At 69.1% G+C, this 57,671-nt stretch carries 45 protein-coding genes and 1 pseudogene (1 of these 46 running past the window's edge); 32 read left to right on the top strand and 14 right to left on the bottom strand.

Features of this window, described 5'->3' with window-relative positions; genetic code table 11:
* Positions 1-95 precede the first annotated feature (95 nt).
* Positions 96-1,460, bottom strand: a complete 1,365-nt coding sequence (locus AB0B98_RS30065) for a PHB depolymerase family esterase (RefSeq protein WP_357366948.1) — start codon at positions 1,458-1,460, stop codon at positions 96-98.
* A gap of 251 nt (positions 1,461-1,711) precedes the next feature.
* On the opposite strand from AB0B98_RS30065, the gene AB0B98_RS30070 reads away from it, so the two are divergent.
* The 3 genes from AB0B98_RS30070 to AB0B98_RS30080 all read left to right on the top strand — a co-directional run bounded on the left by AB0B98_RS30070 (position 1,712) and on the right by AB0B98_RS30080 (position 6,469).
* The gene (locus tag AB0B98_RS30070) at positions 1,712-2,719 is read left to right on the top strand and encodes a PaaX family transcriptional regulator C-terminal domain-containing protein (protein ID WP_357366950.1); all 1,008 of its coding nucleotides are present in this window, start codon (positions 1,712-1,714) and stop codon (positions 2,717-2,719) included.
* Between the two features lie 455 nt (positions 2,720-3,174).
* Positions 3,175-4,632, top strand: coding sequence for an endo-1,4-beta-xylanase (locus AB0B98_RS30075; protein ID WP_357367031.1), 1,458 nt, complete (start codon positions 3,175-3,177; stop codon positions 4,630-4,632).
* A 439-nt stretch (positions 4,633-5,071) separates the two neighbouring features.
* Positions 5,072-6,469: an RICIN domain-containing protein gene (locus AB0B98_RS30080; protein WP_357366952.1), complete on the top strand. Its 1,398-nt coding sequence runs from the start codon at positions 5,072-5,074 to the stop codon at positions 6,467-6,469.
* A gap of 72 nt (positions 6,470-6,541) precedes the next feature.
* On the opposite strand, the gene AB0B98_RS30085 is transcribed toward AB0B98_RS30080, so the two are convergent.
* Positions 6,542-7,312 (bottom strand): FadR/GntR family transcriptional regulator, encoded by a 771-nt coding sequence (locus tag AB0B98_RS30085; protein ID WP_238666848.1) that lies wholly within the window; start codon positions 7,310-7,312, stop codon positions 6,542-6,544.
* Between the two features lie 147 nt (positions 7,313-7,459).
* On the opposite strand from AB0B98_RS30085, the gene AB0B98_RS30090 reads away from it, so the two are divergent.
* The 8 genes from AB0B98_RS30090 (at position 7,460) to AB0B98_RS30125 (ending at position 15,513) form a co-directional block, all read left to right on the top strand.
* The gene (locus AB0B98_RS30090) at positions 7,460-8,722 is read left to right on the top strand and encodes an extracellular solute-binding protein (protein ID WP_357366954.1); all 1,263 of its coding nucleotides are present in this window, start codon (positions 7,460-7,462) and stop codon (positions 8,720-8,722) included.
* 4 nt (positions 8,723-8,726) lie between these two features.
* Positions 8,727-9,707 carry a sugar ABC transporter permease gene (locus tag AB0B98_RS30095; RefSeq protein WP_357366956.1) on the top strand — a complete coding sequence of 327 codons (981 nt, stop codon included), beginning with the start codon at positions 8,727-8,729 and terminating at the stop codon, positions 9,705-9,707.
* On the top strand, positions 9,707-10,534 hold the full coding sequence (locus AB0B98_RS30100; protein WP_238666851.1) for a carbohydrate ABC transporter permease: 828 nt from the start codon (positions 9,707-9,709) through the stop codon (positions 10,532-10,534). The genes AB0B98_RS30095 and AB0B98_RS30100 overlap by 1 nt, the downstream gene beginning before the upstream one ends.
* A 1-nt stretch (position 10,535) precedes the next feature.
* Positions 10,536-11,759, top strand: coding sequence for a mandelate racemase/muconate lactonizing enzyme family protein (locus tag AB0B98_RS30105; protein WP_357366958.1), 1,224 nt, complete (start codon positions 10,536-10,538; stop codon positions 11,757-11,759).
* 106 nt (positions 11,760-11,865) lie between these two features.
* On the top strand, positions 11,866-12,891 hold the full coding sequence (locus tag AB0B98_RS30110) for an alcohol dehydrogenase catalytic domain-containing protein (RefSeq protein WP_357366960.1): 1,026 nt from the start codon (positions 11,866-11,868) through the stop codon (positions 12,889-12,891).
* Positions 12,888-13,649, top strand: coding sequence for a 2-dehydro-3-deoxy-D-gluconate 5-dehydrogenase KduD (gene kduD, locus AB0B98_RS30115; protein ID WP_357366962.1), 762 nt, complete (start codon positions 12,888-12,890; stop codon positions 13,647-13,649). Before AB0B98_RS30110 ends, kduD begins: the two co-directional genes overlap by 4 nt.
* On the top strand, positions 13,646-14,524 hold the full coding sequence (locus AB0B98_RS30120) for an amidohydrolase family protein (protein WP_357366964.1): 879 nt from the start codon (positions 13,646-13,648) through the stop codon (positions 14,522-14,524). The genes kduD and AB0B98_RS30120 overlap by 4 nt, the downstream gene beginning before the upstream one ends.
* Positions 14,521-15,513, top strand: coding sequence for an aldo/keto reductase (locus tag AB0B98_RS30125; protein ID WP_238666856.1), 993 nt, complete (start codon positions 14,521-14,523; stop codon positions 15,511-15,513). Before AB0B98_RS30120 ends, AB0B98_RS30125 begins: the two co-directional genes overlap by 4 nt.
* Before the next feature lie 88 nt (positions 15,514-15,601).
* On the opposite strand, the gene AB0B98_RS30130 is transcribed toward AB0B98_RS30125, so the two are convergent.
* A complete protein-coding gene (locus AB0B98_RS30130; RefSeq protein WP_357366967.1) occupies positions 15,602-19,150 on the bottom strand; it encodes a ThuA domain-containing protein in 3,549 nt (1,182 codons plus the stop codon).
* Positions 19,151-19,658: 508 nt separating this feature from the next.
* Here AB0B98_RS30130 and AB0B98_RS30135 point away from each other — a divergent pair.
* The 6 genes from AB0B98_RS30135 (at position 19,659) to AB0B98_RS30160 (ending at position 27,732) form a co-directional block, all read left to right on the top strand.
* Positions 19,659-21,185 carry a sugar ABC transporter ATP-binding protein gene (locus AB0B98_RS30135; RefSeq protein WP_238666858.1) on the top strand — a complete coding sequence of 509 codons (1,527 nt, stop codon included), beginning with the start codon at positions 19,659-19,661 and terminating at the stop codon, positions 21,183-21,185.
* Positions 21,186-21,240: 55 nt separating this feature from the next.
* Entirely contained in the window at positions 21,241-22,212 is a 972-nt protein-coding gene (locus AB0B98_RS30140) for an ABC transporter permease (protein WP_357366969.1), read from the top strand.
* Positions 22,213-22,214: 2 nt separating this feature from the next.
* The gene (locus AB0B98_RS30145; protein ID WP_357366970.1) at positions 22,215-23,198 is read left to right on the top strand and encodes an ABC transporter permease; all 984 of its coding nucleotides are present in this window, start codon (positions 22,215-22,217) and stop codon (positions 23,196-23,198) included.
* A gap of 13 nt (positions 23,199-23,211) precedes the next feature.
* Positions 23,212-24,396 carry a substrate-binding domain-containing protein gene (locus AB0B98_RS30150; RefSeq protein ID WP_238666861.1) on the top strand — a complete coding sequence of 395 codons (1,185 nt, stop codon included), beginning with the start codon at positions 23,212-23,214 and terminating at the stop codon, positions 24,394-24,396.
* 7 nt (positions 24,397-24,403) lie between these two features.
* A complete protein-coding gene (locus AB0B98_RS30155) occupies positions 24,404-25,255 on the top strand; it encodes a sugar phosphate isomerase/epimerase family protein (protein WP_357366972.1) in 852 nt (283 codons plus the stop codon).
* An 83-nt stretch (positions 25,256-25,338) separates the two neighbouring features.
* Positions 25,339-27,732 (top strand): RICIN domain-containing protein, encoded by a 2,394-nt coding sequence (locus AB0B98_RS30160; protein WP_357366974.1) that lies wholly within the window; start codon positions 25,339-25,341, stop codon positions 27,730-27,732.
* A 66-nt stretch (positions 27,733-27,798) separates the two neighbouring features.
* Here the strand turns inward: AB0B98_RS30160 and AB0B98_RS30165 are convergent.
* Positions 27,799-28,773 (bottom strand): annotated as a pseudogene (locus AB0B98_RS30165) (family 43 glycosylhydrolase); the annotation flags it as partial.
* Positions 28,774-28,828: 55 nt separating this feature from the next.
* Positions 28,829-29,854, bottom strand: coding sequence for a LacI family DNA-binding transcriptional regulator (locus tag AB0B98_RS30170; protein WP_357366976.1), 1,026 nt, complete (start codon positions 29,852-29,854; stop codon positions 28,829-28,831).
* A 371-nt stretch (positions 29,855-30,225) separates the two neighbouring features.
* Between AB0B98_RS30170 and AB0B98_RS30175 the strand changes: the two genes are divergently transcribed.
* The 8 genes from AB0B98_RS30175 to AB0B98_RS30210 all read left to right on the top strand — a co-directional run bounded on the left by AB0B98_RS30175 (position 30,226) and on the right by AB0B98_RS30210 (position 41,685).
* Complete coding sequence (locus AB0B98_RS30175; RefSeq protein ID WP_238666866.1) at positions 30,226-31,581, top strand: extracellular solute-binding protein; 1,356 nt, start codon at positions 30,226-30,228, stop codon at positions 31,579-31,581.
* Positions 31,578-32,531 (top strand): sugar ABC transporter permease, encoded by a 954-nt coding sequence (locus AB0B98_RS30180; protein ID WP_357366978.1) that lies wholly within the window; start codon positions 31,578-31,580, stop codon positions 32,529-32,531. Before AB0B98_RS30175 ends, AB0B98_RS30180 begins: the two co-directional genes overlap by 4 nt.
* Positions 32,528-33,352, top strand: coding sequence for a carbohydrate ABC transporter permease (locus AB0B98_RS30185; protein ID WP_238666868.1), 825 nt, complete (start codon positions 32,528-32,530; stop codon positions 33,350-33,352). Before AB0B98_RS30180 ends, AB0B98_RS30185 begins: the two co-directional genes overlap by 4 nt.
* A 3-nt stretch (positions 33,353-33,355) precedes the next feature.
* Positions 33,356-34,510 (top strand): serine hydrolase domain-containing protein, encoded by a 1,155-nt coding sequence (locus AB0B98_RS30190; RefSeq protein WP_357366980.1) that lies wholly within the window; start codon positions 33,356-33,358, stop codon positions 34,508-34,510.
* Positions 34,511-34,796: 286 nt separating this feature from the next.
* Positions 34,797-37,262 (top strand): glycoside hydrolase 43 family protein, encoded by a 2,466-nt coding sequence (locus AB0B98_RS30195; protein ID WP_357366982.1) that lies wholly within the window; start codon positions 34,797-34,799, stop codon positions 37,260-37,262.
* A 203-nt stretch (positions 37,263-37,465) separates the two neighbouring features.
* On the top strand, positions 37,466-39,886 hold the full coding sequence (locus AB0B98_RS30200) for a family 43 glycosylhydrolase (protein ID WP_357366983.1): 2,421 nt from the start codon (positions 37,466-37,468) through the stop codon (positions 39,884-39,886).
* Between the two features lie 27 nt (positions 39,887-39,913).
* The gene (locus AB0B98_RS30205) at positions 39,914-40,546 is read left to right on the top strand and encodes a hypothetical protein (protein WP_357366985.1); all 633 of its coding nucleotides are present in this window, start codon (positions 39,914-39,916) and stop codon (positions 40,544-40,546) included.
* A 59-nt stretch (positions 40,547-40,605) separates the two neighbouring features.
* Positions 40,606-41,685 carry a hypothetical protein gene (locus AB0B98_RS30210; RefSeq protein WP_357366987.1) on the top strand — a complete coding sequence of 360 codons (1,080 nt, stop codon included), beginning with the start codon at positions 40,606-40,608 and terminating at the stop codon, positions 41,683-41,685.
* Between the two features lie 61 nt (positions 41,686-41,746).
* Here the strand turns inward: AB0B98_RS30210 and AB0B98_RS30215 are convergent, their stop codons facing one another.
* The gene (locus AB0B98_RS30215) at positions 41,747-43,060 is read right to left on the bottom strand and encodes a hypothetical protein (RefSeq protein ID WP_357366989.1); all 1,314 of its coding nucleotides are present in this window, start codon (positions 43,058-43,060) and stop codon (positions 41,747-41,749) included.
* A gap of 414 nt (positions 43,061-43,474) precedes the next feature.
* On the opposite strand from AB0B98_RS30215, the gene AB0B98_RS30220 reads away from it, so the two are divergent.
* Complete coding sequence (locus AB0B98_RS30220; RefSeq protein WP_357366990.1) at positions 43,475-45,028, top strand: polysaccharide lyase family 1 protein; 1,554 nt, start codon at positions 43,475-43,477, stop codon at positions 45,026-45,028.
* A gap of 94 nt (positions 45,029-45,122) precedes the next feature.
* Here the strand turns inward: AB0B98_RS30220 and AB0B98_RS30225 are convergent, their stop codons facing one another.
* The 5 genes from AB0B98_RS30225 to AB0B98_RS30245 all read right to left on the bottom strand — a co-directional run bounded on the left by AB0B98_RS30225 (position 45,123) and on the right by AB0B98_RS30245 (position 48,963).
* Positions 45,123-46,433: a radical SAM protein gene (locus AB0B98_RS30225; protein ID WP_357366992.1), complete on the bottom strand. Its 1,311-nt coding sequence runs from the start codon at positions 46,431-46,433 to the stop codon at positions 45,123-45,125.
* A gap of 61 nt (positions 46,434-46,494) precedes the next feature.
* Positions 46,495-46,899: a superoxide dismutase, Ni gene (gene sodN, locus AB0B98_RS30230; protein WP_357367033.1), complete on the bottom strand. Its 405-nt coding sequence runs from the start codon at positions 46,897-46,899 to the stop codon at positions 46,495-46,497.
* A 99-nt stretch (positions 46,900-46,998) separates the two neighbouring features.
* The gene (locus tag AB0B98_RS30235; RefSeq protein WP_357366994.1) at positions 46,999-47,811 is read right to left on the bottom strand and encodes an inositol monophosphatase family protein; all 813 of its coding nucleotides are present in this window, start codon (positions 47,809-47,811) and stop codon (positions 46,999-47,001) included.
* 70 nt (positions 47,812-47,881) lie between these two features.
* A complete protein-coding gene (locus AB0B98_RS30240; RefSeq protein WP_357366996.1) occupies positions 47,882-48,397 on the bottom strand; it encodes a hypothetical protein in 516 nt (171 codons plus the stop codon).
* 119 nt (positions 48,398-48,516) lie between these two features.
* Complete coding sequence (locus AB0B98_RS30245; RefSeq protein ID WP_357366998.1) at positions 48,517-48,963, bottom strand: hypothetical protein; 447 nt, start codon at positions 48,961-48,963, stop codon at positions 48,517-48,519.
* 207 nt (positions 48,964-49,170) lie between these two features.
* Between AB0B98_RS30245 and AB0B98_RS30250 the strand changes: the two genes are divergently transcribed.
* The gene (locus AB0B98_RS30250) at positions 49,171-49,932 is read left to right on the top strand and encodes a GNAT family N-acetyltransferase (RefSeq protein WP_357367000.1); all 762 of its coding nucleotides are present in this window, start codon (positions 49,171-49,173) and stop codon (positions 49,930-49,932) included.
* Between the two features lie 44 nt (positions 49,933-49,976).
* Positions 49,977-50,696, top strand: coding sequence for a tetratricopeptide repeat protein (locus AB0B98_RS30255; protein ID WP_357367002.1), 720 nt, complete (start codon positions 49,977-49,979; stop codon positions 50,694-50,696).
* Here AB0B98_RS30255 and AB0B98_RS30260 read toward each other — a convergent pair.
* The 3 genes from AB0B98_RS30260 to AB0B98_RS30270 are packed head-to-tail and all read right to left on the bottom strand — an operon-like array spanning position 50,693 to position 53,508.
* Positions 50,693-51,409 (bottom strand): NAD(P)-binding domain-containing protein, encoded by a 717-nt coding sequence (locus tag AB0B98_RS30260; RefSeq protein ID WP_357367004.1) that lies wholly within the window; start codon positions 51,407-51,409, stop codon positions 50,693-50,695. The genes AB0B98_RS30255 and AB0B98_RS30260 overlap by 4 nt on opposite strands.
* A gap of 28 nt (positions 51,410-51,437) precedes the next feature.
* A complete protein-coding gene (locus AB0B98_RS30265) occupies positions 51,438-52,466 on the bottom strand; it encodes an LLM class flavin-dependent oxidoreductase (protein WP_357367006.1) in 1,029 nt (342 codons plus the stop codon).
* Positions 52,459-53,508, bottom strand: coding sequence for an LLM class flavin-dependent oxidoreductase (locus AB0B98_RS30270; protein WP_357367008.1), 1,050 nt, complete (start codon positions 53,506-53,508; stop codon positions 52,459-52,461). Before AB0B98_RS30270 ends, AB0B98_RS30265 begins: the two co-directional genes overlap by 8 nt.
* 108 nt (positions 53,509-53,616) lie before the next feature.
* Between AB0B98_RS30270 and AB0B98_RS30275 the strand changes: the two genes are divergently transcribed.
* The 4 genes from AB0B98_RS30275 to AB0B98_RS30290 all read left to right on the top strand — a co-directional run.
* Entirely contained in the window at positions 53,617-54,108 is a 492-nt protein-coding gene (locus AB0B98_RS30275) for a MarR family transcriptional regulator (RefSeq protein ID WP_357367010.1), read from the top strand.
* Between the two features lie 249 nt (positions 54,109-54,357).
* Positions 54,358-56,226, top strand: a complete 1,869-nt coding sequence (locus tag AB0B98_RS30280) for an ABC transporter ATP-binding protein (protein ID WP_357367034.1) — start codon at positions 54,358-54,360, stop codon at positions 56,224-56,226.
* Positions 56,227-56,279: 53 nt separating this feature from the next.
* On the top strand, positions 56,280-57,413 hold the full coding sequence (locus tag AB0B98_RS30285; protein WP_357367012.1) for a sensor histidine kinase: 1,134 nt from the start codon (positions 56,280-56,282) through the stop codon (positions 57,411-57,413).
* Positions 57,410-57,671, top strand: the beginning of a protein-coding gene (locus tag AB0B98_RS30290; protein WP_357367014.1) for a response regulator transcription factor. 401 nt of this gene lie beyond the right edge of the window; only the first 262 of its 663 coding nucleotides appear in the window; the start codon lies at positions 57,410-57,412; its stop codon lies beyond the right edge, outside the window. Before AB0B98_RS30285 ends, AB0B98_RS30290 begins: the two co-directional genes overlap by 4 nt.

A 57,671-nucleotide genomic window follows, 5' to 3' on the forward strand; every position in this document is an offset into this window, starting at 1 on the left:
GGTTCGGTGACGAGGACGGGCAGCAGATGCCGCACGCGGGTGTCGATGTCGGCCGTAACCTGCAGGAAGGCGGGGTAGTCGTTCCCGGTGCCGGCTCAGGCGACGGTGCAGGACGCGCCGTTGAGGGTGAACGAGGACGGTCGGGCGTTGTTGCCGGTGTGGGTGGCCTGGAAGCCGAAGCTCACCGACCCGTTGGCAGGGATACCGCCGTTGTAGGCGACGTTGCGGGCCGTCACCTGCCCTGAATTGGGCGAGTAGGTGGCGTTCCAGCCCGAGGTGATGGTCTGCCCACCCGGCAGGGTGAAGACCACGGACCAGCCGTTGACGGCGCTGGTGCCGGTGTTCGTGACGGTGATGTTCTCGGTCAGCCCGGTGTTCCAGGCGTTGACGTCGACAGTCACCCGGCAGGCGCCGGAAGCTGGCGGCGGTGTGGTCGGCGGCGGCGTGGTCGGGGGAGGTGTGGTCGGCGGCGGTGTGGTCGGGGGAGGTGTGGTCGGTGGCGGTGTCGTGGGTGGCGGCGTCGTGGGGTCAGTCAGTCCGAAGAACGCGATAGCGGACGCGGCCATGCCGCCGGAGGGCAGACTGTGTCCGGCCCCCTGGATGCTGTACGCCTCGACCTGGACGGTGCCGCCGCTGTCGGCGTACCGACGCCGGTTCCAGTTGGCCTGCGGCGTGTCAGTGGACGTGGGTGTCTGGCTCAGCCCGAACACGTTGGTCCACTGCTCGATCGTCTCCTGCAACAGCGAGTACGGCACGAGCGTGTCGCTGGTGCCGTGCCACAGCTGCACCCGCGGCCGGGGCCCGGAATAGCCGGGGTACGCCTGACGGACCGCGTCACCCCACTGCTGCGGGGTCCGGTTCATGTTCCCGCCGGTGCACTGGCTGCTGCCGGGCGGGTAGTCCGCCGCGTTGGCGAAGCAGTTGTACGGCACTCCCATGAACGCGGCGCCGGCCTTGAACACGTCGGGGTAGAGGGCGAGCATGTGGTTGGTCATCATGCCGCCGGACGAGCTGCCGGTGGCGTAGACCCGGTCCGGGTTGGCCGCGTACTGCTGCTGCACGTACCGGATCATGCTGATGATCGACACCGGGTCGCTGCCCCCACCTCGCCGCTTGGCGGCGTCCGACCAGGTGTCGAAGCAGTTGCCGAAGCCGGCCTGCTGGGTGGCGGACGGGTAGATCACGATGTACCCGTAGCGGTCGGCGAGGCTGGCGAACTCGCTCCCGGAGTAGAAGCCGGGGCCGGACCCGCCGCAGCCGTGCATGGCCACCACGACCGCCGGCCGGGCCGGGCGGTTGTCCGGCACGTAGACGTGCATGCGCATCCGGCCGGGGTTCTCACCGAAGCTGGTCACCTCGGTCAGTGACGCCGCGTACGCGGGCCCGACAGTTGGGGCCACCAGGCCGGCCGCCACCAGTGACGCGGCCAGGGCGAATAGCAGTTTCCTTCTGATTCTCAACGGACGACTCCTTCGATTGGCTGTGCAGACGGGATTGGCCGTGCGATCGGGTCGCGGGTCTGCCCGACTCCCGCGGTGATCGCACGCTGCCCGCTACCTGTGGCTCGCCCAGCCCGGCTTCGGATGGCATCGCGTGGCAATTAGTGTTCCCCTCGGACCAACAAGTGTCAATCGAGGGTTCTCTATTTATGACGAGTCGCGGAGGTCCGTCTAGAGTCGTCATACCGTCCCCCGAGGAGCACGGAGCGTCTGTGGCAAGCCTCTTCGACATCGACGAGATCTATCCGGACGACGGAGACCACCCACTCCGGCTGCCCCGCCGGCAGGTCGGCAACTCGCCCCAGGGTGTCGCGGTGACCCTGTTGGCGGACTACACGCTGCGGACCCGGGTCGCCCTCCCGTCCGCCGCCATCGTCGCGTTGCTCGGGGAGACCGGCGTGACGACGGCCGGAGCGCGGACGGCGATCAGTCGGTTGGCCCGCCGTGGCGTGTTGGAGGGCAGCAGACTGGGACGGCGCAGCTCCTACCGGCTCAGCCGTGCCGCCGCCGCCAACCTCTCCGCCGGCGGGCACTGGATTCTCGCCTCCACCACCTCGACGGCGAGGTGGGACGGGTGTTGGACGATCGTCGCCTTCTCGCTGCCGCAGGATCGCAGTACGCAGCGTCGGGCCCTGCGGGCGCAACTCCGGTGGCTCGGTTACGCACCGCTGTACGACGGACTGTGGATCTCCCCGCGGGAGCTGACTCCGGCAGCTCGGGCCCAGCTCGACCGGCTCACCCTCGGCGCCGTGACTGTGTTTCGCGGGCGACAGACCGCGCTCGCCTCGACCATTCACCGTGCGCCGATCGAGGCCTGGGACATCGAGGCGATCAGCCGGAGCTATGACGCGTTCCTCCGGCGGTGGACGCCTCTGTTGCCCGCCGTGGTGTCCGGGCAGGTCGCCGGCGCCGCTGCGGTGCGGGCCCGTACCGAGGTGATGGACACCTTCCGGCGTTTCCCCGTCCTCGATCCGCAGTTGCCTGTGGAACTCCTCCCACGGGACTGGCTCAGGCAGCCGGCGCGGGAGTTGTTCGAGGCCGTCTACGACGGTCTCGCCGCACCCGCCGAGCGACACGTCCGGGCGGTCGTCGAGCGGTTCGTCGACGCTTCGCAGCCCGGCATCGCGGCCCACACCACCGCCGACCTGGTCGCCGGAATGCGCGCCGACGCCGGCTCGGCGCAAACGTCTCCGAGTGGCCCGGCCGCCGGGAGTTCGTGAACCGCGAACAGTGGTGGCTGGCGACTGTGAGCGATAACAGGGTTGCCGTCCGGCGTGCTCCGAGCGGCCAGGTGCTACGACCCGTCAGCTGACCCCACCGTGGCTGAGCACTGTTGCCCTGGGCCTTTGGTACCGGGTGAAACGTGGCGTTCCGGGAGATCGGCGTGAACGGCCCGTTACGTCTTGACGAACGGCATGTTATCGCTCACTCTCGATATAGAGGACGATCGCTGTCGTGGCTCACCGGGCGAGCCGCACGGGTCGTACCTCCGATCACGACGTTCGCAAGGGCATGCGGACGTCACCTCGGGACCCGGCAGGTGCCGGCGACAGCCCTCTCGGACTGCGCGTGCTGATGCCGGGCGGCCAGGATGACCGCCCCGATCGGTCGCCCCGAGTGAAGTGGCACATCACCACCACCGATGCAACCACTGAAAAGGAACGCCATGAAACCCATGAGAACGATGCTGGCTGCGGCGACCATCGCTGTCGCCCTCACCACCGGTATGACGGTGGCGCTGACTCCCGCATCCGGTGCCGGCACGACCCTGAAGGCGGCCGCCGCCGAGAAGGGCCGCTACTTCGGGGCGGCCGTCGCCGTCGGCAAGCTGTCGACCAGCGCCTACACGACCATCCTGAACCGTGAGTTCAACAGTGTGGTGCCCGAGAACGAGATGAAGTGGAGCTCCACCGAGCCGCAGCAGGGCACCTTCACCTACTCGAGCGGCGACCGCCTGGTCAGTCACGCGCAGGCCAACGGCATGAGCGTGCGGGGTCACACGTTGTTGTGGCACGCGCAGCAGCCGGGTTGGGCGCAGGGCATGTCGGGCAGCGCGTTGCGCAACGCGGCGATCAACCACGTCACCCAGGTGGCGACGCACTACCGGGGCAAGATCTATGCCTGGGACGTGGTGAACGAGGCGTTCGCCGACGGTGGTAGCGGTGGGCGTCGTGATTCCAACCTGCAGCGCACCGGCAACGACTGGATCGAGGCGGCGTTCCGGGCGGCACGGGCGGCGGATCCGGGTGCGAAGTTGTGTTACAACGACTACAACACCGACGGGATCAACGCGAAGTCGACGGGCATCTACAACATGGTGCGGGACTTCAAGTCCCGTGGCGTGCCGATCGACTGCGTGGGCTTCCAGTCGCACCTGGGCACCTCGTTGGCCGGTGACTACCAGGCCAACCTGCAGCGGTTCGCCGACCTCGGCGTGGATGTCCAGATCACCGAACTGGACGTGATGACCGGCGGCAACCAGGCCAACATCTACGGCGCCGTCACCCGCGCCTGCCTGGCCGTCTCGCGCTGCACAGGCATCACCACCTGGGGTGTGCGGGACTGCGACTCGTGGCGTGGTTCGGACAACGCGCTGCTGTTCGACTGCAACGGCAACAAGAAGGCCGCGTACACCGCCGTCCTGGACGCCCTCAACGGCGGCTCGACCCCGCCCACCACGCCCCCGCCGGGTTCCGGGGTGGACACCAGCGCCTGGTACGTGTTGTTGAACCGCAACAGCGGCAAGGCACTGGACGTCTACGCCTCGGCCACCACCGACGGGGCGCGAATCAGCCAGTGGACGCGCAACAACGGCGTCAACCAGCAGTGGCAGTTCGTGGACTCGGGGAGTGGCTACTACCGGGTCAAGTCCCGCAACTCCAGCAAGGTGCTCGACGTCAGCGGCTTCTCCACCGCCGACGGCGGCGCGATCGTGCAGTGGTCCGACCTCAACGGCACGAACCAGCAGTTCCGACTCGCGAATTCGGCCGACGGCTACGTGCGCCTGATCAACCGCAACAGCAACAAGGCCGTCGAGGTGCAGGGCGCATCCACCGCCGACGGTGGAAACGTCGTCCAGTACGCCGACTGGGGCGGCAACAACCAGCAGTGGCAACTGGTCCGGATCGGCTGACGACCGTCGCCATCGACCAGGGGGAGCGGGAACTGCCGGCCGCTCGGGATCCGGCCGGCGCCCGCCCAGGCGAGGTGTGACCAGTGGCGGCCCGCCCCATCCGGGGCGGGCCGCCATGACCGCCAAGTTGCCCCTCGACGCGATCGCGCGGATCGATACCAATCGTTTGACGTATGACGTATTACCCGCTAATTTTCACCCCGCGGACCACCCGGTCACCGGGAGCCAGGACGTCGCATCGCCTGGGATCGGCGCGGCCTGCCACGAAGCCCGGATCGTGGCGTCGCCATCGCCATCGCCATCGACGTACGCCGTTGACGGCGGGTTGCCCGCACAACACCCCCAGACGTGCTGACGCCACCACCACGACGCCGGCACGCACGCCAGGGCACGCGCGGGCGCTCTCGCTCGTGGGTGACCCCGATCGAAGGAGTGGACCATGAAAGCCCTCGGTGAGGCTCGTCCCGCCTCTCGACAAAGATCTCGCAGGCGGTCAGGGTTGGCTGCGGCGGCGGCCGCGGTCATGGCAGCCGGCGCACTCGTCGCGGTCAACGCGGCACCCGCGGCGGCAGCAACCGTCGACACCAACGCCTCCTACGTGTTGGTGAACCGCAACAGTGGCAAGGCGTTGGACCTGTACGCGTCGGCTACCAACGACGGGGCGCGGATCAGTCAGTGGACGCGTAACAACGGCGTCAACCAGCAGTGGCAGTTCGTGGACTCCGGGGGTGGCTACTACCGGATCAAGTCGCGGCACTCGGGCAAGGTGCTCGACGTCAGCGGCTTCTCCACCGCTGACGGTGGTGCGATAGTGCAGTGGGCCGATCTCAACGGAACGAACCAGCAGTTCCGGCTGGCGGACTCCGACGGTGGTTACGTTCGGCTGATCAACCGCAACAGCAACAAGGCCGTCGAGGTGCAGGGCGCGTCCACCGCCGACGGTGGCAACGTCGTGCAGTACGCCGACTGGAACGGCACCAACCAGCAGTGGCAGCTCGTCCGCGTCGACGGCGGGACCGACCCCACGACGCCACCCCCGTCGGGTGGCAGCGGGTGCGGCAAGGCACCGGCGTTGGCCAGCGGCACGCACACGATCCAGAGCAACGGCAAGAGCCGGACCTTCATCCTGCGAGTGCCCGCCAACTACAACAACAGCAACCCCTACCGGCTGATCTTCGCCTTCCACTGGCGGGGCGGCACCATGCAGGAGATCTCCTCCGGCGGCACCAGCGGGACCGCGTGGTCCTACTACGGGCAGCAGGAGCAGTCGAACAACAGCGCGATCCTGGTGGCGCCCCAGGGATTCGGCAACGGCTGGGGTAACTCCGGCGGTGAGGACATCACCTTCGTCGATGACATGATCAGCCGGATCGAGAGCAGCCTCTGTGTCAACCCGAGGCAGCGGTTCGCGCTCGGCTTCAGCTGGGGTGGCGGCATGAGCTACGCCGTCGCCTGTGCGCGAGCCAACGTCTTCCGGGCCGTCGCTGTCATCTCCGGCGCGCAGATCAGCGGGTGCAGCGGCGGTACGCAGCCGATCGCGTACTTCGGGCTGCACGGCATCACGGACAACGTCCTGAACATCTCCCAGGGCAGGGCGTTGCGCGACACCTTCGTCCGCAACAACGGTTGCACCGCCCAGAGCCCGCGCGAGCCGGCCGGCGGCAGTCGCACCCACATCACGACCACCTACTCGGGTTGCCGGGCTGGTTACCCGGTGCAGTGGGCCGCGTACGACAACGGCCACATGCCCGGCCCGGTGGACGGCACCTACGCCGAGAGCGGCATCACCACCTGGACCAAGGGTGAGATCTGGAGGTTCTTCGCCCAGTTCTCGTGACCCCTGGCGGCCACGGCTGGCGGCGCCTGCTCCCGTACCTCGGGGGCGGGCGCCGTCCGTTTCCCGAGACGGTCAGCGTTCGAGACGGACCGGGCTCCCCGAGCCACTGCGGCGGACCAGCCAGGCCTCGGTGATGTGGGTGAACATCGCCTCGGCGGCGCCGTTGGGGTCGTGGGCCGCGATGCGTTCGTAGATGCGTCGGTGCCCCTGGTTGGACGCCACGCACAATGCCCGTTCGGTCCGGCCCATGTATCGCGCGGTGTTGATGACCTGGCTCTCCAGCGCGCGTACGACGCCGCGGGCGATGCGGTTCCCGGATGTCTGCATGATCGTGTCGTGGAAGGCCCGGTCATGGTCGTGGTAGGTGACGTGGTCGTCGACGAGTTCGTCCATCCGGTCCACCATGGCCCGCAGTCGATCGACGGTCTCGCTGTCGGCGAGGCGGGCCGCGACGTTCGCCATGTCGGACTCCAGCACCCGCCGGGTGACGACCAGGTCGTCGAGGATGGCGAGGCTGTCGTCCACCGCGATGGTGGCCGCGAGGACCAGTTCGTCGAGCATGTCCCAGTGAGCCGGCGGGGTGACCATGGTGCCGGCGCCCTGGCGGACCTGCACCAGGCCCTTCTCCTGAAGGATCTTCACTGCTTCCCGGACGACGGTCCGGCTCACGCCGAAGGTCTCGCAGAGGATCGGCTCGGGGGGTAGAGACGTCCCGGACGGGTGTACGCCGCGGACGATGCGCTCCACCAGTTCGGCGGTGACCGCCCTGGCGAGGTTGGTCGGCCGACGCACCCACGCCGGGGTCGCCGGGCTGTTCAGGGCTGTCTCCTGCGGTGGCGTCATGTCCCCCTCCGAATGGCTCGCCGTGGCACGACGTCTGGGTCAGTGTACGGCCGACTGTTGACGTCACACGTCATACGAGTTACCTTCCGGTCAACATTTGGCTCGCGGGACACCCGCCGGCCACCCCCCATATAGAGGTGACAATCGATGAGACAGCGCGCAATATGGTCGGCCGTCCTCGTTGTGGGCCTGGCCCTGGCCGGTTGTGGAAGTGCTAGCGATTCGGGCAAGTCAACCAGCTCGGACGGCAAGTTGGTCGTGTGGGACTGGAAGTCCGGCGAGCCGTTCGCCAAATCCTATCTGGACAAGGCCAAGGCTGACTTCAAGAAGAAGCACAGTGACGTCGAGGTTGAGTTCGTCGCACAGCCCTTCGACCAGTACTACACGCTGCTCGGTGCGGCGATCCAGTCCGGCAAGGGCCCGGACGTCATGATGTTCAACGGCGGCGGACAGATCCGCGACCGGGTGGACGCGCTGGTGCCGATCACCGACTACGTGGCCGAGGACAAGCAGCGGCTGGCCGGCTGGGAGGCGTTCAGCAAGGACGGCAAGATCTACGCCACCCCGGTGACGCTGCAGGGCTACCCGATCTACTACAACAAGGCGATCTACCAGAAGGCGAACCTCGACCCGGCGAGCCCGGCCACCACGTGGGACAAGTTCGTCGCCGACTGCGACGCCATCGCCAAGGCCGGCTCCAAGTGCTTCGCCCTCGGCAACAAGGAAGGTGTCGGCATCCAGTTCTGGATGTCGAGCATGGGCTCGACCACCCTCACCGCCGCCGAGTACGACGCCTGGATCGCCGGCAAGCGCGACTGGAACTCGCCGAACGTCAAGCGGCTCTTCCAGCTCTGGAAGGAGACCGGCGACAAGAAGATGAACAGCGACGGGGCCAACTCGACCGCCATGTTCAACGACTCCTTCGCGTACTTCCAGTCCGGTAAGGCCGCCCACGTGATGGGTCTGATGTCGGACGTCGGGCACTGGCAGGACTTCAACGAGTTCCTGACCCCGGAGAAGCTCGGCGTCATGAAGGCCCCCGTCGTCACCGCCGGCACCACGCCGAGCCTCCCGTACGACGGTGGCATCGGGTACGCGGTCGCCAAGTGGACGAAGGACCCGAAGATGGCCGCCGACCTGGCGCGCTCCCTGAGCTCGGCCGACGCGTTGAAGTCCTTCTACGCCGACGCCGGCGCGATCGCCGCCGACACCACCATCGACGTGTCGCAGGCCGGGCCGGCCGTCGCCACGATCGTGGGCGAGCTGAAGAGCGGCAAGCCCGCTCTGCACGTGGCGCTCTCCTCGAAGACGATCGACCTGATGGGGCGCCTCTCCCAGCAGCTGCTCAGCGGTTCGATCACCGTCGACGAGGTGGTGAAGCAGTTGGCCGCTTCCGACCAGGCGGGCTGACCTCGTGCCGATCGGAAACACGCAACCGTCGGTCCGTCCGGCTTCGGCCGGACGGGCCGACGGGGCGGCGGTCGCCCCCGCCGCGCATCGGAGTGGCGCACGACCCCGTCGCACCCGTGGCGGCCTTCGCGCCGAGCGCTACGCCCCCTACATCCTGGTCCTCCCGGCCGTCCTGATCATCGTGCTGCTGCGGCTCTACCCGCTGCTGCTGGGCGTCAACTTCTCCTTCACCGGTGACGGCGCGCAGAACGGGACCTCGGTCGGATTCGGCAACTACCGCGAGCTGTTCGGAGATCCGCTGTTCCGGACCGCGCTGAGCAACGTCGTGCTGCTGGTGCTGTTGCTGCCGGTGGCGGTGGCGATTCCCGGTCTGCTCGCGACGTTCATCTACCTTCGGGTGCCCGGTCACCGCTTCTACCGCAGCGTCTACTTCTTTCCCGCCGTGCTCTCGCCGGTCATCGTCGGGGCGATCTTCAACCTGTTGCTCGCCTTCGACGGCCCGCTCAACGCCGTGCTCGGGTCGTTCGGTGTCGGTCCGGTGGACTGGCTCGGGGACCCGGACATCGCGATGTTCATGGTGGTGGGAGTGCACATCTGGGCCACCTTCGGGATGGCGCTGGTGGTGTTCCTCGCCGGCTTCGCCACGCTGGACGCCGCGCTCCTGGACGCGGCCCGGGTGGACGGGGCGTCGCTGCGCCAGGTCGTCTGGCACGTGATCATCCCGAGCCTCGCCCGGACCATCCAGTTCGTCTTCGTGACCACGATGATCGGGATGCTGACCTCGATGTTCGGTCTGCTCTTCGTGATGACGAGCGGTGGGCCGGAGGGCTCGACGTATCTGCCGGAGTACTACATCTGGATTCAGCAGGGTCAGATGAACCGTCCGGCTCTCGCGTCGGCGGCCTCGACGATCCTCTTCATGATCATGCTCGTCGTGGGGCTGTTGCAGATCAAGTTGCTCGAACGATCCGGAAAGGAGGATTGATGTCTCGCCTCCGCCTGGGACGGTGGCTGATCGCCATCCCCATGTCGCTGCTCGCCCTGGCGACGATCTACCCCCTGCTGTTCACCGCCAACGTCGCGATGAAGACGCGGCGTGACTACATCCTCGACCGGTTCGGCCTGACCGACACGCTGCGCTGGGAGAACATCAGCACGGCGTGGACCAGCGTCGGCATGGGCCGCTACTTCGTCAACTCGCTGTTCGTGGTGACGGTGTCGGTGCTCCTGCTGCTGCTGTTCGGCTCGATGGCCGGTTTCGCCCTGAGTCAACTGCGGTTCCGCGGCTCGTCGGCGTTGTTCCTGGGTTGCCTGGCGGGGCTCTTCATCCCGTTCCAGGTGATCATGGTGCCGCTCGCGCGGATCATGGCCGACACCGCGCTCATCGACACGTACCCGGGCCTGATCCTGGTCTATGTGGCCCAGTTCCTGCCCTTCACCGTCTTTCTCATGACGAGCTACTACAAGGGCATTCCGCCGGAGATCGTCGACGCCGCGCGGATCGACGGCAGCACGGTGTACGGCGTGTACCGCCGGATCATGCTGCCGCTGGGCACTCCGGCGCTGCTGTCGGTCGGCATCCTCAACGCCCTGTTCTGCTGGAACGACGTCCTCATGGCGCTGGTGATGATGCCCTCGGCCGATCACCGGACGCTCATGATCGGGGTGACCTCGCTGCGCGGGCAGTACTCCGACAACATCCCCACGTTCGCCTCCGGGGTGCTGATCGCCGCGATACCCGTCCTGTTGGTTTACCTGTTCCTCCAGCGCCAAATTGCCGACGGCGTAGCCGCCGGTTCCACGAAGGGTTAACATGCGGATCACGGGATATCGGACGCTCTCCACGGTCCAGGAATGGGGCCGACCGGTCGGCGACGCCAACGGTGTGTTCGCCGACGGGGTGGTCCCGGTCTCGATCGTCATCGTCGACACCGACGAGGGCATCTCGGGAGTGGGCCTCGGCCCGCACGTCGAGATCGAGCGGATCTTCCCAGCCATCGAGGGCGAAGACCCCCGTGCCGTGACGTCCCTGTACGACCGCATGTTGCGGCACACCTTCAAGGCCGGCCACGCCGGGCCGGTGTTCGGCACCATCGGCGCTCTGGACACCGCTCTCTGGGACATCAAGGCGCAGGCCGCCGGCGAACCGCTGTGGCGGCTGCTGGGCGGACGGGACCGGCGGGTGACCGCCTACGCGTCCGGTCTGGACATCGGGCTCACCGACGACGAACTCGTCGCGGAGTACGAGGTCTACGCGAGCCACGGCCTGCGGGCCGCCAAGCTCAAGGGCGGCCTCGACATCGAGCGCGATCGGCACCGCCTGAGTCTGGTCAGGGAGGTCCTGACCGAGGCCGGGCACGGCCGGCGGCCGGGCCTGATGCTCGACGTCAACGAGGCGTGGACCCGCAAGCAGGCCGTCCGGCACGTCTGCGAGCTGGAACGCACCCTGGACCTCATCTGGATCGAGGAGCCGGTCCGACGCTGGGACGCCGAGGGTCTGGCCGCGGTCAGCCGAGGCGTGTCCGCGTCGGTCGCCACCGGTGAGAATCTGACCGGGCTCGAACAGTACCGTCCGCTGATCGCGGCGGGCGCGGTCGACATCGTCCAGATGGCGGCCGTCTGGGGGGTCACCCACTTCCTGCGGGCGTCCGCGCTGGCCCACGCCCACGACCTGCCGGTCAGCCCGATCGGCAACAGCCCGGTCGGGCTGCTGCACGCCGCGACCTCGGTGCCGAACCACCTGACCAGCGAGTTGCAGGACCTGCACACACCAGTTGGTGTCTCCATCGACCTGCACGTCGAGGATGGCGCCTTCATCCTCGGTGACACACCCGGGCTTGGGGTCCGGGTGGACGAGGAGCGGATCCGGGCGGTCAACCGCCGCCCGCAGGCGCAGATGGCCGACAGCCCCAATGTTCGGCCGGAGCGGGCCGGACGTCGGCTGCTGGCTGGAGTCGACGGGGTGATCCCCACCCGCCAGGTGCCTGTCGTGGCGCTGAACTCCCGCAACGAGGTGTCGCCGACCGTACGGCACTGAGCTGACCATTGGAACAGGAAGGGCGTGGGTGCATCGCGATGGCGGTGCACCCACGACCATGCCCGGTCGGCACGACCGACGTACCGACCGTCGAGACGGAGGAACGATGAAGGCAGTCGTCTACCGGGGAGCGCGAGACCTCGGAATCGAGAACCGCGACCCGGAGCCACCGGGCCCCGGCCAGGTACGGATCGAGGTGGCGTACACCGGGATCTGCGGTACGGATCTGCACATCTACCACGGGGACATGGACGCCCGGGTCGGTGACTCCGCGATCATCGGGCACGAGATGTCCGGTCGGATCGCGGCCGTCGGCGAGGGCGTGACCGGCTGGAACATCGGTCAGGCCGTCACCGTGATGCCGACCCGACCCTGCGGACGGTGCGCCGCCTGCCAGCGGGGCAACTCCCACGTCTGCCACGCCATGAACTTCCTCGGCATCGACTCACCGGGTGCCATGCAGTCCTCCTGGACCGTGCCGGTGGAGCTGGTTCTGCCGCTTCCGGAGGAACTGCCCCTCGACCACGCGGCGCTCGTCGAGCCGGTGGCGGTGGCCGTGCACGACGTACGCCGGGGGAACGTGAGCGCCGACGACCAGGTGGTGGTGGTCGGTGGCGGACCGGTCGGCGTCCTGATCGCCACCGTCGCGCGGGGCCGTGGCGCGCGGGTGCTCCTCGTCGAGCCGGACCCGTTCCGACGCGAGGTTGCCGAGGGGATCGGGATCGAGGCCGTCGATCCGCGAGCGACCGACGTGGTGGCGCTGGTGAACGACCGTACCGATGGCGCGGGCGCCGACATCGCCTTCGAGGTGTCCGGCTCCCCGGCCGGCGTCACCACGGCGGTGGACGTCCTCACCACTCGCGGGCGGCTGGTCATGGTGGCGATCCACCCTCAGCCCCGCGAGGTCAACCTGCACCGGTTCTTCTGGCGTGAGCTGGAACTCCTGGGTGCCCGGCTGTATCAGCGCGACGACATGGTGGAGGCGATCCGGTTGGTCGCCTCGGGTGCGATCCCGGCACAGCAGCTGATCTCCCGGGTCGAGCCGGTCGAGGCGGCCAGCGCGGCCTTCGAGGCGCTGGAGGGTGGCGGCGTCATGAAGGTGCTGCTCGATGTGCGGGAGGGTAACAAGTGACGGCCCTGTTCGACCTGTCCGGTCAGACCGCTGTCGTGACCGGGGCCCGGCGTGGCATCGGCCTCGCCATGGCCGAGGCCCTGGCCCTGGCCGGCGCCGACATCGTGGGCGTCTCCGCCCAACTCGAAGCGGAGGGTAGCGAGGTCGAACGCCGGGTGCGCGCCACCGGCCGCCGGTTCACCGCGCTGCGGGCGGACCTCGGCGACCGGGCGGCAGTGCACCGGTTGGCCAGCGACATCACCGCCCTCGGGCCGGTCGACATCCTGGTGAACAACGGCGGCACGATCGCCCGGACCCCGGCCGCGGAGCACCCGGACGAGATGTGGGACCACGTGATCGAGGTGAACCTCAGCAGCCAGTTCATCCTCAGTCGGGAGATCGGCCGGACGATGGTCGAGCGCGGCCGAGGGAAGATCATCTTCACCGCGTCGCTGTTGAGTTTCCAGGGCGGCATCACCGTCCCCGGCTACGCCGCGTCGAAGTCGGGCGTGGCCGGCCTCACCAAGGCGTTGGCGAACGAGTGGGCGGCCCGCGGGGTGAACGTCAACGCCATCGCGCCCGGTTACATCGCCACCGACAACACCCAGGCGCTGCGTGACGACCCCGACCGCAACGAGGCGATCCTCGGCCGGATCCCGGCCGGGCGGTGGGGCCGGGCCGACGATCTCGGCGGCGCCACAGTGTTCCTGGCGTCGACAGCGTCGGACTACGTCAACGGCGTCGTGCTGCCCGTCGACGGCGGGTGGCTGGGCCGATGACTGGCGCACAGGAGCCCGGGCGCACCGGGATCGTCGACGCGCACCACCACCTCTGGGTCCGCGCCCGGCACCCGCAGCCGTGGATCGACCCGGTGACCATGGCGGCCATCGACGCCGACTTCGAACCCGCCGATCTCGCGCCGCCGGCCCGGGCCGCCGGGGTCACCGCGACAGTGGTGGTGCAGTCCGTCGCCTCCGACGCGGAGACGGTCGACCTGCTGGGGGTGGCGGCCGAGGACACACTGGTCCGTGGGGTCGTCGGCTGGGTGGACCTGACCGCCGAGGACGTTGCGGACCGCCTCGACAGCCTGCGGGCAGCCCGAGGCGGGGAACGCCTCGTCGGCATCCGCCACCTCGTGCAGTCCGAGACCGACCCGGCGTACCTGGACCGTCCCGACGTCCGTCGGGGGATCGCGGCGGTGGGCGCCGCCGGCCTCGTCTTCGACCTGCTGGTACGCCAACACCAGCTCCCCATGGCCGCGCGTCTCACGCGCGACCTGCCCGAGGTGAGCTTCGTCCTCGACCACCTGGGCAAGCCCGCGCTCGGCAGCCCGGAGATGGCTGAGTGGAGGCGGGACCTGCTGTCGTTGGCGGCCTCACCCAACACGACGGCGAAGCTCTCCGGGCTGGTGACGGAGGTGCCGCTCGCGCACTGGACGCCGGCTGACCTTCAACCCGCCGTCGAGGACGCCCTCGACGCGTTCGGGCCGGACCGACTGATGTTCGGCTCGGACTGGCCGGTCTGTCTGCTCGCCAGTTCGTACCAGCGGTGGGTCGACACCCTGGCGGAGCTGCTGCAGGGCCAGGACGGTCCCGGCCGGGCGTCGGTCTGGGGCGGAACGGCACGCCGCGTCTACGGGCTGGGGCCCTCATGATGGCGCGCGCACTGCCGCGCCGCCCGCAGCTACGGCTCACCGAGCTGGGCTTCGGCGCGGCCCAGGGGGGCAACCTGTACCGGACGACGACGGACGAGGAGTTCGCCTCGGCGGTCGACGCCGCGTGGGAGGCGGGCCTCCGGTACTTCGACACCGCGCCGCACTACGGTCTCGGGCTGTCCGAGCGCCGCCTCGGTGCCGCGCTGCGCCAACGGCCGCGCGACGAGTACGTGGTGTCGACCAAGGTCGGGCGACTCCTGGTGCCGACGCCTCAGGACGCGCACCGGCGCGACTCCGACGGGTTCGACGTGCCAGCGACCCACCGGCGGGTGTGGGACTTCAGCCGCGACGGCGTGCTCCGCTCCATCGAGGCCAGCCTGGAGCGGACCGGGCTGGACCGGATCGACATCGTCTACCTGCACGACCCGGACGACCACTGGGAGCAGGCCGCGCACGAGGCCGTACCCGCCCTGATCGACCTGCGGGACCAGGGCGTCGTGGGTGCCATCGGCGCCGGCATGAACCAGTCGGCGATGCTGGCGCGGTTCGTCCGGGAGACCGACGTCGACGTGATGATGTGCGCCGGGCGGTACACCCTGCTCGAACAGGGCGCGGCCACAGACCTGCTGCCGGCCGCCGAGAACCGGGGGGTGGGCGTGGTCATCGCGGGCGTCTACAACTCGGGGCTGCTCTCGCGGGACCGGCCGCCGGCCGACGCCGTCTACAACTACCAGCAGGCCCCGGCGGCGCTGATCGAGCGGGCGCGGCGGATCGCCACCGTCTGCGAGACGTACGGGGTGACCCTGCCGCAGGCGGCCCTCGCCTTCGTCCGCCGGCACCCGGCCGTGGTGTCGACGGTGGTCGGCGTCCGCGACGAGGCGCAGGCGGTCGAGACGGTGCGACGCTCCGGGATCGTCGTGCCGGAGGAGCTGTGGGACGACCTGGCGGCGGCCGGGCTGCTCGCCGCGCCGCCCGGTCAGCCTGCCTGATCGACGACGACGTCCCGGCCGGGACCGGCTCCGTTACTCGGATACCGGTCCCGACCGGGACGTCATTTGTTACCGCGACAGCCGCAGATCAGAGTGCGGTGAAGCGCCACTGCTGGTTGGCCGCGTTGCTGCAGGTCCACTGCAACACCCGGGCGCCGTCGGCCGTGGAAGCACCGTTGACGTCCAGGCAGAGCCCGCTCAGCACACTCTTCACCGTGTACACGCCGGAGGTTCCCGTCGCGGTGGGGGTGAACTTCTGCTGGTTGCCGTTGTTGCAGGTGGCCTGCTGGAGGAAGGCACCCGCCGTGGTCGAACTGCCGACCACCTCGACGCACTTGCCGCTGTGCACCGCCTTGAGGTAGAGCGCGCCGTTACCGGCGTCGACGGCCTGCCACCGCTGGTTGTTGCCGCCGGTCGACGCCCACTGGGTGATCTGGGCGCCGTCGGCGGTGGAGACCCCGCTGACGTCCATCAGCTTGTTGCTGTGCTGCGCGGTGACCGTGTAGGTCTTGCCCGCCAACCCGGTGCCGGTGCCGGTGCCGGGTGTCCCGACGCCGTTCCCGCCGAAGGTGTGCGAGTCCAGGTCGAACGAGTTGTTGGCGTTCTTGAACACCATGTAGAGCGTCTGTGCCCCACTGCTGGCGGCGACGCTCACCGGGGTCGTGGACTGGTAGTTGTCCCAGCCACCGGTACTGGGCACCGTGGTGGTGGCCAGCAGCGTCCCGGTCGGCGAGCCGGACCGCAGTTCGATCGAACCGCCGCCGGAGGGCGACGACACCCGGTAGCTCACTGTGGAGATACCGGACAGGTTCATCGGGCTGAACGCGATCCAGTCGTTCGAGGAGATGTCACCGATGCGCTTGGTGCTCTCCGCCGCGGCCTGGTCGATGACCCGGATGCCGGACTGGCTGCTGAAGTACTCGGACTGCTTGTGCTTCGGCTGCAGGATCGCCTGTGCGGTGCCGGTGAGCGGAGACCCGCCGCCCGAGCCGCCGTTGTCGGTGTACCGCGCGTTCAGCACGTAGAACAGGTTGGCGCCATCGGGGTGCCCGCCGAGCAGGTCGGTGGAGATGGTGCCCGAGCAGCCGGGATACTCGGTGGTCTCGTGCGCGTGGTCGTCGTGACCCAGCGCCGGGTTGAGGAACACCTTCGAGCAGTCGACCGTTCCGCCGTCCGGATCGGTCACGGTGATCTGGTACGACACCTTGTCACCGAAGGTCAGCATGCCGCCGTTGCCCGGTGTGGTGATGGTGACCACCGGGGCGCTGTTGCCGACGGTGATCGGCACGTTGGCGAAGCCGGTCTTGCCGGTGCTGTCGGTGACCTTCAACTGGGCGGTGTAGTTGCCGTTGGAGGTGTACACCTTCGACGGGTTGGCCGCCGTCGAGGTGGTGCCGTCGCCGAACGTCCACAGGTAGCTCAGCGTGTTGCCGTCCGGGTCGGACGTGCCAGCGCTGCTGAACTGGACCGTCAGCGGCGCGCTGCCGCTGGTGGGCGTGCCGGTGGCCTTGACGATCGGGGACCGGCCGCCCTGGATGTAGTCGATCCGGTAGAGCCCGGAGTCGCTGTTGCCGCCGCCGAAGTTGGTGCCCCACTCCAGCAGGTAGAGCGAACCGTCCTTGCCGAACTCCATGTCCATCGGCTTGTTGAAGCCAGTGCCGGACAGGAACGGGTTGGTGCGGGTGACCGCCGAGGAGGAGTCGAAGTGCACCTCCTTGATGTAGTTGCGCGCCCACTCGTAGAAGAAGTGCACCCCGTCGTAGTAGGGCGGGAACTTCGTCGCGGACGGGTTCGACGCGTCGTACCGGTAGACCGGGCCGCCCATCGGCGCCGAGCCGCCGGAGCCGAGCTCCGGGAAGGTCGTCGAGGCCGGGTAGCCGTACCAGATGTTCGGCATGACGACCGGCTTCAGGCTGGTCAGACCGGTGTTGTTCGGCGAGTTGTTGACCGGTGCCGAGCAGTTGAACTTCGCGCCGACCACGCCGGTGTCCGGGTTGTACGGCGCGTACGGCTGGTTGTTGCCGTGGCAGAACGGCCAGCCGTAGTTGCCGGGCGTCTTGATGACGTTCAGCTCGACCAGGCCCTCCGGACCCCGGTTGGTGGTGGGCGGGTTGCGGTCCGGCCCGTAGTCGGCCAGGTAGACCCAGCCGTTGGCCGGGTCGATCGAGAAGCGGAACGGGTTGCGGAAGCCCATCGCGTAGATTTCCGGCTTGGTCTGGGCCGTGCCCTGCGGGTAGAGGTTGCCGCTCGGGATGGTGTAGCTGCCGCTGGCCCCGGGCCGGATGCGCAGCAGCTTGCCGCGCAGGTCGTTCGTGTTACCCGCGCTGCGGGCGGCGTCCAGGTTGGACTTGCCCGAGCGCCAGTCCAGCGGGGCGTAGCCCTGCCAGTTGGGGTCGAGGTTCGGCGGCGTGTCGTCGCCGGTGCCGATGTAGAGGTTGCCGTCCGGACCGAACTTGATGTAGCCGCCGGTGTGGCCGGGCTCGGGGAACGTCCGGTCCCGGTACGCCGGGATGTCGATGATCGTCACACCGCTCGACGTGTTCAGCGTGTCACCGCTGACCGTGTAACGGGAGACCCGGTTGACGTCGGTGCTGCTGCTCGCCGGCGAGTGGTACAGGTAGATGTACCCGTTCGTGGCGAAGTTGGGGTCCAACGCCATGCCGGTGAGGCCGTCCTCGCCACCGGTGTAGACGCTGAGGGTGCCGGCGGTGACGGTGCTGTTGGTGGAGGGCTTGAAGATCTTCACCTGGCCGCCGCGCTGGACGTAGAAGACGCGGCCGTCCGGGGCCACGCCCATCGCCATCGGGTCGACGGTGTTGTCGTCGAGGGTGCGCTTCTCGAAGTTGCCCCACACGGTGCCGCCGCAGTCTCCGGCGGCGTTACCGGCCGCCCACTTGATGCCGCCGAGCACGTGGTTCTGGAAGTTCGCCTCGCTGTAGGAGGCGATAGCGTGGCCCATCGCCGTGGCCCACACCCGCCCGCCGCCGGTGTCGCGGCACCAGGAGATCGGGTGGTCGTTGCCCATTGCCCGGGATCCCGGGTTGTAGGTGCGCTCGTCGGCGGTCACCAGCACGTGCACCTTGCCGCGCGGGTTGGCGTCGAAGTTGTACCACTCCTCGCTGCGGGTCCACCGGTCCGGCAGGCTGGCCGTCGACGGGTGCTTCTTGTCGGCGACGATGGCGGTGCCCTGGAGCACGCCGGGGGAGTGCTCGGGCATGTGGGCGCCGGCGTTGATGGTCTGGTCCCACCACGGGTACTCGGACTCGATGCCCATGTCGAGGGCGTTGTGGATGGCTACGATGCCCTTGCCGCTGGCGAGGTAACCCTCCACCGCCTGGCGCTGCGCCGCCGAGGTCCAGACCATGCCGGAGGTCTGGAGCATGACGATCACGTCGAAGGTCGCCAGGTTGGCGGCGGTGAAGACGCTCGAGTCCTCGGTCGCCACCATCTCGAAGTTGTTCGCGGAGGCCTGCTGCTGGAGCATGCTGATCCCAGCCGGGATCGAGTCGTGCCGGTAGCCGGTGGTCTTGCTGAACACCAGGGCCCGGAAGGCCGGGGCCGCCGAAGCGGGTGGAGCGAGTCCGAGCGCCAGCAACAAGCCGGCGATCACCGAGATGAGCAATGTGTTGCGACGCATGCCGTCTCCTAGGTTGGGCGGGCGTAGGGATTGCGACCACGGGGCCCTACCACGCGTCAGGTTGACCCTGGACACGTGCGGGGACACGGGCGCGCTGGTCTGTCCTCATGCCGTTCGCCGCAACGGCAGTCAGACCTGCGAGACGTCACACAGCGTGATGGTGGCTGTGGTTCTCGTCCCGTGGTCCACGAGGTCAGGATGAGCCAGAGATCGATGGCTGTCAATCAACAAAGTAACGTCCGACGTCCTGCCCGGTGAACGACGTCCGTGCTCGGCTCCCTTGCTGCGGCGCCGCCTGTCGATCCCGGCCCGACCTGGCAGTCGGACTTGATCGAGGATTGCGGACCCGCATCCAAACATCTATCTTCATACGTGTGATGTTTCGTCGATGTCAAGGGAATGTTTGCACCGCAAGAACGTAAGTCGTGGTTGTTGCCACGAAAGCTTGTTGTTCAGCGCCTTGAAGCCGCCGTAGTGTGGCATCCAAATATATCTATCATTACTGTCTGTGAGGGCCTTCGGGATGTCAGATCCGCCGCCGACGCCGCTTCTCACCCTTCGGGGCATCGGCAAGTCCTTCCTCGGAGTCCGCGTTCTCGATGGTGTCGACCTCGATGTCGCGCCGGGCGAGGTGCACGCCGTCGTCGGTGAGAACGGTGCCGGGAAGTCGACCCTCATGAAGATCGTCTCGGGCGGGCACGCCCCGGACGGCGGCACTGTCGAGTTCGCCGGTGCGACGCGTACGTTCCGTGGTCCACGCGACGCGCAGCGGGCCGGCATCGGCATCATCCACCAGGAGTTCAACCTTCTCCCGGAGCGCACCGTCGCGGAGAACGTCTACCTGGGGCACGAGCCGGTCCGACGCGGGCTCGTCGATCGTCGTGGAATGCTCGACCGCACCACGCGGCTGCTGGCCTCGATCGGTGAGACCACGTTGCCGGCCGACGCCCGGGTGGGACAGTTGGGCGTCGCACAGCAGCAGGTCGTCGAGATCGCCAAGGCCCTCGCCCTGGACGCGCGGCTGCTCATCATGGACGAGCCGACCGCCGCGCTCGCCGACCACGAGGTCGAGTTGCTCTACGGGCTGGTGCGCCGACTCCAGGAGCGGGGCATCGGTTTGCTGTACGTCTCGCACCGGCTCGCCGAGGTCTTCGACCTGTCCGGTCGGATCACAGTGCTCAAGGACGGCCGCCGGGTCACCACTGTGGACACCGCGAGCACCACCGCCGACGAGTTGGTGCGGCACATGGTCGGCCGGGAACTGTCCAGCTACTACCCGGACCGGGCCGCTCCCGAGGACCGGGGCCCGGTGCGGCTCAACCTCCGCGACGCTGGCAACCGGAAGCTGCGCGACGTCAACCTCCAATTGCGCGCCGGCGAGGTGCTCGGCATCGGCGGCCTCCAGGGCTCCGGACGCTCGGCGCTGGCCCGCGCGATCTTCGGGGTGTCGCCGTTCACGACCGGCGACGTCACGCTCGACGACCGGCCGGTCCGACTGCGCTCACCCCGCACCGCCATGCGGGCCGGCATCGCCTACGTCACCGAGGACCGCAAGGGCGAGGGGATCGTCCCCCGGCAGTCGGTACTGGACAACGCGCTGCTCGCCAGTCGGGCCGTCTTCGCCGCCCGGTCCGGCCGGGCCGCGAGGACCGCCCGCGTACGCGAGTTGCTGGCCGCCGTGGAGATCCGCGGCGCCGGCGACGACCAGGAGATCCGCTTTCTGTCCGGCGGCAACCAGCAGAAGGTCGTGCTGGCCCGATGGCTCGCGCTCAACCCGCGGATCCTGCTCTTCGACGAGCCGACCCGGGGCATCGACGTGGGCGCGAAGTCAGCCATTCACGACCTCGTCCGCCGCCTCGCCCGTGACGGCGCGGCCGTGCTGATGATCTCGTCCGATCTACCGGAGCTGCTGGGGATGAGTGACCGGATCGTCGTCATGCGGGACGGCCACGTCGCGGGCGAGCTGCCCGCCGGCGCGACCGAGGAGGAGGTCGTCGCGTTGGCGGTCGGCACCGTACGGGAGAAGGCCCAGTGAGCGCGAGGAGTGAGTCGGGTTTGCGAGCCCCGCAGTCGCGAACCGAGGTGGCCCAGTGAGCGCTCTGTCGCTGTTGCCGGCCCGGCGTTCGGTACCGGGCGTGTTCGTGGCCCTGACCCTGACCCTGGCGATCGGCTGGCTGGTCGTCCTGCTCGACGGTGGTCAGCTCTTCAACCAGTCGACGACTGTGAGCCTGCTGCACGTCGCCGCCGGCCTCGGGTTGGTCGCGGTGGGGCAGACCCTGGTCATCCTGGGGGGCTCGCTCGACCTCTCGGTGGCGTACGTGATCAGCCTCAGCACCCTCGTCGCGGCCGAGACGATGAACGGCAGCGACGGCGCGGTGCTGCCGGCGATCGGCCTGGTGCTTGTCGTCAGCGCCGGTGTCGGGCTGCTCAACGGGCTCCTCGTGACCAGGTTCCGGGTCAACGCGTTCATCGCGACCCTCGGCGTCGGGCTGCTGCTCAAGGGCTACCTCGACAACGGCTACGACGGCCCGGCCGGCACCACGGCACCCTCGCTGGTGCAGGCGCTCGGTTATCAGCGCGTCGGGCCGGTGCCGGTGTCGTTCCTGCTGCTGATAGCTGTCACCGCGGCAGCCTGGTTCGCGCTCTCGCGGACCCGCTTCGGTCACCACCTGGTCGCCGTCGGCGGGGATGCGGAGGTGGCCCGGCTCTCCGGCGTCCGCAACGACCGGGTCCTCGTCACCGCCCACGTGCTGTGCTCGATGTGCGCGGGGCTCGCCGGCATCTACCTCGCCAGTCGGCTCGGCTCGGGCGCCCCGCGCGTCGGCACCGAGGGCCTCTACGACCTGGAGTCGATCGCCGCTGTGGTGATCGGCGGTACCGCCCTCGCCGGTGGGCGTGGCGGTGTCATCGGCACTGTCGGTGGCGTGGTGCTGCTGGCCAGCATCGACGCCATCTTCAACCAGCTCGAGGTCGACGCCTTCTTCAAGCAGGTGATCCGGGGCGTCATCATCATCGCCGCGGTCGCCGTCTACGCCCGCCGGGCCATGCGAAAGGCGGCCTAGCCATGCAGACCGTCCAGCCCCGTTCCCTGCCGCTGCGTCTGCCGCGGGTGCGTCCCGGTGGTGTCCTGCCGATCCTCGCGATCCTCGCGGTGCTGTTGGTGCTCGTCGGCATCCGGCAGCCCGACTTCCTGGCCCCGCAGTCGCTGATGTCCTTCCTCGGTCGTTCGGCGCCGATCATCCTGCTCGCCGCCGGCCAGTATTTCGTGATCGTGTCCGGCGAGTTCGACCTCTCGGTCGGTTCCCTGGTCACCGCTCAGGTGGTGGTCGCCGCCCGGCTGATCGACAGCGACCCGTCGCGTACCTGGCCGGTGGTGCTGCTCCTGCTCGCCTTCGGGGCACTGGTCGGGTTGGTCAACGGCCTGATCACGACACGGCTGCGGGTGCCGTCGTTCATCACGACCCTCGGCATGTTCCTGATCCTCGTCGGCGCTGTCTACCTGTGGTCCGACGGCGCACCGAAGGGCGGGCTCTCCGAGGAGTTCCGACGGTTCGGCCGACGGGCCTTCGAGGACGTGCCTCTGCTGGGCCGTGTGCCGTACGCGCTGCTGGTCCTGGTGGTCCTGGCGGTGGCGGCCGTGCTGCTGATGCGTTCCGACTTCGGCCGGACGCTGGTCGCCGTCGGCGACAACCCGCGCACCGCCGAGCTCAGCGGTGTACGCGTGTGGCGTACCCGCACCTTCGCCTTCATCCTCAGCGGGCTCGCGGCGGCGGTGGCGGCGATTCTGCTGGGCGGCTACAGCGGCGTGTCGTTCCAGGCCGGCGCGGGTCTGGAGTTCGGCGCGATCACCGCTGTCGTCCTCGGTGGGGTGGCCCTCGGCGGGGGTCGCGGCGCTGTCGTCGGGGCGATGCTCGGCGCGCTGACCCTCGAACTGCTGTTCGCCCTCATGAATTTCTACGGCGTCTCCGGCGCCCTCAGATCGACCGTCCAGGGCGGGATCATCCTGCTCGCGGTGGCGGTCTCGGCAACGCGTTCTTCTTCGAGATAAAGGGGAAACCATAGTGCGACGTTCCATGGCGGCGATTGCCGCTGTCACAGTGCTGTCCCTCGCCGCCTGTGCCACCGACGAGCCGGCCGCCGGCCCGTCGGGAAGTGCATCCGCCGCCACTGGCTCCGGCACCGGGGACCAGTCGAAGTTCTTCGTGCAGGCCGACTACGACGCCGAGTTGGCGCTGCTCGACGCGGCACCGACGGGCCCTGCCGACAAGCCGTGGGAGCAGGTGCTCAACCCCACGATGGTCGACACCGCCAAGTTCAAGAAGGCCGGTCCACACAAGATCTGCTTCTCGAACGCGGCGCTGAACAACCCCTGGCGGCAGGTCGGCTTCAAGACCATGCAGGCAGAGGTCGAGGCGCAGAAGAGCCGGATCAAGGAGTTCGTGCACGTCGACGCCGAGGGCAAGGACCAGAAGCAGATCGCGGACATCAACGATCTGCTCGGTAAGGGCTGCGACGCGCTCATCGTCTCGCCGAACACCACCGCCACCCTCACCCCAGCCGTCGAGGCAGCCTGCAAGGCCGGGCTGCCGGTCGTCGTCTTCGACCGTGGGGTCGACACGAAGTGCCCGGTGACGTTCATCAACCCCATCGGCGGTTACGGGTTCGGCCACGTCGGGGCCGAGTTCGTCAGCCAGAAGATGAAGCCCGGCGGCAAGGTCCTCGCCCTGCGGATCCTGCCCGGCGTCGACGTCCTGGAGACTCGCTGGTCGGCGGCGAAGGTAGCGTTCGACAAGGCGAAGGTCGACGTCGTCGGTGTCGAGTTCACCGATGGCGATCCGGCCAAGACCAAGAAGATCGTCGACGACTACATCCAGCGGTACGGCACCATCGACGGCGTCTGGATGGACGCCGGAGCGGTGGCCGTCGCGGCGGTCGAGGCGTTCCAGGACGCGGGCAAGCCGGTTCCTCCGATGAATGGCGAGGACCAACTCGACTTCCTGAAGATCTGGAAGGACAAGAAGCTCACGGCGATCGCGCCGACCTACCCGACCTACCAGTGGCGTACGCCGATCATCGCGGCGCTGCGGATCCTCGACGGTCAGCAGGTTTCCAACCCGTGGAAGCTGCCGCAGCCGACCGTCACCCAGGACAACCTCGACCAGTACCTCGACGCGGGCATGCCGCCGCTGCACTACGCGATGTGCGGCTGCACCGACCTGCCCGGTTACCCGCAGCGCTGGAAGTAGGAGCCCGATGTACGCCATCGGCGTCAACCCCTGGGTCTGGGCCTCGCCGGTCGACGACGAGGCCCTGGCCAAGCTGATTCCGCGGATCGCCGCGTTCGGCTTCGACGCGGTCGAGTTGCCGATCGAGCAGCCTGGCGACTGGGACCCGATCCGTACCCGGGACCTGTTGGCGGCGCACGGCCTCGTCGCCGCCGGTGTCTGTGCGGTCACCCCGCCGGGGCGGGAACTGGTCGACGCCGCACCGGCGGTCGTCGAGTCGACGGTGGCGTACCTCAAGGGCTGCGTGGCGAGCGCGGCGGCCGTCGGCGCTGGTTGCGTCGGCGGCCCCGCGTACGCCTCGGTCGGCCGCACCTGGCGGATGTCGGCGGCGGCACGCGCGGCCTGCTACGCGGATTTCCGGCGGGCCCTGGCGCCGGTGGCCGAGCAGGCCGGCGAGGTGGGCGTGAGCATCGGTGTCGAGGCGTTGAACCGCTACGAGACGAGCGTCGTCAACACCATCGAGCAGACGATCGAGTTGATCGACGGGCTACCGCCGAACGTCGGCATCATGATCGATACCTACCACATGAACATCGAGGAGGCGGACCCCTACGCGGCCCTCGCGGTCGCCGGCCCGCACATCAAGCACGTCCAGGTCAGCGGCACCAACCGGGGCGCTCCCGGCGCTGACCACTTCGACTGGCCCCGCTTCTTCGCCGTCCTGCGCGACACCGGCTACCAGGGCGCGATCTGCATCGAGTCGTTCACGGCGGAGAACGATGCCATCGCCACCGCCGCGGCGATCTGGCGTCCGTTGGCCCCCTCGCAGGACCGTCTCGCCACGGACGGCCTGCGTCATCTCCGGGAGATCCTCGGATAACACCCCCGAGCAGCCACCCCCCCCGCGCTGGTCGAGGCCGTTCCACCACCCCCACCCCGTTCTCACGTCAGGAGCACCGTCCCGTGTCCTCGTCCCTTTCGTCGCTGCGCCGACTGCTGGCCGGCGCCGCCGCGACAGCGGTGACCGCAGTGGTCGCGGTGACCGCCTCGGCCTCCCCGGCCCTCGCGGCCACCACCACCCTCTACGCGTCGCCCTCCGGCACCGGCACCACGTGTTCCGCCAGCCAACCGTGTTCGTTGGGCGCCGCCCAGACCGCGGTGCGGGCGATCAACAGCGCGATGTCCGGTGACATCGTCGTCGAGTTGGCGAACGGCGCCTACCGGCTCTCGTCGCCGCTGCGGTTCACCGCCGCCGACTCGGGCAACAACGGCTATCAGGTGATCTGGCGGGCGGCCTCCGGCGCGCGTCCGACGATCACCGGCGCCCGGGCGGTCACCGGCTGGTCGCTCGTCGACTCCGGCAAGAACATCTGGCGGGCCAACGTTCCCGCCGGGCTCGACTCCCGTCAGCTCTACGTCAACGGGGCCGTCGCCACCCGGGCACGCACGGCCGTGAACCGTTCCGACTTCACCTTCACCACGTCCGGCATGCGGTTCACCAACAGCGGGCTCAACTACCTCAACAACCTCGGCAACCAGAACCGGGTCGAGGTGGAGAGCGTCGGCTCGTTCACCGACCGGTACTCGCCGGTGCAGAGCATCAGCGGCAACTTCCTGACGATGCAGCAGCCCGCCTGGAACAACAACACCTTCGGCTTCGACACGCTGTCGCGCCCGCACCGGGCGGGCCCGTTCTACCTGGCCAACGCGTACGAGTTCCTGGACTCGGCGGGGGAGTGGTATCTCAACCCGACCAACGGCCAGCTCAACTACATTCCGCTGAGCGGACAGAACATGAGCTCGGTCAGCGTGGAGCTGCCGCAGTTGCAGTCCCTGGTGAACGTCGGCGGCACCTACGACGCGCCCGCGCACCACATCTCGTTCAGCGGGATCACCTTCACCGGCACCAGCTGGCTCGGCCCGAGCAGCAGCAACGGCTTCGCCGACCAGCAGACCGGCGCGCACATCGTCGGTTCCTGGGCCCGCCCGTCGGACGCGCTGACCTCCTGCCAGGAGGGTTGCCCGCTGTTCGAGGCCACCCGCCCGAGCTGGGCGCAGATGCCGGCCGCGGTGCAGGTCTCCGCCGCCAACACCATCAGCTTCAGTGACTCCCAGTTCGTCAACCTCGGGCAGACGGCCATCGGCATCGGCAACGACGCCAACGCCCACGCCAGCGGCGTCGGCCTGGGGGCCAACAACATCACCGTCACCCGCTCGGAGATCGCCCGCAACTCCGCCGGTGGCGTCGTGGTCGGCGGCGTACGCGCCGACGCCCACCACCCCAGCGACCAGCGGATGGTCAACCGCAACGTCACCATCAGCAACAACAAGGTGCACGATCTCGGTCTGGAGTACCGCGGTGTCGTCTCGATCCTGACGACCTACGTGAACACCTCGCTGGTCTCGCACAACGAGGTCTACAACATGCCGTACACCGGTCTGTCGGTCGGCTACGGCTGGGGCGCCAACGACGCCGGCGGTAGCCAGCACTACGCCAACCGTGGCCTGTACAACTATCAGCCGCGGTACACGACGGCGACCACCGCTGCCAACAACCAGGTCGTCGGCAACTACGTGCACGACGTCATGCAGCAGATGACCGACGGTGGGTGCATCTACACGCTGTCGGCGAACCCCGGTGGGTCCATCACCCAGAACTACTGCCTGCGGACCAACGGCTGGTTCGGGCTCTACTTCGACGAGGGCTCGCGTTACTACACCGCCCGTAACAACGTGTTCTCCTCCACCGGCACCTGGGCGACCGCCAACTACTACTACGCCGAGAACATGGGCAACTTCACCGTTACCAACAACTGGTCGACCAACGGCAGCACGAACGTGACGAACGGCGACCGCGGCAACGTGGTCAACAGCAACGTCACTGTCAGCAACGGCAGTTGGCCGTCGGGCGCGCAGACGGTGATCAACACGGCTGGTGTGCAGAGCGGCGGCAGCACCAACCCGACGAACGTGCAGATCGTGGGCGCCCAGTCGGGCCGCTGCGCCGAGATCGGCAACTCCAGCACGACCAACGGCACGCAGGCCCAGATCTGGGACTGCATCAGCAACGTCGCCAACCAGCGGTGGACCCACACCGCGAGCCGGCAGCTCATGGTCTACGGCACCAAGTGCCTGGACGCCTCCGGCCAGGGCACCACCAATGGCACCGCAGTGGTGATCTGGGACTGCAACGGTGGCACCAACCAGCAGTGGAACGTCAACGCCAACGGCACGATCACGGGAGTGCAGTCGGGTCTCTGCCTGGACGCCAACGGCGCCGCTACGGCGAACGGCACGAAGTTGATCCTCTGGGCCTGCAGCGGCGGCACCAACCAGCAGTGGCAGCTGCGCAGCTGATCCAGTAGCTGGACACCGACGGGTCCGGGCCGGGGGCGTGACGCCTCCGGCCCGGACCCGTCCGGTCTAGCGCGCCACGTTCGCCCTCGCCGGGTCCACCGTCAACCCGGTGGTGGCCTCGTAGCGGACCGGGATGGGATCGGTGAGTTCCCCGACGAACGTTTCGTCGACGTGGTCGAGGAAGCCGATGAGGGACCAGCCGTCGGCGGGTCCGGGGACCAGCCGAGGCGCGTACAGGTGCGGGTGGGCGAACGGCTGGGCGGACGCGATGTCCCACGGCCCGAGGGTGGTCTCGCCGGTCGCCACCCAGATCCGGTGGTCGTCGTGCCGAGCGCTGCCGGTGGCCTCGGCGGAGAAGAGCAGCAGCGGCTGCCCGTCGAGGACCGCCACCTGGGGCACCTCCAGGTGACCGAAGCCGGCCGGAGTCGACAGCGGCGGCGCGACGGTCCAGGTGACGAGGTCGGTGGAGGTGGCGTGGCCGACGACGCCACGGGTGTTCGCCGGACCGGTGTTGGCGCGGGCGGTGATGAGCATGTGCCACCCCTCGCCGTCGGGGTCGGGAAACACCCACGGGTCACGCCACGCCTGCTCGTACCACAGCTCCTTGTTAAGCAGCTCGTACCAGGTGGGGTCGGCCTGGACGACCGGTTCGGTGCCGTGCCGGTGCCAGGTCATGAGGTCGTCGGAGACAGCCAGTCCGATGCGTTGGACGAGCCCGTCCTCCGCACGACTGACCCCGGTGTAGAACAGGTACCACCGTCCGTCCGGCCCGCGGACCGTGCAGCCCGTCCAGGTCGCCAGGTCGTCCCAGCTGGGCGCGTCGGCGGGGACCACGGCGTCGGCGACCAGGCGCCACGAGCGCAGGTCCGTCGAGACGGCGTGGCCGATGCCGGCCCGGCGGTGGCGGCGGTGCGGGTCGTGCAGGGCGCGGGACGCGCGCAGGAAGAACACGTGCCAGAGGCCGTTGTCGTCCCGCGCGTACCAGCTGTCCCACACCCAGTGGTCGGGTAGACGAAGCATGGACGGAAACCTAGCACTAAACCGTTTTAGCGTCGGTCAAAGCTCAAGCCGTCGGCACGGATCGGAGGGCCGGTGGTCAGCCGGCCGGTGGCGCGAGGGACCGGCGTCGGCGCAGGGGCATCGGAACGAGCGAGGGTTCGGCGGCGCCCCCGTCCAGGAGTAGCTCGACAGCTCGCCGCCCCATCTGCTCGTGCGGTAGCGCGGTGGTGGCCAGGCTGGGACGCAACCAGGCGGCGATCGGGTCGTCGTCGAACGAGATGACCGAGATGTCCTCCGGGACGGTCAGCCCCGCCTCGCCGAGTGCCTGGTAGGCGCCGAAGGCCAGCCGGTCGTTCATGCAGATGATCGCGCTGGGTCGCTTCGGCTTGCTCAGCAGGCTGCGCATGGCCGCGTACCCGTGCTCGGGCAACCACTCGGTGCAGAAACACTCGGCCAGGAGGCGGACCTTCGCCTCGTCCAGCGTCTGTTGGATGCCGTGCAGGCGGGCGCGGGCGGCGAGCGAGACCTCCGGGTCGTCCTCCTTGAGTCGGTTGCGCCCGATGAGCGCGATCGCGTCGCGGTGGCCGAGCTCCAGCAGGGCGCCGGCGACGGAGCGTCCGGCCCCCTCGTCGTCGGGGACCACGCTGGGCAGGCCGTCGGGGCTGGTGGCGTTGAGCAGCACCACCGGGCCGCCGAGGATGGCCGCGGGCACCGTCAGCCGTCGGGTCGCCATCGCCGCGTAGATCACCCCGTCGACCTGCCGGTCCAGGACGGCCTCGATGGCGTACTGCTCGAAGGTGGCGTCGCCCTGCGTCTCGGTGATGAGCAGGACGTGGTCCCGTTCGCGGGCGGCGTCGAGGGCGCCGCGGATGAGGTCGCCGGCGAACCGGGTGGTGGCCACGATGTCGGAGACGAACGCGATGGTGGCTGTCTTGCGGGTGCGCAGGCTGCGCGCGGCGAGGTTGGGCCGGTAGCCGAGTTCCTCGGCGGCGGCGAACACCCGCTGGTGCGCCTCGGCCGAGAGCCGGGTGCCCTCCCTGCCGTTGAGCACCATCGACGCGGCGGTCTTGGACAGCCCGGCTCTGCGCGCGACGTCGGCGAGTGTTGCTCTGTTGCGGCCCATCAGTCCTCCGAATCAGGCGCGGTGCCACAGGCGCCGCTCCCGCCCATCATGATGCGTCGCCGTCCGGGAACGAGCGCCGGTCACGTCGGCGCGGTGTGAACCCGACGTTTCCGCACCGTTGCCAAGTAGTCCTTGACAGCTCCCCGTGCCACGCGCATGCTCTGCTAAATCAGTTTAGCGACCACTTCTGGTGCATCCAGAGGCGCCTTCGGTGGCCGTGCCGGGTTCTTTTCTGCTGACGGTACGGGTGCTGCGCCCGGGCGACTGTCACGGCGTACGTGTCGTGGCGGCCACCCGGTCGCGGTGGTCCCGGTGGAGCCGTCGCGCGGCCATGGGTCGCGGGACGCGTGGAGATGTCAAGGAGTCATGAAATGACAGAATTGCTGACAAAGTTTCCGCGACGGAGAACTGTGCTCCTCGCGTCGTTGCTCGCGGTGGGGATGACCGCGACGGCCTGTAGCGCGCCGGGCGAGGACCGGTCGTCGACCCAGAAGTCCGATGCCGCCGTCAAGACGGAGCTGGGCACCGACCCGATCACCCTGGACATGTACGCCGAGACCGGCTTCCCGCTGGCCAAGGCGTTGGCCGACGAGTTCTCCAAGCAGCACTCGAACGTCAAGTTCAACATCCGTGAGGACCAGTTCACGGTGATCGTGGAGAACGCTCCCCGGGTGATGGCCTCGGACAACTCGCCCGACATCATCCGGCTCCCGACCATGGTCGACCTGGTCAAGGACGACCTGCTCAAGAACCTCGACCCGTACTTCACCGCGTACGGCTGGGACAAGTTCCCCGCCTCGCAGCTCATGCAGCTGCGCGTCGGCGAGAACACCCGGGGCACCGGCTCGCTGTACGGCATGGGGCTCGGCTACAGCGTCACCGGCGTCTTCTACAACAAGAAGCTGGCCAGTCAGATCGGCATGACCCAGCCGCCGACCACTGTCGCCGAGTTCGAGGAGCTGCTGGCCAAGGCGAAGACCGGCGGGGTCCAGCCGATCATGCAGTTCAACAAGAACACCGCGGGCATCAACTTCCCGCACCAGGCGCTACAGAACCAGTTCGGCGACCCGACCCAGGTCGCCGACTGGATCTTCCAGAAGCCGGGGGCCACGTTCGACACCCCGGCCGCCCTGAAGGCCACCCAGACCATCCAGAAGTGGGCCCAGGCCGGTTACTTCACCAAGGACGCCAACGCCCTGGACTACGCGGGCATGGTGGGGGAGTTCCAGAAGGGCAACGGCCTGTTCATGTTCAACGGCGACTGGGAGTCGGCCAACCTCGACAAGTCGATGCCCGGCAACGTCGGTTTCTTTCTCTTCCCCACCGAGTCTCCCGGTGGGAAGCACGTGGCGATGTCCGCCCCCAACACCTTCGGCGTCTCCGCCAAGGCCAAGAACCCGGACGCCGCCGCGTACTTCCTGAACTGGGTGCACACCAACGCCAAGGCCCGCGAGATCTCGGTGACCGTCGGCGGCTCCAGCCCCGGCGGCCCGAGTGACCTGCCGGTGCCGAGCGCTGCCCCGAACACGGTGCTGGCCGAGACCCTGAAGGCGTCGCAGCAACTCGGCGCGGAGAACGGCGCTGTGGACTTCACGGCGAACGCGACCGGCGGCATCTTCGCCGCCGCTATCACGCCGGAGATGCAGAAGCTGATCGCCGGTCAGCAGACGCCCGAGGGGTACGTGAAGGCGGTCCAGGCCGAGTATCAGAAGGAACTGTCCCGATGACGTCTGCCCTCGGCAGCGCACCAACCGGGCGTGACGATCGTCGCGCCCGCCCCACCCCCACGCGGGCCCACCGATTCCGGTGGGCCCGCGCGGCCGGGACGGGCTGGTTGTACGTCCTGCCCGCCCTGGTGATGTACGCGGTGTTCGTGCTGCGCCCGCTCGTCCTGACGCTTCAGTACTCGCTCTACGACTGGAACGGCATCGGGGTGGCCCGCTGGGTGGGCCTTGACAACTACCTCACCGTCTTCACCGACAGCGACCTGCTGAAAATCATCGGCAACGCGATAGTGCTGATCGTCTTCTTCAGCTTCATTCCCGTAGCGCTCGGGCTGTTGGTGGCGAGCATGGTTCGCCGGATCACCACCGGCGCGTTCGGCACCGTCGTCCGGACCATCCTGTTCCTGCCGCAGGTCATCCCCCTGGTGGCGGCGGGCATCGCGTGGAGCTGGCTGCTCTCGTCGAACGGTCTGGTCAACCAGGCGCTGCGCGCGGTCGGGCTGGGTGGCGTCGCTCGTGCCTGGCTCGGCGACTTCGACACGGCGCTGCCTGCCGTCGGCGTCATCGGGGCCTGGGTCCTGCTCGGTCTCTGCACGATTCTGCTGGTCACCGGCATGAGCAAGATCGATCCGGCGTTGTACGAGGCCGCCCGCCTCGACGGTGCCGGTCCGGTCCGCGAGTTCCTCGCTGTGACCCTGCCCAGCCTGCGCCAGGAGATCGGCGTCTGCCTCACCGTCACGATCATCGCGGCGCTGGCGAGCTTCGACATCGTCTACATCTCCACCAGCGGTGGCCCCGGCCTCCAGACCACAGTGCCGGGCCTGGAGATCTACCGGCTGGCCTTCTCGCAGCGGCAGGTGGGGCTAGCCTCGGCGCTCGCTGTAGTGCTCATGCTGCTCGTGCTGGCGTGTGTGCTGCCGATCCAGCGCCTGAGCCGAGGGGAGAAGCCGTGAACCTGAGCCGACGCGAACAGCTGACCGGCCGGGTCTTCCTGATCGCCCTGATCGTCGTCACCCTGCTGCCGTTCGTGAGCATGCTCTCGGCGGCGTTGCAGCCCCGGGGCACAGTGCCCAGCGGCCTGGAGTGGCCGTCGGACCCGCAGTGGGGGAACTTCGCCGACGCCTTCACCGCCGCGAACATGGGCGCCCTGCTCCGCTCCAGCCTGCTCATCGTGGCCGGTGTCGTACCGGTGTCGGTGCTCATCGCGACCATGGCCGGCTTCGGGCTCGGTCAGCTGCGGGTCCCCGGTGGCCGACTCGTCTTCGGTCTCTTCCTGCTGGGTCTGACCCTGCCGTTCGAGGCCGTGGTCACGCCGCTCTACTACCAGATGCAGGACCTCGGGCTGCTCAACACCCGCTGGGCCATCATCCTGCCGCTGATCGGGCTGTACATGCCGTTCGCGGTGTTCTGGATGCGGGCGCACTTCACCAACGTGCCTGTCGAGTTGTCCGAGGCGGCCCGGGTGGACGGCAGCAGCACGTGGCAGTTGTTCTGGCGGGTCCAGGTGCCGCTCGCCCGGCCGGCGATCGCCTCGCTGACGATTCTGATGTTCCTCTGGACGTGGAACCAGTTCCTGCTCGCCATCGTCCTCGTGGACGACGCCAGCAAACGCACGATGGCCGGGGCGCTCGGAGCGTTCCAGGGCCAGTGGGGCACCGACCTGGTGCTGCTGTGTGCCGGGTCGCTGCTGATCCTCACCCCGACCCTCATCGTGTTCCTGATCTTCCAGCGACAGTTCATCAAGGCCCTGATCCAAGGGTCAGTGAAGGGGTAGGCAGTGGTCACACAGCCGCAGATCCACGGCGACGTCGACGATCGCTTCGGGCGCGTCGCCGACGTCTTCCGCGACAACTTCACCTCCCGGGGAGAGGTCGGCGCCGCGGTCACCGTCTACGCGCGGGGCCGCAAGGTCGTCGACCTGTACGGCGGGGTGGCCGACACCCGTACCGGGCGACCGTGGGACGCGCACACGCCGGTCGTCGTCTTCTCCTGCACCAAGGGGATCCTGGCGATCTGCGCCTACCTGCTGGCCCAACAGGGCCGGCTCGACCTCGACGCTCCCGTGACGCGCTACTGGCCGGAGTTCGGACAGCGCGGCAAGGCGGACATCAGGGTGCGCTGGCTGCTCACGCACCAGGCAGGTCTGCCCGCTGTGGACCGGCCGCTGACCCTCGACGAGGTGCTGGCGTGGGATCCGGTGGTCAAGGCGATCGAGGCGCAGGCCCCGCTGTGGGAGCCGGGTACGGCGCACGGGTACCACTCGATGACCTACGGCTGGCTGGTCGGCGAGGTGATTCACCGCATCACCGGCCAACTGCCCGGCGCGTTCTTCGCCGACACCGTCGCGGACCGGCTCGGGCTGCACACCTGGCTCGGGCTGCCGGCCGCCGAGAGCGACACCGTCGCCTGGGGCCTGGCACCGCCCCCGGACGCTGACCCGTTCGTGGACCCGGTCGCCGAACGCGGCATCACCATGGGAGGCGCCTTCGCCTTTCCCGCCGACGCCGACGGCCTGGTCAGCTTCAACGACGACGCCATCCGGGCCGCCGGTGTTCCCGGCGCGGGCGCGGTGAGCACCGCGGAGGGCCTCGCGCGCCTCTACGCCGCCTGTGTGTCGGACCTTGCGGGTGGGCCACTGCTCACGGCGGCGTCGGTGGACGACGCGGTGGTCGTCCGCTCAAGTGGCCAGCAGCGACACGGCCCGCCGGACTCGGGGCAGCGTTGGGGGACCGGCTTCCTGCTGCACTCGCCACCGGCACGGCCGTTGCTGGGGGAGCGCAGCTTCGGCCACGACGGCGCGGGCGGGAATCTGGCCTTCGCCGACGCCGAGCATCAGGTGGGGTTCGGCTACGTGGTCAACCAGATGCGGGGGATGGGCGACGAGCGCGCCAACCGCCTCACCGCCGCCGTCCGCTCCTGCCTCGAAGCCTGACCTCCGGCGCCCCCGCGCCACCTCGGTTGATCATGAAGTTGTTGCCCTGACACGCCGTGCAAGGTGGCAACAACTTCATGATCACCGAGGCTGGGGGTGGTGCGGGACCACCGTCCATTGTGGAGGGCTGGCGGTGTTACGGGGATAGTTCGGGCACGTTTCATTGATAGTCTTGACAGGCGTTGTTAGCGATAACACGATGGCCTTCACGCCGCTCTCGCGTTTGGAGCTCGTCTTGGTCGTGTCGGTCCGCTCGCGTGTCCTGAACATCGCCCGCGAATCCGCTGTGAACAGCCTGAACGCCGCCACCAACCACGCCAGCACCACGTTGACCCGACTGGCGTCCACAGTGCTCGCCGATCGTCTCCGTCCACTGTGCGCGCTCGCATCAACGGCCGTTCTCGTCGGTGCGATCCTGGTGGCCACCCCCGCCGCCGCGCACGCTGCCGACGGATGGTCGCCCCGATCGTCGTACACCTCGACCGACACCGGCGACGGCACCTACTCGGTGCCGCTGCTCAACGCCGACGTGCCGGACATCAGCGTCGAACGGGTGCCGGCCGCCGAGAACGACGAGGGTCGCGACATCTACTACATGATCAGTACGACCATGCACCTGAGCCCTGGCGCGCCGATCATGAAGTCGTACGACCTCGTCAACTGGGAGATCGTCAACTACGTCTTCGACCGGGCCAGCATCGGCGACTCCTTCTCACTGCGCAACGGCCAGAACTCGTACGGCCAGGGCCAGTGGGCGTCGTCGCTGCGCTACCACGACGGCACGTTCTACGCGGTCTTCAACACCAACAACCTCAGCGGGGCGTACCTCTACCGCACCGACGACATCGAGAACGGCCCGTGGCAGCGCACCGCCCTCGGCCGCGGCCTGCACGACCCGTCGCTCTTCTTCGACGTCGACGGCACGCCGTACATCTTCTACGGCTCCGGCGGCACCAGCGCCGTACGCCTCAACGCCGGCCTGACCGCCATCGCGCAGGACTACCCGAACATCTTCACCGCCGGCAACTACGCCGGGCAGCCGTTCATCGGCGGTCTGTTCGAGGGCGCGCAGGTCTACCACATCGACGGCTGGTACTACGCCGTCATCATCACCTGGCCGTCCGGGCAGGGCCGCCAGGTGGTGATGTTCCGGTCGAAGGACCTGCTCGGGCGCTACACCTCGGCCGGTGGGGTGAACACCTACGAGGCGCGCGGAGTGCTCAACTCCAACGGCTTCGCCCAGGGCAGCCTGGTGCCGATCAGCCGTGCGGGCGGCGGGACCGACTGGCACGGCATGTTCTTCCGGGACACGTTCCCGATCGGTCGGATCCCGGCACTCATCCCCGCCACCTGGCAGAACGGGTGGCCGACCTTCGGCACCAACGGCGTCGTACCTGTGAACGGCCTGTTCGACAAGCCGATCCGGCTCAGCCCGGCCGAGGAGCTGTTCGAGCGGCAGAAGAGCATCGTCGCCTCGGACGACTTCGCCAACGACGCGCCGCACAAGGCGTACCAGGACGAGCAGTGGACGGTCCCCGCGCCGCTCGACCCGGCGGAGATCGCCCCCAATGGGTCGCGGCTGGACCTGGCGTGGGAGTGGAACCATGCCCCGGACAACCGGTACTGGTCACTCACCGACCGCGACGGCTGGCTGCGGTTGACGGCCGGCTCTGTGGTCACCGGCCAGTACGTCTACACGAAGCTGTCCAACCGGGCCGAGCTGGCGTGGTTCGAGGAGGCACGCAACACGCTCTCGCAGCGGACGTTCGGGCCACGACAGTCGGTCCAGACCCGGATGGACATCTCCGGGATGAAGAACGGCGACGTCGCGGGCCTGGCGGCCTACAACCGCGGATTCTCGTACGTGGCGGTCAAGCGGGTCGGTGACGTCAACACCCTCGGCGTCGTGAACCGGTCGCAGCCGTTCGCGGTCGACCTCGACCAGTCGACGCTGGAGAACTTCCTCGCCGGCACGACAGTGTCGCTGGGCGACGCGACCGAGGTGCACCTGAAGGCGGACCTCGACTTCTCCTCGCCGGTCGGGCAACTGTGGACGACGTTCTACTACAGCCTGGACGGAATCCAGTGGACCCGGCTCGGCAACCGGGTGGGCCCGCAGGCGCTCGACGGCAGCCTCGCCCACTTCATGGGTCACCGGGTGGGCCTGTTCAACTACGCGACCCAGGAAACCGGCGGCCATGTCGACTTCGACGACTACCTGCTCAGCGATGTGCTGACCGCGCAGGCCCGGCCACTGGACACCACAGCCCTCGACGCGGCCGTCGCCCACGCGCAGACGCTCGACCCGCGCCACTACCCGGCCGACGCCTGGGCCGCGACGCAGTCCGCGCTCGCGGCGGCGACGGCGGCACGGGGCGGCCAGTTCGGCACCCAGAACCAGATCGACGCACCGGAGCGGGCACTCAGCTACCAACTGGCCCGACTCGGAGTGCTGGCGGCGCTGCCGGTGACGGCCACCGCCGAGGCGCGTTGCCTGAGTGGCAGGACCTACCTGGCGGTGCAGGCGCGCAACGACGCGGACGAGCCGGTCGACATCACCGTCGAGACCCCGTACGGAAACCGGTCGTTCGCCGCCGTCGGGCCGGGGGCGACCGTCTACCAGTCGTTCAACACCCGCGCGTCGTCGGTGCCGGCCGGCTCGGCGACGGTCCGGGCCACCGGGGCGGTCGCCGGCCGGGACGTGACCACCGTCCACGCCGCCCAGCACGCCGCCAACGCCTGCGGCGGATAACCCCACCACGAGCCCTCGGCTCACCGACCAGCACCACCGGCGACGGCCGCGCGGCGCGGAACAGCGGACCTGTCCCGCGCCGCCGGCCACTGTCGGACCGGTGGCGGCCGTCGACCCCCTGATGTCCGGACCACCCACGGAAGCGCACCCACCGATCCCCCGTACACCGATGACCGCACGTCAGAGATGAAGGAGGATGTCTCGTGGAACAACGAATGCGACGGGCGACCCGAGGACGGGTCGCAGCGCTCGCGACGGTCGGCCTGATGCTGACCACGGGGTTCGTCGCCCCGGCGGCGCCGGTCCAGGCCGCCGACACGAACCTCGTCGTCAACGGCGGGTTCGAGGACGGCCTGACCAACTGGTTCGTCAACAACGGAAACGCCGCCGACGGCGCCCAGTTGTCGGCCACGTCGGACGCCTACTCCGGCGCGAACGCGGCGCTCGTCACCAGCCGGACGACCACCGGGTCCGGCCCGATGCAGGACCTCAGCGGCAAGGTGCAGGCCGGCCAGGCATACACCCTCACGGCCCGCATCAAGTACGAGAACGAGAGCGGACCGGCGACGAAGCAGTTCTTCGCCACCATGCACTACGGCGGGGGCACCTACACCAACCTCGTCAGCGTGACGGCGACGAAGGGCCAGTGGGCGCAGTTCAACGGAACGTTCACGATCCCGACGACGCAGAGCGTGTCGACGGCGCGCCTGTTCTTCGAGACCCCCTGGACGAGCACGCCGTCCACCGACCCGGCAGTGCACCTGATGGACTTCAAGCTCGACGACGTGTCGGTGGTCGGCGCCGCGCCGCCCGCGCCCGCGTCGAAGACCATCGAGGTGGTCGGCAAACTGCCCGGGGAGCACAACCCGTTGATCGGGCACAAGTTCGGGGCTGACGGTTTCGGCCTCGTGCACGACGGCCGGGTCTACATGTACATGACCAACGACACCCAGGGCTACGCCCCGAACCCGACCACTGGCGTCTCGCCGGGGATCAACTACGGCGACATCAACCAGATCACGGTGATCTCTTCGGAGGACCTCGTGAACTGGACGGACCACGGTGAGATCCAGGTCGCCGGCCCGAACGGGGTGGCCCCGTTCACCGCCAACTCGTGGGCTCCGGGCATCACCAAGAAGGTGGTGAACGGGGTGGAGAAGTTCTTCCTCTACTACGCCAACGGCGGTGGCTCCAGCAACGTGATCACGGGTGCGTCGCCGCTCGGCCCGTGGACCAGCGAGCGCACCAGCACGCTGATCGACGGTCGTACCCCCGGCGCCGAGGCCGTCGCGTGGAAGTTCGACCCGGCCCCGTTCGTCGACGACGACGGCCAGCCGTACCTGTACTTCGGTGGTGGTCCCGCGTCGACGAGCATGCCGCCGGCCGAGCGCTTCAACAACCCGAAGAACATCCGGTCGATCGAGCTCGGCGACGACATGGTCTCCACCGAGGGAACGGCCGCTGTGGTCGACGCCCCGGTCGCCTTCGAGGCGGGCCACGTCTTCAAGCGCCAGGGCAAGTACTACTTCTCGTACTCCTCGCACTTCGGCGGGAACGACTTCGGTGGCGGCCAGCAGCCGCTCCCCGGTTACCCGGGGGGTGGCCAGATCGGCTACATGATCTCCGACGGGCCGATGTCGTGGCCGAAGGAGACCTACGCCGGTGTGCTCTTCCCCAACCAGTCGCAGTTCTTCGGGGCCGGCACCGGTGGTAACAACCACCAGTCGGTGTTCGAGTTCGGGGGCAAGTACTACTTCACGTACCACGCCCCGACGCTGAACAAGCGCATCAACGGCAACACCACCCAGGGGTACCGCAGCCCGCACATCCAGGAACTGACCTTCAACCCGGACGGCACCATCCAGCAGGTCGTCGGCACCTACGCCGGCGTGGAACAGGTCCGCGACTTCGACCCGTACCGCGTCTTCGAAGCCGAGACCTTCGGCTGGAGCAAGGGCGTCGCGACGACGAAGGTCGAGGGCAGCTCCGCCCAGTTCGGCGGCGCGGCACCCAACCTCGTGGTCCGTGACATCGACAACGGGGACTGGACGGCGCTGTCCTCGGTGAACTTCGGAGACAGCGGCGCGCAGCGCCTGACGGCGCGGGTGCGTGCGCTCGCCGCCGGCGGGCAGATCCAGGTCCGGCTGGACGACGTCGACGGTCCCGTCGTCGGCACTGCCACTGTGGACAGCCCGGTCGGCCAGTGGGCCGAGGTGACCGCCGAGCTCGACGGTGTCAGCGGCGTGCACGACGTCTACTTCACCTACACCGGCCCGACCGGCGTCGACCTCTTCGAGATCGACAACTGGGCCTTCGCGGCGGCCAGCCTCGACCTGCCCGTCACGCTCACCGCCTCCACGCGGTGCGTGGGCGGCAAGGCGTACGTGACGGTGCAGGCGCGCAACGACCACGACGCGCCGGTGGGCATCACCCTCGAGACGCCGTACGGCGAGCGGTCGTTCACCGCCGTCGCGCCGGGCGCGAACGCGTACCAGTCCTTCAACAGCCGTGCCGTGTCGGTGCCGGCGGGTTCGGCGACCGCCCGGGTGACCGGGGCGATCGGCGGACACGACGTGACGACAGTCCGCACTGTGCAACACCCCGCCGGCACCTGCGGCGGATAACCCCTCATGGCGGAGAACGGAGATCACATGAACACATACAAACGGCGGCAGACACTCGCGGCCGGCGTCGTCGGCGCGGTGCTGACCGGGGCGGCGGTGCTGCCGTCGCCCGCGCTGGCCGAGCCCGGTGACGACGCCAGAGTGCGGGTCACCGTCGACATCGACGAGATCAGGGAACCGGGCGTGCTGGCCCTGTCGATCGCCGGTGACGCCGTCGCGCTGTCCGAGGACGGCTCGACCCTGCTGGTTCGCCAGTTCGTCGGCACGCTGCCGACGGTGACTGTCACCGACACCCGTGTCGCCGACGAGGTGCCCGCCGGCGCCAACTGGGCGGTGCTCGGCAGCGCTACCGACTTCGCGGGCGCCACCGGCCAGGCGCCGATCACCGCCGACCACTTCGGCTGGAAGCCGCGCCTGCTCGACGGCGGGGAGACCGGCCTGGTCACCGAGGGCGAGGAGGTGGTGACCAGCCTGGACGAGGCGACCCAGCCGGGCAACAATGTCGGCCTCGTCGACCAGGAGCTGCTGGTCTCGGCCTTCGACTCCGAGGCCGTCGCCAGCGACTCGTACTCGGTGAACGCCGACCTGTACCTGCGGACCCCCGCGGAGGTCGCCGCCGGCGCGTACAGCTCCACGCTCACGCTCTCACTGTTCGAGTAGTGGCCTGGGCGGGGGCCCGGATCGGGCCCCCGCCCAGCCCCGTGCCGAAGGGCCGTTTCATGACCGTCACCCCGCTGCGCCGCGCGCTCGTCGTCCTCGCCGTCGCGTCCCTCGCGGTTGCGGCCGCGCCGAGCGCGGCGGCGGCGGAACCGGACCCGAAGGCCCTGACCTGGACGGTCCAACCGGCCACCGCGAGCGGGCCGGACCAACGCCGATGGATCAACGCGAGCCTCGACCCGGGGCAGGCGGTGACCGAACACCTGGCGGTACGGAACTTCAGCCGCACCGCCGTCGCCTTCTCCCTGAAGGCGGCCGACGGCTACCTCACCGACAAGGGCCGTTTCAACATGCTGTCGTCCGACCGCCCCTCCGTCGATGGCGGCACCTGGATCGACGTGCAGGAGAAGGTCACCGTCGGCCCCAACGAGACACGGGTGGTGCCGTTCACGATCACGGTGCCCCGGGGCGCCACACCGGGCGACCATCCGGCCGGCATCGCCGCTACCGTCACCAGCACCGGCGGCACTGTCAACGTCGAGAGCCGCGTCGGCTTCCGGGTGATGCTTCGGGTGAACGGCTCCGCGCAGGCCGCCCTGGCCGTCCGGGGCCTCGGGGCGACGTACTCCCCGTCGTGGAACCCCTTCGCCGGTGGCACGGTGCGGGTCCGCTACACAGTCGAGAACGACGGCAACGTCTGGGTCAGCGGAACGAGTCGGGTGGCGATGTCCGACCTCCTGGGCCGGAGCAGCCACGACGCCACCAGCGCCGTCGAGGAGTTGCTGCCCGGCGGCGTCCGGACGGTGCAGACCCGGGCCGACGGCGTCTGGGCCCTGGGGCGCCTCCGCACCACAGTCAGCACCTCGCCGACGCTTCTCGGCGACGGCCAGGCCGGGGCCGACCTCCGACCGGCCTCGGCCACCGTCACCACCTGGGTCGTACCGTGGGCGCAGCTCGCACTGTTGGGTCTGCTCGCCGGCCTGCTCCTCGGGCTGCGGGCGGCGTCCCGGCACCGGCGGCGTCGGCTGGCCGGGCTGCTGGCCCGCGCGAGGCAGGAGGGCCGGCAGGAGGGTCAGGAGTCAGTGCTCGTCGGGGGCGCGCCCGCTGCTGCCGAGCCCGACGCGGGCGACACCCGCCGGTGACCCATCGGCGCGAGGACATCGCGCTGCCGGGTCGCGGCGAGGCGTCGCCCGGTCCGCGGCCTCAGGACCTGGACTGGCCCAGCAGCCAACGCAGGATGCCGGCGTCCTCGTAGGTCGGCCCGAACGCCGCGTGGTAGTCCGGCAACGAGAAGGCAGCGTCGGCGTACTCGGTGTAGCGCACCAGGTCCGCTGCCTGCTCCGGCGTCTTGCCCCGGGCGGCGTACGCCTGCCGCAGCACCGACGTGGAGTTACGCGCGCCGGAGACGTTGAGCAGGTGGTCGTGCTCGCCGTGCGTGATCCACACCGGCACCTCGGCCGCCGCGATGGCGGTCGCCTGGGTGGCGTTGACCGGGAAACCACCGGTCACCAACCCGCCGGCGAACAGGTCGGGACGCTTGGCGAACGCCTCCCAGAGCAGCTGGGAGCCGTACGAGACGGTTGTCGCGTACACCCGACGGGTGTCCACCGCGAACTGGCCGACGAACTGGTCGAGCAGCTTGACCAGCAGGTCCGCCTCGGCGACCCCACCGACCCGCTGGTGCTGGGGTGCCAGGACGATGACGTCCTCGGCGGTGCCGGTCCACTGCGGCTGGAGCCACGCTGTAGCCGGGATGTCGGCGGCGAGTTGGACGCCGAGGTTGTCACCGTCCCAGCCCATGCCGTGGCCGGGTAGGACGACCATCAGTGGGTATTTGCGGCCCGGCTGGTAGTTCTTCGGCAGGTGGTAGTGGTACGGCAGCACCATTCCGCCACTCAGGAACGAGCCGTAGGTGAACTCGTCGACCAGTTGGTTGATCGGCTTCTCGGTGACCGGACGCGATTCGCGCGGGGTGGCCCGGGCGAGCACCGGCCCCTTGCCGGCCCCACGGCCGGGCTGGCCGTGCACGTCCTTGCGCTGTACGACCCGGGTCGGCAGCTCCGGATTGACCTTCACCGTACAGAGGAACGTCGGGCACTTGGAGACGATGACCGTCGAGCCGCCGGTGTCGGCGGGGTCGAGTTCGACGATGACGTACCGGCCTGGCGCCGATCGGTGGTCGGCACGCGTGCCTGGTGTCCCGTTGGTGTAGGTGTGGGTGACGGTCCGGTCGGCGAGCTTCGGCAGGTCCTCGATGGGGTTGAAGCGGAAGTTGTAGATGGTGTCGGTCACCGAGAACGTGGCGGTGTCGAGGGTGCGGGGGTTGACGGTGGCCCCGTACTCGATCGCCACCGCCGAGACCTTCTGGCCGTAGGTGTAGACGGTGGTGATCGGGGTGATGCTGCGGATTCCGTCGGTGGCGCCCCTGCTGTCGCTCGGGCTGCCGTACGCGGTGCCGGAGGCGCCGGCCAGGACGAGGGTGGCGGCGAGCGGGATCAGTGACTTTCGCAGTCTCATGCGGGTCCTTTCTCGGGGGTGGAGCCCTCAGCCAGCGATCCGCCCGGGGACCGGGAGTGGGACGGGTCGGAGTCAGCCGGTCGCTAAACTGATTTAGCAGAGCATCGGTGGCGGGCTCGGCGGTGTCAATACCGAGCGCTGCAACAAACCTGCAAGCGTCAGCTATTGCGTTCAGGGAAACCGCTTTCCTACGATTGCGTTACATCGATGTTTCATATGACGGTCGGGCGAGCGATGTCACCGGGCGCACTCCGCTCACACGACCCAACCCTGCTTCTACCAGGGCGCGAGCGACCTTGATGAAGACTCCGCGATTGACTGCCGCCAATTTCTGAATGCCGTCCGTGGGCGGGTGTGGTCGCGATGTCCGTCGATTCGAAGCCGGTAACGAGACGAATGCGAAGGTGAGACGACATGAGACGACCAGTTGTGCTGCGACGCCAGGCAGTGCTGGCCGTGGCGGCCGTGGTGATCGCGGTCGGGGTGGTGGCCCTGCCGACCCCGCAGGCCTCGGCGGCCGTCGGCAGCGCCACCGGCTACGCCACCCAGAACGGCGGGACCACCGGAGGCGCGGGCGGGCAGACGGTACGGGCCACCACCGGCACGGCGATCCACGCGGCTCTCTGCGGTCGGAGCAGCAGCAGCACCCCGATCACCATCGAGGTCAGCGGGACCATCAACCACGGCAACACCAGCAAGGTGTCGGGGTCGAGCTGCAACACGGCGGCGGGCGTGATCGAGCTCAAGCAGATCAGCAACGTCACCATCATCGGGGTCGGCAGCGCCGTCTTCGACCAGCTCGGCATCCACATCCGCGACTCCAGCAACATCATCATCCAGAACGTGACGGTGCGGAACGTCAAGAAGTCGGGCTCGCCCACCTCCAACGGTGGGGACGCCATCGGCATGGAGAGCACTGTCCGCAACGTCTGGGTCGATCACGTCACCCTGGAGGCCTCGGGTGGCGAGTCCGAGGGGTACGACGGCCTCTTCGACATGAAGGACAACACCCAGTACGTGACGCTGTCCTACAGCATCCTGCGCAACTCCGGTCGCGGCGGCCTCGTCGGGTCCAGTGAGAGCGACCTGTCGAACGGCTTCATCACGTACCACCACAACCTCTACGAGAACATCGACTCCCGTACGCCGCTGCTGCGCGGCGGGGTCGCCCACATCTACAACAACCACTACGTGAGCCTGCACGAGTCCGGGATCAACTCCCGGGCGGGGGCCAGGGCCAAGGTGGAGAACAACTACTTCCGCGACTCCAAGGACGTGCTGGGCACCTTCTACACGAACGAGCGCGGTTACTGGCAGGTCGCCGGCAACGTCTTCGACAACGTGACCTGGTCCAGCGCCGGCAGCGAGAACTACCCCGCCGGCCCCAACCCGACCTCCAACACCACCGTCAGCATCCCGTACTCGTACCGCCTCGACGGGGCGAGCTGTGTGCCGGACGTCGTCCGCCAGACGGTCGGCGCCAACACGGGCCTGAAGGTGTCAGACGGCAGTTGCTCGCCGCAGACCCCGCCGCCCACCACACCGCCGCCGACCACGCCTCCGCCCACGACCCCGCCGCCCACCACGCCTCCGCCCACCGGCGGGACCAACCTGAGCCTCGGCGCGGGCGCCGACGGCTCCAGCAAGGCCAGCGGGACCAGCTACGGCAACGTGCGCGACGGCGATCTGAGCACCTACTGGTCGCCGGCCGGGTCGACCGGCACGATCTCGATCAAGTGGGGCTCCGCGACCCGGGTGTCCCGGGTGGTGATCCGCGAGCCGTCCGGCACCCAGGGCTCCATCGGGTCCTGGCAACTGATCAACAACGACAACGGCGCCGTCCTGGCCTCCGGCAGCGGAGCCGGTTCGATCACCTTCTCGGCCACCGCGATGAGCAAAATCAACTTCAGGATCAACAGCTCCAGCGGTACGCCACGGGTCGGTGAGTTCGAGACGTACGCCAGCTAGACGAGTGAGTCACAACCCCGCCGGTGAGCGGTATGCCTCAGAGGTATACCGCTCACCGGCGGATCGAACCGGGCGGGCCAGCCGAGCCCGTCCGTCACGAATCAGTGGACGGCAGGGTGTCCATGAAGGAGCTGACCGAGAAGACCGCCCGTCCGGGCCCGGCCGGGCCGTACCCGGGCGGGCTGGACAGGCCGTGGGCGTCCATCGTCGCCCGGTACGCCTCCAGCAGGCGGACGTGGTATTCGAGCGGCGCGCCCTGCGGGTTCGTCCGGCCCAGCGGTGTGGTGGGCTCCGGGCACCAGGTGGTGAACCGGGGCGTGATCCCCCGGGACATGAAGTAGTCAAGCCCTTCGGTGGTGGACGCGATCGCCTCGTCGACGTTGGTGAAGCCGTGCGGGGCGGCCATCTCCACGCCCGCCACGAAGTTCGGGATCACGTTGCGCGGGGCGAACACTTCGGCGGAGTCGAGGATGCGCCGGTGCCACTCCTCCCGACCGACGTATCGCTCCTTGCCTGGGCAGTACAACTCGAACAGCCGCTTGTCCCACACCTCGTAGTTGGGGTGGTAGATGCGGATTCCGTAGTCGTGGAACCGCTGCACATCGGCTCGGGGCAGCGCCTGGGCCACCACCTTGCCGATCCACCGTCCCGGAAACCGCTCCTCGATCGCCTGCGCGTACCGGCCGTAGAAATCGGCCTCGGCCAGCCCGTTGACCTGCGAGGTGATGCTGCCACCGGTCAGCGTGTACGCCTGCGACGCGCGATCGACGTCGTGCCGGTCGATGATCTCCAGGGCCTCAAGGACCTCGTCGACGGGCTTGACCCCGGTGTAGGGCCGGCCGGCCTGCTTGTGCTGGCGCCAGTTGTGGTTGATGTCGCAGTACTGGCACTCCTCCTTGGCGCCGAAGTACTGGCAGACCCGGAACGCGGTCAGGTAGATCAGGTAGCCCCACTGGATCGTCGGGGCTACCTCCATCACCGACTTGCCGTTGGCGAGGGTGTGGCGGTAGTACGCCGGCATGGGGGGCAACCCGACATCGGCGATCGGCCGTCCGTCCAGGAACAGGCGCAGTCGACCGTCGCTGTCGGTGCCGACGCGGTACGGCGAGCTGGGGTTGGTGCGGACCGACACGACGGTACGACGCAGGTCGTACGGGCCGCCGGTGAGCACGATCTCCTCCGGTGGCCGGCGCAGCGCCGCCGTCCCCAACTCCGGGAGCGTCCGGTGGTCGAAGGAGAAGATGAAGTACGACTTCGGCTTGACGTCGCCGTGCTCGTTGTCGGTCAGTGCCGCGTCGTCGAAGGCGAGCCCGCCCCGCAGCAGGTCCTCCTTGAGGACCGCCTCCCGTGGCACGTGTGGGAAACGGCCCATCAACTCTTCGACGAGGTCGGTGCGCGACGTCATGCGGTTCCTCCCGAACGCGGTACGCCGAACCCTGTGGCAGGTGCCACAGGGTGCCGGTTGATCAGTTCTGCTTGGTCTCCCAGAAGATCTTCGAGATCTCCTCGATCTTCCCGAGGAGCTGCTCGGCGACCGCCGGGTCCGCGGCGCCCTTCGCGCCGCCGGCACCCGCCAGCTTCGTCGCCTCGTTGAAGAGGCTGTGCAGCTGGGGGTACTTCTCGAAGTGCGGCTGCTTGAAGTAGTCGGTCCACAACACCCAGAGGTGGTGCTTCACCAGCTCGGCTCGCTGCTCCTTGATGAGCAACGCGCGGGTGCGAAACTCCGGGTCGTCGCTGGCCTGGTACTTCTCGGAGATCGCCTTGATCGACTCGGCCTCGATGCGGGCCTGCGCCGGGTCGTAGACGCCGCAGGGGAGGTCGCAGTGCGCGCTCGCGACGGTACGCGGGCGGAGAAGGCGGGACAGGAACATCGGAATCCCTTCGACGGTGGTGCTCAGCTGACGTACGTCCGGGCACGGCGGCCCTGGCGTGATCATCTAGGGACGCTAGAACCTCAACCGCACTTCATGTCAAGGCCGGGTCGATAGCGAGCCCTGTTTCCGGACGAGCGTCAGCAGGGCGGCGTGCGTCCGCTCGTCAGCGGCAACGACGAGACCGTCCCCACCGGTGTGCAGCGGCTGACCGTCGAGCCCGGTGACCACGCAGCCGGCCGCTTGGCAGAGCGCGATTCCGGCCGCGAAGTGGACGCTGTTGCGCAGGTCGTGGCGGTCGGTCACATAGGCGGCGCGGCGACCGGCGGCGACCCAGGCCACGGCCAGGCTGGTGGAGACCACCCGGGGCCGGAACTGTTCGAGGAAACCCTCGTCGGTGAGCAGGCGGGCGGCCAGGAAGACGTCCCGATTGGGAAAGGGCGGATCGAGATTCAGGTCGACGAGCGTCGACTCGGCCGAGGGGACGAGTCGCTCGTCAGTCCCCGCGCCCCGGACGTACGCGGCGGTGCCGTCGGTCCAGAACACCTCGGCGGCGAACGGGTCCACCGAGGCCGCCACCGTGACGTCCGACCCGACCCGCAGGGCTACGTTGACCGAGGCCAGCACGGTCCGCGCGGCGAAGTTCAACGTGCCGCACAGCGGATCGACCAGCCAGGTGCGCCCGTTGTCGCCGGTACCCGTACGCCCGCTCTCCTCGGCCACCACCGCGTCGTCCGGACGCGCCGCGCGCAGGACGTCGAGGACGGCCCGCTCGGCCTCGACGTCGGCAGCGGTGGCGAAGTCACCGCCGGTCTTCATGACGCGCGTCAGCTCCGAGCCGTACCGGGAGCGGACGACTGCGCCCCCAGCTTCCGCCGCCTCGATGGCCAACGCCTGGTCTGTGATCGACATGCCCGAACCATAGGAGCCGTCGGCAACGTCGATGACAGCCCCACACCCGGGCCGTGGGTCACCGGGCAGGTCAGTCCGACAGCTCGATGATCGGCACTTGACTGACGACCGCCGTCATGATCATGGGAGCGTCGCCGTCACACTGGTTGACCGAGACAGCGACCCACCGACCCTCGGTCACAGTCGGCCCCCAGACCGTCAGATCGCCGTAGCAGTCCCTGTCGCTGAGCGACTGGAACAGCGCCGGCATTGGTGCACCGGCCTGATGCCGAAACAGCGGCACCCGCATGCAGACCCTGCGGTGCGCACCCCACCTCCGGTCCAACTCCCGTACGACGAGGGCCAGGTTCGCCTCGGCGGCCTCCTCGGCCTGGTTCCATTCGGCGCCGTACACACCCGTCAGCGCCTCGCTCTCCCAGAGCGGGGCGATCCGGAAGCCCGCACCCCGGGTGCCGGTCCACTCACCGGTGGCCGGGTCGCCCTCGTCGACCGGGACACCGTCCGTGGGCAGGTCCGCGGCGAGCAGCGACTCGATGTCGGACACCGTCCGACCGGCGTCGAACACCTCGCCGGCCCGGCCGGTCATCGGGGGACTCCTCGTACCGCTGGCGGCCCGTACCGCATCGTCCGCACCACCCGTCTCCGTCGGCTCTCCGGCCCTCGATCATCGCACCGTGGGCCAGCCGACGAGGGGGCGGGCATCGGTCAGGAGATCGCCTTCTGCACCAGCTCGGTGATCTTCTTCTCCACGGCCGGGCTCCACTGCTGCAACGCGTACGCCACCGGCCAGAGGTCCCCGTCGTCGAGGTTGGCCGGGTCCTGGAAGCCCACCGTCGAGTACCGGTAGCTGAACTTGCCGGAGTCCTGGAAGAAGACGACGATCTTGCCGTCCTCGTTCGCGTAGGCGGGCATCCCGTACCAGGTCTTCGGCGTCAGGTCGGGGGCGGCGGCGGTCACCGTCACGTGCACCCGCTCGGCGAGCGCGCGGTCCTCCGGCTCCATCTGCGCGATCCGGTCGAGGACCGCTTGCAGCCCGTCCGCCTTCTTGGCGCCCTTCTTGCCCTCGGCGCGCAGCTCGGCGGCGCGTTCCTTCATCGCGGCCCGCTCCTCGGCGCTGAAGCCGTCGGACACGGTAGTGGTTTTCGCGGACATTCTCGGGCTCCCTATCGTCGTGCAGGTCGGCATGCTGCCGTCCACCTGGGGAAAGGCTAGGGCGCTCGGCCCGGGCGGGCTTCTCGATTCCTGATCGGTTCGAGACCGGACAGCAGGTGGCGGGCATCGTGCCAGTGATTTGCCGGTCCGCGTGGTCGGTGGCTAGGTTGTCGACCGAAGCAGAACGACCGGTCTAGGGAGTCCGTCATGAACATCAGCGCCGATCGGATGGCGGCGGCGTACTTCGACGCCTTCGAGACGCTGTGCACAGTGACCCCGAAGGGCGGGTACGCCGAGCTGGGCACCGCCCGCGCGGGGGTGACGCAGGCCGGCGTCGCGACGCTCAACGCGGCCTACGACAGGTCCACCGAGCCCGATCTCGGTTCACTCGACGAGATGGCGACCGAGGTCGGCAGGCAGGCCGCGCACTGGTCGATCATCGTCAGGGGCGAGGCGGACGACCAGGTCGCCGGCCTCGCGGCCCGGCACGGCCTCCTTGAACGCGCCGAGCTGCCCCTGCTGGCCTGCGCGGCGGACGATCTCACCTTCCGTGCCGGCTCGGCAGAGCGACCCTCGGTGCGTCAGGTCGGCGCCGCCGAGAACGACCTCTACACCGACGCGCTCACCCGGAGCTTCGAGGTTCCCGAGGGCCTCTTCGGATCGCTGACGGGCGGTGCGGTGCTCGACGCCGAGCCCATCACCGGCTACCTGGCCGAGGAGTCGGGCCGGCCCGTCGGCACCGGGCTCGGGATGCTGACGTCCGGGGTGGTCGGCGTGTTCAACATCGCCGTGGTTCCGTCCGCCCGGGGCCGTGGCCTGGGCCGGGTGATCACCGAAACGGTTCTGCGGGACGGCATCGCTGCCGGCGCGGATGCCGCCTACCTGCACACCAGCGTGATGGGTCGGCCGCTCTACGAGTCGATGGGCTTCACGCTCGTGGAGACCTGGACCATGTTCCACGCGCGGTGACGGACGATGTCGACCGGGCGGTGCCAGTGACGGGGGAGAGGGCCATGACCTTCAGTGAGAGCGTGCGTTCGGCGTTTCGGCGGGGCGAGACCGACGCCGTGGTGCGGATGAGCGAGGCCGAGATCGAGCGGGCGCAGGCGGCCGGCGACCCGGCGGGCGAGGTGGAGGCCCGGTACAGCCTCGCCCGGGTCGCCATTCGCGGCGGTGACCTGCCGGGCGGAGAGGCCCGGGCCCGGGAGGCACTGGAGGTGGCGCTGCGCTCCGGCGACCGCAGCCTTGAGGAACGGCCGAGACACGTGCTGGCTGGCGTCGCTCGGATGTCCGGCGACCTGCTCCGCGCCCGGGACCTGTACCGGGAGAGCATCGCGCTCAACGAGGCGCTCGGCCAACCCGAGACGGTCAACTCCGAATATCACAACCTCGCATTCTGCGAGCTGGGTCTGGGCAACCTCGACGTGGCGCGGACGCTGTTCGCCGAGAACCGCGAGCGGGTGTTCGACAACGGGTGGGCCGACTTCGTGCCGTACGTCTGCGTCGCCGGCGCCGCGCTCGCGACCGCCGAGGGGGACCACTCCCGCGCGGCCCGGATGATCGGCGTCGCGGACGCCGCGTTCGCGGCGCTCGGCCAGGTGCCGGACCCGGACGACGCGGCGGACCTCGCCCGGATGCGCGTCGCAGCGACCGAGGCGCTCGGCCCGACCGACTTCGACCAGCAGTACGCCGTGGGCCAGCACCTCGAACCGCGGGCGGCGTTCGACGTCTAGGCGGCCTCGGGTGCGGTCGAGGCTCGGGCGGCGGTGATGGTTCGCCCCCGCTCCGACTCTCCGAAGCGGTCGAGCATGGCGCGTACCTCGTCGGCGCTCACGTTGGCGCCGAACAACTCGCTGCCCGGTTCGAGTCGTACCCCCTCGGCCAGCGGGCCGGCGACGACAGGATCGAAGCCGAGCGCGTCCACCAGGGCCGCGACCTCGGTGAGGTCGGCGTTGTCGTCGCCGGCGATCGCGATGGCCTTGCGGCCGCTCGTCCCCGCCGGTCGGGCCTCGTCCTCCAGGTCGTGATAGCCCATGTGGTTGAACGCCTTCACGACGCGTGAGCCGGGCAGGAACGCCTGGACGGTCTCGCTCGACGAGGTACGCGGGTTGGTGAGGTCGTCGCGGATGCCGTCGATCTCCCACCAGTAGTTCATGGCGTCGACGACGAGCTTGCCGCGCAACGCCTCGGCGGGAACGCTGCGGTACTTGCCCAGGGGCAGGGCGAGGATGACGACGTCGGCCTCGGCTGCCGCGTCGACAGCCGTGGTGGCCTCGGCCCCCGGCGCGAGGACCTCGACGGTGAGGGCGATCTTCGCCGGGTCGCCGGAGCCGGCCACCCGTACCCGGTAGCCGGCGGCGACGGCGAGCCGGGCGAGCACCGTGCCCACCTTGCCGGCCCCGAGGATGCCGAGGGTCGCCGGCCGGCTCCGGTCGTTGTCGAACATGGTCGTCCTCTCGCGTGGGAAGTGCTGATCAGGCCAGCAGGTCGCGGACCATGGGGATCACCTTGCAGCCGTAGAGTTCCACGGCGCGCATCCGGGCGCTGGCCGGTTGCGCTCCGGCCGAGTAGATGAGGTCGAACCGGCCGACGCCGAGGCTGCGGATCGCACGGGCCATCCGGCGGGCCACCGTCTCCGGTGAACCGATGTAGAGGGAGCCGTTCTCCACCTCGGAGTCGAACTCCTGACGGCGGATCGGCGGCCAGCCCCGCAGTTTGCCGATCCGGTCCCGCATGATCCGGTAGTGCGGCCAGTAGATCTCCTTGGCCTGCTCGTCGGTGTCGGCGATGAAGCCCGGCGAGTGCATGCCGACCGGGTGCGCGGTCGTGCCGAGCTGATCGGCCGCCCGGCGGTACAGGTCGATGTAGGGCGCGAAGCGCTCGGGGGCGCCGCCGATGATGGCCAGCATGAGCGGCAGCCCGTACTGGGCGGTGCGGACGACCGACTGCGGTGAGCCACCCACACCGACCCAGGTGTCCAGGTGACCCGATTCGGTCTTCGGGAACACGTCGGCGTTCTCCAGCGGGGCACGCAGGGTGCCGCTCCAGGTGACCGGCTTCTCGTCCAGCAACTTGACGAACAGTTCGATCTTCTCCTCGAACAGCGTGTCGTAGTCGCGCAGGTCGTAACCGAAGAGCGGGAAGGACTCGGTGAACGAGCCGCGACCGAGGATGACCTCGGCTCGGCCGTTCGACAGCGCGTCCACTGTGGCGAAGCGCTGGAACACCCGTACCGGGTCGTCCGAACTGAGCACTGTCACGCCGGAGGCCAACCGGATCCGTGAGGTGCGGGTGGCGATTCCGGCCAGCACCGTCTCCGGCGTGGAGACCGAGTACTCCGGCCGGTGGTGCTCGCCCAGGGCGATGACGTCGACCCCGAGTTGGTCGGCGAGCACCGCCTCGTCGACGACCTGCCGGATCGCCGCCGCGTGGGAGACGAGCTTGCCGGCGTCGTCCTGCGGTACATCGCCGAACGTGTCCAGGCCGAACAGCAGATCAGACATGGTTGGGCTCCTTAGCCAGCAGCTCCCGGACCCGCGGCGCGACCTCACTGCCCAGCAGTTGGATGGTGCGCGCGCGTGCCTCGCGGGGCAGGTGCATGATGTCGTACTTCAGGTCGAAGCGGCTCAGCCGCAGGTCGCGAGCGACAGTGGCGATCTTCTGCGCCACCGTCTCGGGTGAACCGACGAAGAGCGCCCCGTGGTCGATTTCGGCCTCGTAGCGCGCGCGGTCCGGTTTGTAGAAGCCGCGCTCGGCGGCCAGGGCCGCCACGACCGGCTGCCAGTATCGCCACCACGTCTCCACCGCCTCCTCGTCGGTGTCTGCGACAAGGCCGAGTGAGTGCTGCCCGATTGGCTGCAGGGTATGCCCGAATTGTTCGAGGGCCCTGGTGTAGAGGTCGACGTGGCCGGCGAAGCGCTGGGGACGCCCGCCGATGATCGCCAGCATGAGCGGACGTCCGTGCCGGGCGGCGCGGATGACCGAGTTCGGGCTTCCCCCGACACCGATCCAGGTCGGGATGCCGCCGGGCCGCATCCGTGGGTGCAGGCGCTGGGCGGTCAGTGGGCTTCGTACCGTGCCGGACCAGGTGACCGGTTCATCCTGCTGGAGTCGCAGGAAGAGGTCCAGCTTCTCCTCGAACAACCGCTCGTAGTCGGCCAGGTCGTAACCGAACAGCGGAAACGACTCAGTCGCCGACGCGCGCCCGAGGACGATCTGGGCACGGCCGTCGGAGACGGCGTCGAGGGTGGAGAACTCGTGGTAGAGCCGTACCGGGTCGTTGGTGCTGAGCACTGTGACCGAGGTGCCGAGGCGAATTCGCTCGGTCGCCGTAGCGACCGCCGCCAGCAGCACCGGTGTCGCGGAGTCGTTGTGGCCCTCGCGGTAGTGCTCACCGACGCTGAACACGTCGAGTCCGGCCGACTCGGCGAGCCGTGCCTCGTCCACCAGTAGCCGTACGGTCTCGGCGTCGCTCAGCACCCGGTCGCCGTCGGTGGCCACCTCCCCGAACGAGTTGAGCCCCAGCTCGAAGTCCGCAGCTGCCATCGTCTCCTCCTCGTGCAATCCGCCGGCGACCCACGAAAGCGGACCTACCGGTTGACGTGTCAATGATGCTAACTTGGCGATTGACACGTCAATTCCCGGGAGAGTGCGATGACGGAGGCCACACCCGGCTGGCGGGGCGGACGCCAGCTCCCGACCGCCGACGAGCTACGAATCTGGCGGGACTTCATCGAGACGACGGCAGCGCTCGGCTCCCGGCTCGAGTCCCGCCTACAGGGCGACTCCTCGCTCTCGACCGGGGACTACTCGGTGCTCCTCGCCCTCAGCGAGGCGGAGGGCGAGGCGATGCGGTCGTCCGAGCTGGCCTCGCACATCGGGTGGGAGCGGAGCCGGCTCTCCCACCACCTCGGGCGGATGGAGCGGCGCGGCCTCATCCGCCGCCAGGAGTGCGCCACGGTTCCCCGTGGGGCGGAGGTGCTGCTCACGACGGCGGGCGCCGAGGCGTTCAGGGGAGCCACCTTTCCCCACCTGCGCGCCATCCGGGAGCTCTTCGTCGACGCCCTCACCCCGGAGCAGATCGTCGCGGCGGGCGAGATCGCCGCGGCGCTGAAAGCGCGACTCGACGCTCTGCGCACGCAGTGACGCACCGGGACGCCTTGCCGGTGATATCGCATCCATAACGGCGAGTGTTCAGGCGATTGCCGAGAGCTATGTTCGGGTGGTCCAATCCTCCAGGAACCCGCCAATCCGCCTGCCCTGGCTGAGACGGCGACGGGTGCCGCCCCGGGAGGTACGACCATGATCGAGACCGCCGCAGCAGAGGCCCACCGCGTTCGACCTGGCCAACCCGGCCCTGGGCGTACCGAGTCGGTGCTGCCGGAGCTGCGGGAGATGTGGTGGGAGACGGGGGTGCGGGCGCGCGCGGAGGCCGGCGTCTTCGCCGTCTTCGCGGAGCTGCCCAGGCTCGTCTGGACAGCCATCGGTATCAGTTGGCGCGCGGACCGGCTCCGTACCGGTGTGGTGGCCGTGGCCACCGTCGGCGCGGGGGTGATGGCCGCCTTCGGCCTGTTGGCCACGCAGCGGGTGTTGGTGGAACTGTTCGCCGGAGGACCCACCGCCGACAAGGTACGGGCGGCGCTGCCCGCGCTGGCCGTGCTGGCGGCGACGGTCGCGCTCCGCGCCGGTATGGGCATCGCCACCGGGTACGCGCAGAACGGGTTGACGCCCCGGGTGAGCCGTGAGGTGGAGCGGGGCCTGTTCGAGGTGTCCACAGCGGTCCGGTTGGAGGCGTTCGACGCCGACGCGTTCGCCGATGACATGGAACGCGCCTCGCGGGGCACCGAGTCGACGATCGGGCTGGTGCAGGCGTCGATGAACCTGCTCGCCGGGCTGGCCGGGCTGCTGGCCGTGGCGGCCGCCGTCATCGTCATCCATCCGTTGCTGCTGCTGGCGCTGCTTGTCGCCACGGTGCCCAACGCGTGGGCGTCGTTGCGGGCCGGGCATCTGCGCTACCAGACGTACACCACCGGATCGGTGCGCCGACGTCGACTGTGGCTGCTGCACAAGTTGATGGCCGAACGTGCCTCGGCCCCGGAGTTGCGCTCCTACGGGCTGCGCCGGTTCCTGCTCGACCAGTACGACCGGGTGATGCAGGTGGAGACCGACATCCAGCTCGCCCTCGCCCGGCGGGTCACCACGACCACCACTGTCGGCGCCATCATCGGCGGCCTTGCAACCGGCACCGTCTACGCCCTGCTCGGAATGCTGCTCCTCGACGGGCAGATCCCGCTCGCCGCCGCCGCGACCTGCGTCATAGCGGTGCAGTCGGCGCAACGGTCCCTGGCCATCGCCACCTTCCAGGTCGACCACGTCTACACCGAGGGGCAGCACTTCGGCGACTACACCGGTTTCATGACCCGTGCCGACGCGTACCTACCGACCGGCACCGGGCCCGTTGCCGCCGCCGATCCGGACCGGCTGCGGGAGTTGACGGTCGACGAGGTCAGCCTGCGCTACCCCGACCGGGACGACCCCGCCGTCGACGGCGTCACGTTGACGATCACCGCCGGGCAGACTGTCGCGTTCGTCGGGGAGAACGGCTCGGGCAAGACGACACTCGCCGCGATGATCGCCGGCCTTCGCGCCCCCACCGAAGGCAGCATCGAGTGGAACGGCCGCCCGTTGTCGGACTGGAACGTCGACGGGCTGCGTGCCCGGATCGCCGTGGTGACGCAGGAATACCACAAGTGGCCGTTCACCGCGGCCACCAACATCGCCATCGGCGACGTCGACAGCGAGGCCCGGCAGGATCGCATCGAGGCCGCCGCCGGCCGCGCCGTCGCCCACGACATGATCAACGAGCTTCCGCACGGGTACGAGACACTGCTCGACCGGACCTTCGCGCGTGGCCAGGACCTCTCCGGTGGGCAGTGGCAGCGCATCACCGCCGCTCGCGGGTTCCTGCGCGACGCCGAACTGCTGATCATGGATGAGCCGTCCTCAGCGCTCGATCCCCGCGCCGAGGACGCCCTGTTCCAGACCATCCGGGACCGGAAAGGTCGCGCCACCACGATCCTCATCACGCACCGGCTCGCCAACGTCCGGCACGCCGACCGGATCTTCGTCCTGCACCACGGCCGGCTGGTCGAGGCGGGCACACACGCCGACCTGGTCGCCACCGGCGGTCGGTACGCCGAACTGTTCGCCCTCCAGGCCGCCGGTTACGACGCGAACCTGGCCGAGGGCAACCGGCACACCTGAACCGTCCAGTCGGACCTTCTCCCGCTGGATCGCGGGAGGCTAGGCTTCGGCCCATGTCAGGGTGGCGGGGCCGGACGGCGGACGTGGCCCTGGTGCCCGCCGTGGGTCTGGTCGGCGTCACGGGCCTGGTGGTGCAGTCGCGCGGCATCGACACCGCCGCCGAATGGGCGGCGCTGCTGGCGGTGCTGCTCTCCACCGGCGCGTTGTACGTCCGGCGGCGTCATCCGGTGTCGGTGGGCGTCGTGGCGCTGGCTGCCATCGGCGCGTACGGTGCGTTGCTGCACCGGCCCGGTCCGATCATGGTGGTGTTCGTCGTGGCGCTCTACACAGTCGTCGACGAGGGGCATCTCGCGGTCGCCATCGGGCTCGGTCTCGCCTCGGTGATCGCCTTCGCCGTTGCGGACAGCTACAACCGGTCCCCGAACACCATGAACGGGGCGACGCTGCTGCACGCCGGTTGGCTCGTCGCGGTCATCGTCGGCGTGACCCGTAACCGCCGCGCCTACCTCGCCGAGGCGCAGGCCCGGGCGGTCGTCGCCGAGCAACGGATGGAGGAGGAGGCCCGGCGGCGGGCCACCGAGGAGCGGCTGCGCATCGCCAGGGAGTTGCACGACGTGCTCGGCCACCACCTGTCGTTGATCAACGTGCAGGCCAGCGCCGCGTTGCACAGACCCGACCCGGTCCGGTCCGAGCAGGCCCTCACCGCGATCAAACAGACCAGCAAGGAGACGTTGAGTGAGTTGCGCGCGACGCTGGGCGCGCTGCGGCAGGCCCCGACGGTCGTGCCTGCACCAGGTCTGCACCGCCTCGGTGATCTGATCAGGACGGCCGCCCGGCCGGAGTTGGAGATCCGCACCGAGCTGGCCGAGACGCGGTCGCTACCGCCGGAGGTCGACCTTGCGGTGTATCGGATCGTCCAGGAGGCGCTCACCAACGTGGCGCGTCACGCGCGTGCCACCGCCGCCGTGGTCAGGGTCCGGCCCGATCACGACGACGTGCTCGTGGAGGTCGAGGACGACGGCACCGGCCAGCCGGGTTCGCCGGGCAGCGGGATCCTCGGAATGCGGGAGCGGGTGCGGGCCCTCGGCGGTTCGCTGACGACTGGCGCGCAGCCGGACGGGGGCTTCCGGGTCTGTGCCCGTCTGCCGATGCGACAGGACCCGGCGCCAGTGGGGGAGCAGATGTGATCCGGCTGCTGATCGTCGACGACCAGACCCTGGTACGCGCCGGCTTCCGCTCCATTCTCGACGGTGAGGACGGTCTCGAGGTGGTCGGCGAGGCTGCCGACGGATTCGAGGCGGTGCGGCTGGCCCGGCAACTGCGACCCGACGTCGTCCTCATGGACATCCGGATGCCCGGGCTCGACGGCCTGGCCGCCACCGGTGAGATCGTCGCGAACTCCGATGCCCGCGTCATCATTCTGACCACGTTCGACCTTGACGATT

Origin of the sequence: Micromonospora sp. NPDC048947 (assembly GCF_040649495.1) — a bacterium.
GTDB lineage: Bacteria > Actinomycetota > Actinomycetes > Mycobacteriales > Micromonosporaceae > Micromonospora > Micromonospora alfalfae.

What these genes read in the sequence shown, in the direction of transcription:
- AB0B98_RS30075 (WP_357367031.1), top strand. Translation starts at nt 3,175, where the DNA reads ATGAGAACGATGCTGGCTGCGGCGACCATCGCTGTCGCCCTCACCACC.
- AB0B98_RS30080 (WP_357366952.1), top strand. Translation starts at nt 5,072, where the DNA reads ATGAAAGCCCTCGGTGAGGCTCGTCCCGCCTCTCGACAAAGATCTCGC.
- AB0B98_RS30085 (WP_238666848.1), bottom strand. Translation starts at nt 7,312, where the DNA reads ATGACGCCACCGCAGGAGACAGCCCTGAACAGCCCGGCGACCCCGGCG.
- AB0B98_RS30090 (WP_357366954.1), top strand. Translation starts at nt 7,460, where the DNA reads ATGAGACAGCGCGCAATATGGTCGGCCGTCCTCGTTGTGGGCCTGGCC.
- AB0B98_RS30100 (WP_238666851.1), top strand. Translation starts at nt 9,707, where the DNA reads ATGTCTCGCCTCCGCCTGGGACGGTGGCTGATCGCCATCCCCATGTCG.
- AB0B98_RS30105 (WP_357366958.1), top strand. Translation starts at nt 10,536, where the DNA reads ATGCGGATCACGGGATATCGGACGCTCTCCACGGTCCAGGAATGGGGC.
- AB0B98_RS30110 (WP_357366960.1), top strand. Translation starts at nt 11,866, where the DNA reads ATGAAGGCAGTCGTCTACCGGGGAGCGCGAGACCTCGGAATCGAGAAC.
- AB0B98_RS30120 (WP_357366964.1), top strand. Translation starts at nt 13,646, where the DNA reads ATGACTGGCGCACAGGAGCCCGGGCGCACCGGGATCGTCGACGCGCAC.
- AB0B98_RS30125 (WP_238666856.1), top strand. Translation starts at nt 14,521, where the DNA reads ATGATGGCGCGCGCACTGCCGCGCCGCCCGCAGCTACGGCTCACCGAG.
- AB0B98_RS30130 (WP_357366967.1), bottom strand. Translation starts at nt 19,150, where the DNA reads ATGCGTCGCAACACATTGCTCATCTCGGTGATCGCCGGCTTGTTGCTG.
- AB0B98_RS30145 (WP_357366970.1), top strand. Translation starts at nt 22,215, where the DNA reads ATGCAGACCGTCCAGCCCCGTTCCCTGCCGCTGCGTCTGCCGCGGGTG.
- AB0B98_RS30155 (WP_357366972.1), top strand. Translation starts at nt 24,404, where the DNA reads ATGTACGCCATCGGCGTCAACCCCTGGGTCTGGGCCTCGCCGGTCGAC.
- AB0B98_RS30170 (WP_357366976.1), bottom strand. Translation starts at nt 29,854, where the DNA reads ATGGGCCGCAACAGAGCAACACTCGCCGACGTCGCGCGCAGAGCCGGG.
- AB0B98_RS30175 (WP_238666866.1), top strand. Translation starts at nt 30,226, where the DNA reads ATGACAGAATTGCTGACAAAGTTTCCGCGACGGAGAACTGTGCTCCTC.
- AB0B98_RS30180 (WP_357366978.1), top strand. Translation starts at nt 31,578, where the DNA reads ATGACGTCTGCCCTCGGCAGCGCACCAACCGGGCGTGACGATCGTCGC.
- AB0B98_RS30205 (WP_357366985.1), top strand. Translation starts at nt 39,914, where the DNA reads ATGAACACATACAAACGGCGGCAGACACTCGCGGCCGGCGTCGTCGGC.
- AB0B98_RS30210 (WP_357366987.1), top strand. Translation starts at nt 40,606, where the DNA reads ATGACCGTCACCCCGCTGCGCCGCGCGCTCGTCGTCCTCGCCGTCGCG.
- AB0B98_RS30215 (WP_357366989.1), bottom strand. Translation starts at nt 43,060, where the DNA reads ATGAGACTGCGAAAGTCACTGATCCCGCTCGCCGCCACCCTCGTCCTG.
- AB0B98_RS30220 (WP_357366990.1), top strand. Translation starts at nt 43,475, where the DNA reads ATGAGACGACCAGTTGTGCTGCGACGCCAGGCAGTGCTGGCCGTGGCG.
- AB0B98_RS30225 (WP_357366992.1), bottom strand. Translation starts at nt 46,433, where the DNA reads ATGACGTCGCGCACCGACCTCGTCGAAGAGTTGATGGGCCGTTTCCCA.
- sodN (WP_357367033.1), bottom strand. Translation starts at nt 46,899, where the DNA reads ATGTTCCTGTCCCGCCTTCTCCGCCCGCGTACCGTCGCGAGCGCGCAC.
- AB0B98_RS30235 (WP_357366994.1), bottom strand. Translation starts at nt 47,811, where the DNA reads ATGTCGATCACAGACCAGGCGTTGGCCATCGAGGCGGCGGAAGCTGGG.
- AB0B98_RS30240 (WP_357366996.1), bottom strand. Translation starts at nt 48,397, where the DNA reads ATGACCGGCCGGGCCGGCGAGGTGTTCGACGCCGGTCGGACGGTGTCC.
- AB0B98_RS30245 (WP_357366998.1), bottom strand. Translation starts at nt 48,963, where the DNA reads ATGTCCGCGAAAACCACTACCGTGTCCGACGGCTTCAGCGCCGAGGAG.
- AB0B98_RS30250 (WP_357367000.1), top strand. Translation starts at nt 49,171, where the DNA reads ATGAACATCAGCGCCGATCGGATGGCGGCGGCGTACTTCGACGCCTTC.
- AB0B98_RS30255 (WP_357367002.1), top strand. Translation starts at nt 49,977, where the DNA reads ATGACCTTCAGTGAGAGCGTGCGTTCGGCGTTTCGGCGGGGCGAGACC.
- AB0B98_RS30260 (WP_357367004.1), bottom strand. Translation starts at nt 51,409, where the DNA reads ATGTTCGACAACGACCGGAGCCGGCCGGCGACCCTCGGCATCCTCGGG.
- AB0B98_RS30265 (WP_357367006.1), bottom strand. Translation starts at nt 52,466, where the DNA reads ATGTCTGATCTGCTGTTCGGCCTGGACACGTTCGGCGATGTACCGCAG.
- AB0B98_RS30270 (WP_357367008.1), bottom strand. Translation starts at nt 53,508, where the DNA reads ATGGCAGCTGCGGACTTCGAGCTGGGGCTCAACTCGTTCGGGGAGGTG.
- AB0B98_RS30275 (WP_357367010.1), top strand. Translation starts at nt 53,617, where the DNA reads ATGACGGAGGCCACACCCGGCTGGCGGGGCGGACGCCAGCTCCCGACC.
- AB0B98_RS30280 (WP_357367034.1), top strand. Translation starts at nt 54,358, where the DNA reads ATGTGGTGGGAGACGGGGGTGCGGGCGCGCGCGGAGGCCGGCGTCTTC.
- AB0B98_RS30285 (WP_357367012.1), top strand. Translation starts at nt 56,280, where the DNA reads ATGTCAGGGTGGCGGGGCCGGACGGCGGACGTGGCCCTGGTGCCCGCC.